55 protein-coding genes and 4 tRNA genes (2 of these 59 only partly in view) are annotated in these 55,739 nt (G+C 54.7%); 40 read left to right on the forward strand and 19 right to left on the reverse strand.

Features of this window, described 5'->3' with window-relative positions; all coding sequences use genetic code 11:
• From HALTITAN_RS06910 to HALTITAN_RS06955, 10 genes are all read left to right on the forward strand, one after another.
• Window positions 1-101, forward strand: the end of a protein-coding gene (locus tag HALTITAN_RS06910; protein WP_039858449.1) for a nitrate reductase subunit alpha. Its footprint begins 3,682 nt before the window's first position; only the last 101 of its 3,783 coding nucleotides appear in the window; its start codon lies beyond the left edge, outside the window; the stop codon is at window positions 99-101.
• Window positions 98-1,660: a nitrate reductase subunit beta gene (narH, locus tag HALTITAN_RS06915; protein ID WP_009286654.1), complete on the forward strand. Its 1,563-nt coding sequence runs from the start codon at window positions 98-100 to the stop codon at window positions 1,658-1,660. Before HALTITAN_RS06910 ends, narH begins: the two co-directional genes overlap by 4 nt.
• Complete coding sequence (gene narJ / locus HALTITAN_RS06920) at window positions 1,653-2,465, forward strand: nitrate reductase molybdenum cofactor assembly chaperone (RefSeq protein ID WP_022523530.1); 813 nt, start codon at window positions 1,653-1,655, stop codon at window positions 2,463-2,465. The genes narH and narJ overlap by 8 nt, the downstream gene beginning before the upstream one ends.
• A gap of 13 nt (window positions 2,466-2,478) precedes the next feature.
• Window positions 2,479-3,171, forward strand: coding sequence for a respiratory nitrate reductase subunit gamma (gene narI / locus HALTITAN_RS06925; protein WP_039858452.1), 693 nt, complete (start codon window positions 2,479-2,481; stop codon window positions 3,169-3,171).
• Between the two features lie 40 nt (window positions 3,172-3,211).
• Window positions 3,212-4,033, forward strand: a complete 822-nt coding sequence (locus HALTITAN_RS06930) for a peptidylprolyl isomerase (RefSeq protein ID WP_039858454.1) — start codon at window positions 3,212-3,214, stop codon at window positions 4,031-4,033.
• A 35-nt stretch (window positions 4,034-4,068) separates the two neighbouring features.
• Window positions 4,069-4,647, forward strand: a complete 579-nt coding sequence (moaB, locus tag HALTITAN_RS06935; protein WP_039858457.1) for a molybdenum cofactor biosynthesis protein B — start codon at window positions 4,069-4,071, stop codon at window positions 4,645-4,647.
• On the forward strand, window positions 4,644-5,906 hold the full coding sequence (locus tag HALTITAN_RS06940) for a molybdopterin molybdotransferase MoeA (protein ID WP_022523527.1): 1,263 nt from the start codon (window positions 4,644-4,646) through the stop codon (window positions 5,904-5,906). The genes moaB and HALTITAN_RS06940 overlap by 4 nt, the downstream gene beginning before the upstream one ends.
• 52 nt (window positions 5,907-5,958) lie before the next feature.
• On the forward strand, window positions 5,959-6,363 hold the full coding sequence (locus tag HALTITAN_RS06945; protein WP_009286657.1) for a putative zinc-binding protein: 405 nt from the start codon (window positions 5,959-5,961) through the stop codon (window positions 6,361-6,363).
• On the forward strand, window positions 6,360-7,349 hold the full coding sequence (moaA, locus tag HALTITAN_RS06950) for a GTP 3',8-cyclase MoaA (protein ID WP_009286658.1): 990 nt from the start codon (window positions 6,360-6,362) through the stop codon (window positions 7,347-7,349). The genes HALTITAN_RS06945 and moaA overlap by 4 nt, the downstream gene beginning before the upstream one ends.
• Window positions 7,350-7,498: 149 nt before the next feature.
• Window positions 7,499-8,290, forward strand: coding sequence for a DUF6694 family lipoprotein (locus HALTITAN_RS06955; protein WP_411906402.1), 792 nt, complete (start codon window positions 7,499-7,501; stop codon window positions 8,288-8,290).
• Between the two features lie 117 nt (window positions 8,291-8,407).
• Here HALTITAN_RS06955 and HALTITAN_RS06960 read toward each other — a convergent pair whose 3' ends face one another.
• The 3 genes from HALTITAN_RS06960 to ppnN all read right to left on the reverse strand — a co-directional run bounded on the left by HALTITAN_RS06960 (window position 8,408) and on the right by ppnN (window position 11,084).
• Complete coding sequence (locus tag HALTITAN_RS06960; protein ID WP_022523524.1) at window positions 8,408-8,608, reverse strand: hypothetical protein; 201 nt, start codon at window positions 8,606-8,608, stop codon at window positions 8,408-8,410.
• Between the two features lie 134 nt (window positions 8,609-8,742).
• Window positions 8,743-9,477, reverse strand: a complete 735-nt coding sequence (locus HALTITAN_RS06965; RefSeq protein WP_233974000.1) for a sulfite exporter TauE/SafE family protein — start codon at window positions 9,475-9,477, stop codon at window positions 8,743-8,745.
• Window positions 9,478-9,701: 224 nt separating this feature from the next.
• A complete protein-coding gene (ppnN, locus tag HALTITAN_RS06970; protein ID WP_022523522.1) occupies window positions 9,702-11,084 on the reverse strand; it encodes a nucleotide 5'-monophosphate nucleosidase PpnN in 1,383 nt (460 codons plus the stop codon).
• Between the two features lie 218 nt (window positions 11,085-11,302).
• Between ppnN and HALTITAN_RS06975 the strand changes: the two genes are divergently transcribed.
• Window positions 11,303-12,208: a LysR family transcriptional regulator gene (locus HALTITAN_RS06975; RefSeq protein WP_009286662.1), complete on the forward strand. Its 906-nt coding sequence runs from the start codon at window positions 11,303-11,305 to the stop codon at window positions 12,206-12,208.
• Window positions 12,209-12,272: 64 nt separating this feature from the next.
• Here HALTITAN_RS06975 and gcvP read toward each other — a convergent pair whose 3' ends face one another.
• Together gcvP and gcvH are read right to left on the reverse strand one after the other, a co-directional pair.
• Window positions 12,273-15,167, reverse strand: coding sequence for an aminomethyl-transferring glycine dehydrogenase (gene gcvP, locus HALTITAN_RS06980; protein WP_039858462.1), 2,895 nt, complete (start codon window positions 15,165-15,167; stop codon window positions 12,273-12,275).
• A 103-nt stretch (window positions 15,168-15,270) separates the two neighbouring features.
• The gene (gene gcvH, locus HALTITAN_RS06985) at window positions 15,271-15,660 is read right to left on the reverse strand and encodes a glycine cleavage system protein GcvH (RefSeq protein ID WP_022523520.1); all 390 of its coding nucleotides are present in this window, start codon (window positions 15,658-15,660) and stop codon (window positions 15,271-15,273) included.
• A 390-nt stretch (window positions 15,661-16,050) separates the two neighbouring features.
• Here gcvH and HALTITAN_RS06990 point away from each other — a divergent pair, with 390 nt between their 5' ends.
• On the forward strand, window positions 16,051-17,460 hold the full coding sequence (locus HALTITAN_RS06990; protein ID WP_022523519.1) for an alanine/glycine:cation symporter family protein: 1,410 nt from the start codon (window positions 16,051-16,053) through the stop codon (window positions 17,458-17,460).
• A gap of 123 nt (window positions 17,461-17,583) precedes the next feature.
• Window positions 17,584-18,696 (forward strand): glycine cleavage system aminomethyltransferase GcvT, encoded by a 1,113-nt coding sequence (gene gcvT, locus HALTITAN_RS06995; RefSeq protein ID WP_039858465.1) that lies wholly within the window; start codon window positions 17,584-17,586, stop codon window positions 18,694-18,696.
• A 92-nt stretch (window positions 18,697-18,788) separates the two neighbouring features.
• On the opposite strand, the gene HALTITAN_RS07000 is transcribed toward gcvT, so the two are convergent.
• The 3 genes from HALTITAN_RS07000 to HALTITAN_RS07010 all read right to left on the reverse strand — a co-directional run bounded on the left by HALTITAN_RS07000 (window position 18,789) and on the right by HALTITAN_RS07010 (window position 21,587).
• Window positions 18,789-19,586: a LysM peptidoglycan-binding domain-containing protein gene (locus tag HALTITAN_RS07000; protein WP_039858467.1), complete on the reverse strand. Its 798-nt coding sequence runs from the start codon at window positions 19,584-19,586 to the stop codon at window positions 18,789-18,791.
• A gap of 116 nt (window positions 19,587-19,702) precedes the next feature.
• The gene (locus HALTITAN_RS07005) at window positions 19,703-20,584 is read right to left on the reverse strand and encodes a 1-acylglycerol-3-phosphate O-acyltransferase, YihG family (RefSeq protein WP_039858468.1); all 882 of its coding nucleotides are present in this window, start codon (window positions 20,582-20,584) and stop codon (window positions 19,703-19,705) included.
• Between the two features lie 106 nt (window positions 20,585-20,690).
• Window positions 20,691-21,587 carry a LysR family transcriptional regulator gene (locus tag HALTITAN_RS07010; RefSeq protein WP_027959400.1) on the reverse strand — a complete coding sequence of 299 codons (897 nt, stop codon included), beginning with the start codon at window positions 21,585-21,587 and terminating at the stop codon, window positions 20,691-20,693.
• 164 nt (window positions 21,588-21,751) lie between these two features.
• On the opposite strand from HALTITAN_RS07010, the gene HALTITAN_RS07015 reads away from it, so the two are divergent.
• The gene (locus tag HALTITAN_RS07015; protein WP_009286666.1) at window positions 21,752-22,450 is read left to right on the forward strand and encodes a CoA transferase subunit A; all 699 of its coding nucleotides are present in this window, start codon (window positions 21,752-21,754) and stop codon (window positions 22,448-22,450) included.
• A gap of 63 nt (window positions 22,451-22,513) precedes the next feature.
• Window positions 22,514-23,179, forward strand: a complete 666-nt coding sequence (locus tag HALTITAN_RS07020; RefSeq protein ID WP_009286667.1) for a CoA transferase subunit B — start codon at window positions 22,514-22,516, stop codon at window positions 23,177-23,179.
• Window positions 23,180-23,272: 93 nt separating this feature from the next.
• Here HALTITAN_RS07020 and HALTITAN_RS07025 read toward each other — a convergent pair whose 3' ends face one another.
• Entirely contained in the window at window positions 23,273-24,040 is a 768-nt protein-coding gene (locus HALTITAN_RS07025) for a VOC family protein (RefSeq protein WP_027959401.1), read from the reverse strand.
• Window positions 24,041-24,144: 104 nt separating this feature from the next.
• Window positions 24,145-24,408 carry a GrxA family glutaredoxin gene (locus HALTITAN_RS07030; RefSeq protein ID WP_022523512.1) on the reverse strand — a complete coding sequence of 88 codons (264 nt, stop codon included), beginning with the start codon at window positions 24,406-24,408 and terminating at the stop codon, window positions 24,145-24,147.
• Between the two features lie 183 nt (window positions 24,409-24,591).
• Here HALTITAN_RS07030 and hybE point away from each other — a divergent pair, with 183 nt between their 5' ends.
• Entirely contained in the window at window positions 24,592-25,017 is a 426-nt protein-coding gene (gene hybE, locus HALTITAN_RS07035) for a [NiFe]-hydrogenase assembly chaperone HybE (RefSeq protein WP_009286670.1), read from the forward strand.
• Between the two features lie 73 nt (window positions 25,018-25,090).
• Window positions 25,091-25,864: a 3-hydroxybutyrate dehydrogenase gene (locus tag HALTITAN_RS07040; protein WP_009286671.1), complete on the forward strand. Its 774-nt coding sequence runs from the start codon at window positions 25,091-25,093 to the stop codon at window positions 25,862-25,864.
• A gap of 61 nt (window positions 25,865-25,925) precedes the next feature.
• Here HALTITAN_RS07040 and HALTITAN_RS07045 read toward each other — a convergent pair whose 3' ends face one another.
• From HALTITAN_RS07045 to HALTITAN_RS07055, 3 genes are read right to left on the reverse strand one after another with little or no spacing between them, the layout of a single operon-like run.
• On the reverse strand, window positions 25,926-26,465 hold the full coding sequence (locus HALTITAN_RS07045; protein WP_009286672.1) for a response regulator transcription factor: 540 nt from the start codon (window positions 26,463-26,465) through the stop codon (window positions 25,926-25,928).
• A gap of 43 nt (window positions 26,466-26,508) precedes the next feature.
• Entirely contained in the window at window positions 26,509-27,780 is a 1,272-nt protein-coding gene (locus tag HALTITAN_RS07050) for an ATP-binding protein (protein ID WP_027959404.1), read from the reverse strand.
• A gap of 7 nt (window positions 27,781-27,787) precedes the next feature.
• Window positions 27,788-28,204 carry a hypothetical protein gene (locus HALTITAN_RS07055; RefSeq protein WP_022523508.1) on the reverse strand — a complete coding sequence of 139 codons (417 nt, stop codon included), beginning with the start codon at window positions 28,202-28,204 and terminating at the stop codon, window positions 27,788-27,790.
• 224 nt (window positions 28,205-28,428) lie between these two features.
• On the opposite strand from HALTITAN_RS07055, the gene pyrC reads away from it, so the two are divergent.
• A complete protein-coding gene (gene pyrC / locus HALTITAN_RS07060) occupies window positions 28,429-29,466 on the forward strand; it encodes a dihydroorotase (protein ID WP_027959405.1) in 1,038 nt (345 codons plus the stop codon).
• A 69-nt stretch (window positions 29,467-29,535) separates the two neighbouring features.
• On the opposite strand, the gene mtnN is transcribed toward pyrC, so the two are convergent.
• Both mtnN and folD read right to left on the reverse strand, forming a co-directional pair.
• Window positions 29,536-30,243, reverse strand: coding sequence for a 5'-methylthioadenosine/S-adenosylhomocysteine nucleosidase (gene mtnN / locus HALTITAN_RS07065; RefSeq protein ID WP_009286676.1), 708 nt, complete (start codon window positions 30,241-30,243; stop codon window positions 29,536-29,538).
• Between the two features lie 38 nt (window positions 30,244-30,281).
• Window positions 30,282-31,154 carry a bifunctional methylenetetrahydrofolate dehydrogenase/methenyltetrahydrofolate cyclohydrolase FolD gene (gene folD, locus HALTITAN_RS07070; protein WP_009286677.1) on the reverse strand — a complete coding sequence of 291 codons (873 nt, stop codon included), beginning with the start codon at window positions 31,152-31,154 and terminating at the stop codon, window positions 30,282-30,284.
• A 14-nt stretch (window positions 31,155-31,168) separates the two neighbouring features.
• Here folD and HALTITAN_RS25530 point away from each other — a divergent pair, with 14 nt between their 5' ends.
• The 5 genes from HALTITAN_RS25530 to HALTITAN_RS07090 all read left to right on the forward strand — a co-directional run bounded on the left by HALTITAN_RS25530 (window position 31,169) and on the right by HALTITAN_RS07090 (window position 31,869).
• Window positions 31,169-31,327: a hypothetical protein gene (locus HALTITAN_RS25530; protein ID WP_161575203.1), complete on the forward strand. Its 159-nt coding sequence runs from the start codon at window positions 31,169-31,171 to the stop codon at window positions 31,325-31,327.
• A 36-nt stretch (window positions 31,328-31,363) separates the two neighbouring features.
• Window positions 31,364-31,440 (forward strand) — tRNA-Pro (locus HALTITAN_RS07075).
• Window positions 31,441-31,532: 92 nt separating this feature from the next.
• Window positions 31,533-31,609, forward strand: a tRNA-Arg gene (locus tag HALTITAN_RS07080).
• A 76-nt stretch (window positions 31,610-31,685) separates the two neighbouring features.
• Window positions 31,686-31,760: transfer RNA gene (locus HALTITAN_RS07085), tRNA-His, on the forward strand.
• Between the two features lie 34 nt (window positions 31,761-31,794).
• Window positions 31,795-31,869 (forward strand) — tRNA-His (locus HALTITAN_RS07090).
• A 123-nt stretch (window positions 31,870-31,992) separates the two neighbouring features.
• Here HALTITAN_RS07090 and amt read toward each other — a convergent pair.
• On the reverse strand, window positions 31,993-35,373 hold the full coding sequence (gene amt, locus HALTITAN_RS07095) for an ammonium transporter (RefSeq protein WP_039858474.1): 3,381 nt from the start codon (window positions 35,371-35,373) through the stop codon (window positions 31,993-31,995).
• 313 nt (window positions 35,374-35,686) lie between these two features.
• Between amt and HALTITAN_RS07100 the strand changes: the two genes are divergently transcribed.
• The 4 genes from HALTITAN_RS07100 (at window position 35,687) to HALTITAN_RS07115 (ending at window position 39,896) form a co-directional block, all read left to right on the forward strand.
• Window positions 35,687-36,928: an NAD(P)/FAD-dependent oxidoreductase gene (locus tag HALTITAN_RS07100; protein ID WP_009286678.1), complete on the forward strand. Its 1,242-nt coding sequence runs from the start codon at window positions 35,687-35,689 to the stop codon at window positions 36,926-36,928.
• Between the two features lie 140 nt (window positions 36,929-37,068).
• Window positions 37,069-37,278: a putative motility protein gene (locus HALTITAN_RS07105; protein WP_022523503.1), complete on the forward strand. Its 210-nt coding sequence runs from the start codon at window positions 37,069-37,071 to the stop codon at window positions 37,276-37,278.
• Between the two features lie 238 nt (window positions 37,279-37,516).
• Entirely contained in the window at window positions 37,517-39,106 is a 1,590-nt protein-coding gene (locus tag HALTITAN_RS07110; RefSeq protein ID WP_009286679.1) for a peptide chain release factor 3, read from the forward strand.
• A gap of 22 nt (window positions 39,107-39,128) precedes the next feature.
• Entirely contained in the window at window positions 39,129-39,896 is a 768-nt protein-coding gene (locus tag HALTITAN_RS07115; protein WP_027959408.1) for a TatD family hydrolase, read from the forward strand.
• Between the two features lie 7 nt (window positions 39,897-39,903).
• Here the strand turns inward: HALTITAN_RS07115 and ygfZ are convergent, their stop codons facing one another.
• The gene (gene ygfZ, locus HALTITAN_RS07120) at window positions 39,904-40,875 is read right to left on the reverse strand and encodes a CAF17-like 4Fe-4S cluster assembly/insertion protein YgfZ (protein WP_009286681.1); all 972 of its coding nucleotides are present in this window, start codon (window positions 40,873-40,875) and stop codon (window positions 39,904-39,906) included.
• Window positions 40,876-41,051: 176 nt separating this feature from the next.
• Here ygfZ and HALTITAN_RS07125 point away from each other — a divergent pair, with 176 nt between their 5' ends.
• From HALTITAN_RS07125 to HALTITAN_RS07155, 7 genes are all read left to right on the forward strand, one after another.
• Window positions 41,052-41,249, forward strand: a complete 198-nt coding sequence (locus tag HALTITAN_RS07125; RefSeq protein WP_007114205.1) for a hypothetical protein — start codon at window positions 41,052-41,054, stop codon at window positions 41,247-41,249.
• Window positions 41,249-41,656 (forward strand): OsmC family protein, encoded by a 408-nt coding sequence (locus HALTITAN_RS07130; protein WP_022523500.1) that lies wholly within the window; start codon window positions 41,249-41,251, stop codon window positions 41,654-41,656. Before HALTITAN_RS07125 ends, HALTITAN_RS07130 begins: the two co-directional genes overlap by 1 nt.
• A 24-nt stretch (window positions 41,657-41,680) precedes the next feature.
• Window positions 41,681-43,705 carry an excinuclease ABC subunit UvrB gene (gene uvrB, locus HALTITAN_RS07135; protein ID WP_009286682.1) on the forward strand — a complete coding sequence of 675 codons (2,025 nt, stop codon included), beginning with the start codon at window positions 41,681-41,683 and terminating at the stop codon, window positions 43,703-43,705.
• Between the two features lie 4 nt (window positions 43,706-43,709).
• Entirely contained in the window at window positions 43,710-44,531 is an 822-nt protein-coding gene (gene nei, locus HALTITAN_RS07140; protein ID WP_009286683.1) for an endonuclease VIII, read from the forward strand.
• 190 nt (window positions 44,532-44,721) lie between these two features.
• Window positions 44,722-46,227: a fumarate hydratase gene (locus tag HALTITAN_RS07145; protein WP_009286684.1), complete on the forward strand. Its 1,506-nt coding sequence runs from the start codon at window positions 44,722-44,724 to the stop codon at window positions 46,225-46,227.
• 92 nt (window positions 46,228-46,319) lie between these two features.
• A complete protein-coding gene (gene cls, locus HALTITAN_RS07150) occupies window positions 46,320-47,741 on the forward strand; it encodes a cardiolipin synthase (protein ID WP_039858476.1) in 1,422 nt (473 codons plus the stop codon).
• A gap of 62 nt (window positions 47,742-47,803) precedes the next feature.
• Entirely contained in the window at window positions 47,804-48,721 is a 918-nt protein-coding gene (locus HALTITAN_RS07155) for a LysR substrate-binding domain-containing protein (RefSeq protein ID WP_009286686.1), read from the forward strand.
• Window positions 48,722-48,734: 13 nt separating this feature from the next.
• On the opposite strand, the gene HALTITAN_RS07160 is transcribed toward HALTITAN_RS07155, so the two are convergent.
• Window positions 48,735-49,829: a bifunctional nicotinamide-nucleotide adenylyltransferase/Nudix hydroxylase gene (locus tag HALTITAN_RS07160; RefSeq protein ID WP_039858478.1), complete on the reverse strand. Its 1,095-nt coding sequence runs from the start codon at window positions 49,827-49,829 to the stop codon at window positions 48,735-48,737.
• Between the two features lie 143 nt (window positions 49,830-49,972).
• Here HALTITAN_RS07160 and HALTITAN_RS07165 point away from each other — a divergent pair, with 143 nt between their 5' ends.
• Window positions 49,973-50,872, forward strand: coding sequence for a YihY/virulence factor BrkB family protein (locus tag HALTITAN_RS07165; protein WP_039858480.1), 900 nt, complete (start codon window positions 49,973-49,975; stop codon window positions 50,870-50,872).
• A gap of 36 nt (window positions 50,873-50,908) precedes the next feature.
• A complete protein-coding gene (locus HALTITAN_RS07170; protein WP_022523494.1) occupies window positions 50,909-51,184 on the forward strand; it encodes an acylphosphatase in 276 nt (91 codons plus the stop codon).
• A 35-nt stretch (window positions 51,185-51,219) separates the two neighbouring features.
• On the opposite strand, the gene HALTITAN_RS07175 is transcribed toward HALTITAN_RS07170, so the two are convergent.
• The gene (locus HALTITAN_RS07175; RefSeq protein WP_039858482.1) at window positions 51,220-52,161 is read right to left on the reverse strand and encodes a D-2-hydroxyacid dehydrogenase; all 942 of its coding nucleotides are present in this window, start codon (window positions 52,159-52,161) and stop codon (window positions 51,220-51,222) included.
• A 282-nt stretch (window positions 52,162-52,443) separates the two neighbouring features.
• On the opposite strand from HALTITAN_RS07175, the gene HALTITAN_RS07180 reads away from it, so the two are divergent.
• From HALTITAN_RS07180 to ruvA, 4 genes are all read left to right on the forward strand, one after another.
• Window positions 52,444-52,743 carry an FmdB family zinc ribbon protein gene (locus HALTITAN_RS07180; RefSeq protein ID WP_027959416.1) on the forward strand — a complete coding sequence of 100 codons (300 nt, stop codon included), beginning with the start codon at window positions 52,444-52,446 and terminating at the stop codon, window positions 52,741-52,743.
• 65 nt (window positions 52,744-52,808) lie between these two features.
• Complete coding sequence (aspS, locus tag HALTITAN_RS07185; protein ID WP_039858484.1) at window positions 52,809-54,590, forward strand: aspartate--tRNA ligase; 1,782 nt, start codon at window positions 52,809-52,811, stop codon at window positions 54,588-54,590.
• Window positions 54,591-54,669: 79 nt separating this feature from the next.
• Window positions 54,670-55,233: a crossover junction endodeoxyribonuclease RuvC gene (gene ruvC / locus HALTITAN_RS07190; protein WP_027959417.1), complete on the forward strand. Its 564-nt coding sequence runs from the start codon at window positions 54,670-54,672 to the stop codon at window positions 55,231-55,233.
• A gap of 105 nt (window positions 55,234-55,338) precedes the next feature.
• Window positions 55,339-55,739, forward strand: the 5' portion of a protein-coding gene (gene ruvA, locus HALTITAN_RS07195) for a Holliday junction branch migration protein RuvA (protein ID WP_009286690.1). Its footprint extends 208 nt past the window's final position; 401 of the gene's 609 nt are visible here — the first part of the coding sequence; it begins with the start codon at window positions 55,339-55,341; the stop codon falls past the right edge of the window.

The raw sequence follows: 55,739 nt of genomic DNA on the forward strand, positions 1-55,739 counted from the left end.
TCGGCTCAAATCGCGATGAGTTCGTGTTAGTGCGCAAGATGAAACACGTTGACTGGCTGGATGGTGAAGGCAATGACAGCGTTCAGGAGGCCGTGAAATGAAAATTCGTTCCCAGGTAGGCATGGTTCTCAACCTTGATAAGTGTATTGGTTGCCACACCTGTTCAGTGACCTGCAAAAATGTCTGGACCAGTCGCGAAGGTATGGAGTACGCCTGGTTCAACAATGTCGAGACCAAGCCCGGTATCGGCTATCCCAAAGAGTGGGAGAACCAGGCCAAGTGGAAGGGCGGCTGGATGCGCCGTAACGATGGTCGGATTGAACCGCGTATTGGTGGCAAATGGCGGGTGCTGGCGAACATTTTCGCCAACCCCGACCTGCCCGAGATGGATGACTACTATGAGCCGTTCACTTTCGACTACCAACACCTGCATACCGCCAAGATCGGTGAGCACCAGCCGGTGGCGCGTCCGCGCTCGCTGATTTCCGGTCAGCGTATGAAAAAGATCGAATGGGGCCCGAACTGGGAAGAGATTCTTGGCACCGAGTTCGCCAAGCGGCGCAAAGACGCCAACTTCGACAAGGTGCAGGCAGATATTTACGGCCAGTTCGAAAACACCTTCATGATGTATCTGCCGCGCCTGTGCGAGCACTGCTTGAACCCAACCTGTGTAGCGGCTTGCCCCAGTGGTGCGATCTACAAGCGGGAAGAGGACGGTATCGTTCTAATCGACCAGGACAAGTGCCGTGGCTGGCGTATGTGTATCTCCGGCTGCCCCTACAAGAAGATCTACTACAACTGGAAAAGCGGTAAGTCCGAGAAGTGTATTTTCTGCTACCCGCGTATCGAGGCCGGTCAGCCGACCATCTGCTCCGAGACCTGTGTGGGCCGCATTCGCTATCTCGGCGTGCTGCTGTATGACGCTGATCGGATCGAGGAAGTGGCAAGCTCCCCTGACGAGCGTGATCTCTACCACCGCCAGTGCGAGATTTTCCTAGATCCCAACGATCCGGAAGTGATTGCCCAGGCCAAGCGGGATGGCATCCAGGATAACGTCATCAAAGCCGCCCAGGCCTCACCGGTTTACAAGATGGCTATCGACTGGGGATTGGCGCTGCCGCTGCACCCGGAATACCGCACGCTGCCGATGGTGTGGTACGTGCCGCCGCTGTCGCCGATTCAGTCCGCCGCTGAGGCGGGGCATGTAGAGTTCGATGGCATCCTGCCCAAGATCGAATCACTGCGTATCCCGGTGAAGTACCTGGCTAACCTGTTGACAGCCGGTGAAGAGGAGCCCGTGGTATTGGCACTCAAGCGCTTGATGGCGATGCGTGTCTACATGCGCGGCAAGCACGTGGATGGCGCCCCTAATGCCGAGGTGCTCGACGCCGTAGGTCTGAGCGTAGCCCAGGTGGAAGAAATGTACCGCTACCTGGCCATTGCCAACTACGAGGATCGTTTCGTGATCCCCACCAGCCATCGTGAGATGGCAACCGAAGCCTTCCCCGAGCGGGGTGGATGTGGCTTTACCTTTGGTGATGGTTGCCACGGTGAGAGCCAGCCCAACCTATTTAACGGCCGTAAGCAGACCAGCGTTTTGGTAAAACCGGTAGAGGTCTTCGACCCACAGCCACAACTTGAGGAGTCTCGTCATGACTGAAGCCGCTACCCAATCGCCGACCCCGGTAGAGCCGTCGTTCGAACCGCTACAGGGTATGCGTAGCCTACGCGTACTGGCCCGCCTGCTCGATTACCCGACCCAGGAACTGCAGGATGCCAGCGGCGAGCTCATCGAAATTCTCAATGCCGAACGCCGCCTGGGGGCGGCTCTCAAATCGTCGCTAATGGAGTGGTGTCAGCGTCTCCAAGAGGGCGACCTGCTTGAGCTGCAGGCCGAGTACGTCGCCATGTTCGATAAGGGGCGGGCTACGTCGCTGCTGCTATTCGAGCACGTTCACGGTGAATCCCGCGATCGTGGTCAGGCCATGGTCGATCTTATGGCCGAATATAGCGCGGCCGGTTTCGAACTGGATGCCCGGGAGCTGCCGGACCATATACCGGTATTTCTTGAATACCTTTCGATGTGCGACGACGCCGAGATCGGCCGTTGGTTGGGCGAAATACGTCATATCCTGGCGCTGCTCACCGCGCGGCTGGAGGAGCGCGGAGCGGATCACGCCCTGGTGCCGCTATCACTCTTGGCGTTAATTGGGGCCGAGGGCGATGTCGAAGAGCATCGGCCCCAGGTCAAAAAAGAAGCGCCTGATAACACCCCCGAAGCCTTGGACGCCGTATGGGAAGAAGAAGCGGTGCGTTTCTCGGCAACCTCTGACGAAGACTGCGCGCTGCAGTCTGCCGAAGGCCGCCGCTTGGCCGAGCGCAAACACACCGTTCAGAGCCAGCCGGTACGCATTATGCCTGCTCCGTCTTTAAATGCCTCTTCCGCTCCTTCCGCCGATCGTTAATAGGAGAATCACCATGTATGACGCGATTGCGCATTACTTAACCCATCTGATCTACGGTTACTACCCCTATCTCGCGGGCACGGTGTTTCTGCTTGGCAGCCTGCTCCGTTTTGATCATGGTCAGTACACCTGGAAGACCGGTTCTAGCCAGATGCTCTCTTCAAAGAATATGCGCCTGGGCAGCAACCTGTTTCATATCGGTATTATCGTGATTTTCTTCGGCCATCTGGTGGGCATGCTCACACCGCACTGGGTCTATGAACCGTTCCTGCACGCCGGTACTAAACAGCTAGTGGCTATCGTGGTGGGCGGTATTGCCGGTGCCATGTGCGTGGTGGGCGGCGCCATGTTGCTCTATCGCCGCTTGGCCAACCCACGCGTAAAGGCGTCGTCGAGCATGATGGATACCTTGATCCTGGGCTTGATCGTCTTACAGGCGTGCCTGGGTATGGTGACCATCATCTTCTCGTTGGGCCATATGGACGGCGAGATGATGCTGACACTCTCCAGCTGGGCGCAGTCGATTGTCTTCTTCAGCGGCGGTGCGGCGGACTACATGCAGGAAGTGTCATGGATCTACAAACTGCATATCTTTATCGGCTTAACCATCATCCTGCTGTTCCCGTTTTCGCGGCTGGTGCATGTGTGGAGCGCGCCGTTCGGCTATGTAACCCGGCGCTATCAGCTTGTCCGCCGTCGTGGCTAAAAACTGGCTTGTGCTCGGCCAGGCCTAGAGGAGAAATAACATGCAGATGATTGATATCGAACAGCTACCTGGGGGCGTCGCTGCGCCTCCGGTACGTGTCGGTGACACCCCTATCGATGAAGCAACGATTGCGTTGGAGATGCAGTACCACCCCGCCGAAACGTCGGGGGAGGCCCAGCTTCAGGCGGCCCGCGCCCTGGTGGTCAGGGAACTGCTGCGCCAGCGAGCCAACGTCCTGGGCCTACTGTCGAGGCAGGAAACTAACGAAGCACAGGAAGATGCGGCGATTGCTGCCTTGCTCGAACAGGAGCTTGAGGTGCCGGAACCGGGGGAAACAGATTGCCAGCGCTTTTTTGAGACCCACCGCGAGCGCTTCAGCGAACCAGTGCAGTTACGCGTTCGGCATATCCTGCTCGCGGCCGCACCCGATGACTCCCAGGGTCGCGACGACGCTTACCAGCTTGGTGAAAAGCTACTCGAACAGCTTAAGCAGATACCCGAACGGTTTGCCGAATTTGCTCAACACCACTCCGCGTGCCCTTCAAAAGAGCTGGATGGTGATTTGGGCTGGCTGGTGCCAGGGCAGACTGTTCCGGAGTTGGATCGCGCTTTGCAGCACTTACCCGAAGGTCTACACGAGCGCCCCTTGGCGTCTCGCTATGGTTGGCATGTGGTGAGTATTGACGAGCGGCGAGACGGTAGGGCGTTACCTTTCGATCAAGTGATTGACCGGGTGCGCCATAGCCTACGGGAACAGGCAACTCGACGTGCGCTGCGTCACTATTTGCTGGCGTTAGAGAGCGAAATAGGCGTCGAAGGGATTGTTCTGGATGACGATGCTGGCGGCAGCTTGATGCAATAGCTTGAAGCAATAGCAAAGCTAATAGGAGAGGCTTGATGTCCCATGTTCCTGTAGATGCTCTTTTCACTCCGCTCGGCATCGCGGTGCTAACGGTTTCCGATACCCGTGGTTTCGACGAGGATGGTAGCGGTGACCTGCTGGTTGAACATCTGAGCGAAAGCGGCCATATCCTGGTCGAGAGGCGCATCGTTTCTGATGATATCTACCAGGTTCGTGCCGTGGTCTCGGAGTGGATTGCTCGAACGGATGTCCACGCGATTCTGGTTAATGGCGGCACTGGCTTTACCGCCCGGGATACCACTCCCGAGGCGTTGATACCGCTGTTCGACAAAGCGATTGAGGGGTATGGCGAGCTGTTCCGCCACTACTCCCTGAAAACAATCGGCACAGCGACGATCCAGTCTCGCGCCGTAGCGGGGGTGGCCAACCGAACGATGATATTTGCGATGCCCGGTTCGCCCAAAGCGTGTGCCTTGGCGTGGGACAGGATTATTGCTTTGCAGCTGGACTCCCGCACTCGGCCCTGCAACTTCGCCGCCATGGTGATGCCTTCAGCGACCCCGTGTAGTGGACGTCACACAGCGACTTCTTCCAATGAGGTGGAGCGCTTATGAACTGTCACTGCGCAGAAATAGTCACGCCCGGCTTGTTAGATCTGTTTGATGCGCGCCAACGGCTTATCGACGCAGCCACGCCCATTAATGCAGTAGAAACCATCACCCTAGAACAATCGACAGGGCGAGTGCTGGCAGAAACGCTGGTCGCTCCTCTCGATATGCCGGGCGTGGACAATAGCGCTATGGATGGTTACGCGCTGTGTCTGGCTGATTACCAAGCGGCACCTCGCGGCGCAGGCTTACCCATTCTCCAACGCGTACCAGCTGGCGCAGGCGTCATGCTGCTACCGGAAGGAGGCTGCGCGCGTATTTTTACCGGCGCGCCGGTGCCCATGGGGGCAGATATTGTGGTGCCTCAAGAGCGGGTGACTCTTGATCCGCGCGGGCATATACACCTCGAGGGTAGCTTGGTGCTAGGCGCTAACATTCGTCGCCAAGGCGAGGAGACTCGCATAGGCACCCCGCTGCTCGCTGCGGGTAAGCTTCTTGATGCCGCGTCGATTGCGCTGCTGGCAAGCCATGGAATCAATGCCGTGACTGTCAAACGGCGTCTGAGGGTGGCGCTGCTTTCCACCGGCGATGAGCTGATTGCCCCAGGTACAGTGCGATCACCGGGACAGGTATACGACAGCAACCGCGCCATGCTTAACGTACTGCTAGCGCAAGCTCAGTGCGACGTGCTGGATTTGGGCATCATCGCTGATTCACCGCAGTCATTGCATCAGGCCTTTGAGCACGCACAAACCGTTGCGGATGTGGTGATGTGCACCGGGGGCGTTTCGGTAGGCGAGGAGGATCATGTACGCCCAGTGATCGAGCAGCGCGGTGGCTTACATTTTCATGGTGTCGCCATGAAGCCAGGGAAGCCCTTTGCGTTCGGTTATCTGGGCGCGGAGCCTGCCTCTTCCACACCGTTAATGGCGCTGCCGGGTAATCCTGTGGCCTCCCTGGTGGGCTGGCAGCTGCTGGCGCTGCCGTTTATCCATGCCATGCAAGGTAGAGCCGTAGCGGCTCTACAGCGTTATCCGGTAAAAGCGGGCTTTTCTCAGCGTGGCCCCCAGGGGCGCTGCGAGCTACTACGGGTGGTGATGGATTGGTCACAGGGGGCTCCCGTGGCGCAGCTAGCGGGCGGGCAGGGCTCACATATGCTCAGCGCGGCTAGCCAGGCCCATGGTTATTTAATGATTAACCCCGCCACGGAGGTAACTGAAGGGGCCACCTATCACTATTACCCCATCAATCAGTTCGCCGCTTGAACAGCTTTTCCTATCGTGGCCACTGACCTCGTTTTTTTTCATAGGAGAGGGTATGTCTTCACAACACAAACCCCGCACACTGATTTATGCCTGCTCCGGCTGCTCTGATGTGGCGCAACTTGCCAATAGCGTTGCCCTGCGTCTTGACCATGCAGGAGAGGCAGAAATGTCCTGCATTGCTGGTGTGGGCGGTGGTGTGCCCGGTCTGGTGCGCATTGCCCGCTCAGGGCGCCCTATTGTAGCCATTGACGGGTGCCAGATGCACTGCGCCAGCCACTGTCTCGCCAAAGCGGATGTGATACCCACAGAGCACGTAAAGCTATATGAAAACGGCCTGCGCAAGCGGCGGGGCCAGTTTTATGATGAGCAAACAATCATCGACGTCACCGCAGAAGTAAAAGAACTCATTGCACGGCTGCCCGTTAATGCCAATACCCAAGAGGAACCCATGGAATGAGTGCGCTAGTCGATGGGTATGGCCGTACGGTGCGTTACCTGCGTATATCGGTAACTGATCGTTGTGATTTTCGCTGTGTGTACTGCATGGCTGAGGAAATGACCTTTCTGCCACGCGCCCAACTGCTTACCCTTGAGGAGATAGCCGCGCTTTCACAGGCATTTGTCGAGCTGGGTGTGGAGAAAATCCGTCTAACTGGCGGTGAGCCGCTGGTACGCCAGGGCGTACTCACGCTAGTGCAAAAACTCGGTGCATTGGAAGGTCTGCGCGAGCTGGCGATGACCACCAACGGCTCAGGGTTGGTCAAGCATGCCAATGCTTTGCGGCAAGGCGGGCTACATCGGCTCAATATTAGCCTCGACTCGCTCAAGCCCGAACGCTTTAAAGCATTAACCCGGACGGGGGATCTTGATCAGGTGATCGCGGGTATCCGTGCAGCGCGCCGCGCTGGCTTTCAGTCGATTAAGCTCAACGCCGTATTGCTCAAGGGGCGCAATGACGACGAAATTATCGACTTGGTTAACTTTGCCCGGGATGAACAAGTCGATATAAGCTTTATTGAGGAGATGCCGCTGGGCGCTATCAGCGAGCATAACCGTGGTGAAACCTTTCTTTCCACCGATGCGGTACGCGAGACCATAGAAAACCACTATCAACTCTTACCCACCACCGAGACCACCCTAGGGCCATCCCGTTATTACCGCATGGTAGACAGCCAGTCGAGGATTGGCTTTATTTCTCCCCATAGCCACAATTTCTGCGCTGCCTGTAATCGTGTTCGGGTGACGGCTGAAGGGCGACTACTCCTTTGCTTGGGCAATGAGCACTCGGTAGATTTACGCGCCGTAATGCGACGTTATCCGGGTGATACCCAGCGGCTTAAATCGAGCATTGTGGCGGCAATGAAGAAAAAACCTGAGCGCCATCACTTTACGACGGATGGTGAAGTTCAAATAGTGAGGTTTATGAATGCAACAGGCGGGTAATACGATTCGGTCAGCGTTCAAAGCTAGCAGGGGCTAGTGGTGAATAGCGCTTTCCGTTAAGCTCCTCGACAATTTTTTATTTTTGGTTGCGTTGAGGTGATTGTATGTGGAGCCTGCTAAGGCTGTCTGCAATATCACTATCAGTACTCATGATAGCTGGTTGCTCAGATCCCAAAATTGATACTAGCTCCATGCCTGCGTCGGTTGTCTCGGTTGAGAAAGTGCGTAACTCCTTGCCCACCTACAAGCGCGATGAGTTTGATCAAGGCTTGATCATTATCGCCACGTCGACGTCGTTTAGTGGTATCGATATTCTCAACCCCCACCGCATGAATGCCGCCGAGATTGCCGAAACTGCCAATGTGCAAATGCATGGGTTAACGGGGGATCAGGTGATTCAGCGTGCCGATCAAATTCTGCGCGAGCGTCGGGCACGCGAACGCGAACAGGCTATTCGCACCTTAAAGCGGCTGGAAGAGAAGCGTGCAAAAGCCACCAGTGATCAGCAGCAGTTAGCGCGGTTTACCATTGACAGTGCTCGCTATTACATTGGCTCAAGCCCTTATGGCGCTCCGGAACCTGTGATTGATCTTACAGTGACCAATGACACGGATCAGGCCATTTCTGAGCTTCTGTTGAGGGGCGTGGTGACGAGCCCTGATCACTCAGCAGCTTGGGTAGACGAAACGTTTTACTACGTTGTTCCTGGTGGCATTGAGCCTGGTGAAACACTGGAGTGGAGCCTTGCGCCTAACCGCTTTGGCCCATGGGGGAATGCTCAAATACCCAGCGATGCAGAGCTGACGGTCACCTTGCAAGGGTTGAAAGGGCTTGATGAGCAGCCATTATGGGACTCCCCTGAGCTAACGGAACACGAACTGGCCAGGCTTGAGCAACTGCAGAAGGAGTATGGTGGCATTGCTTTCTCCCGTTTGGAGTGAGTCTCGTGTGGACTAAGCTCTTTGTGGGGTAAACGGTGCAAAAACCACAGCGCCCTAGCGGTTATCCGATAGGGCGCAAACATTTCTACCAATTATCTTTTCGCCAAACGGGGTTACTTACTCTTTGGCTTCATGGTCGGCGAGGGCGGCAACAATTGCCTCTTCCCACTGCCCTTCGGTTAACCCCCAATGCTCCATTTCTGACTGATCGGCGCTGCCTGCCGACGCCTCTCGTAGTTTATCGACGCTGCTGCTTTCATAGCAGTGCTTGGCGAAATCTTTGGTTTTGACATCTTTTAGCTGATTAATCATCGACATGTTGAGTTCCTTTCAAGGTCAATAGTGAGGTAATGCTCACTCAGTGTAGCTATTCTGGCCGCTTTTACCTGACTTGGTTCTCAACACTGCTTAGCTGAAGTGAGAAAAAAAGCGTAGAAAAGGTTTTCCGTGGGCTAGCCAGCCATCAGCGTATCGATAAAAATTTTACCGGCGATACTTGCCAGCAACAGCATAACCAAATTATCAAACCAGCGGTGGGGCAGCCGATTGCCCAGGCGGGCGCCTAGGGGCATGGCGGCGAGTATCACCACAAGGGCAAGAATACTAAACAAAAAGCGTTCCAGAGTTAAAATGCCCGCGTTTAAAAGCGCCGGTATTTGAACACTGGTAATAGCGACGAAGAAGACCGAGATGGAGCCAATAAATACGCTTCGTTTCAACTGCATCGCATTGAGAAACGTAACCGAGGCTGGCGCCGACATGCCTGCAGCGCCTTGAAGCACGCCAGCGAGTAGGCCAATAGGGATCACTAGTCGCGCAGCGATATTAAAAGGCAGGGCGATACGACGTTTCATCACTTTGATGATCAGGTAAAGCACGATCACACCCGCGACACCCAGTGACAGTATTTCGGGAGATAAAACGACTAATCCCCAAGTGCCCAGAACGATGCCTAGCCCGCCAGCAATGGAGAAAGCTGCCAAGAAGCGCAAGGGTAGTAGGTGGCGTCGATATTGCCATACCTGTAAAGCATTACTAAATAGGTTAGGCGCGACTAATAGAGCGATAGCGAGTTGAACGTCGTACAGCATGGTGAGAATGGGTACGACAATAACCGGGACACCTGAACCGATGGCGCCTTTGACGATACCTGCAACGAGTAGCGCTATAAACGCAATTAACAGCATAAGGTTACCGGCCCTTTTTAGCGCACAGCCGCCACGCAACCGGCAGCTGTGCGTATTGATTTTCTTCAGGATTAGGTTTTGTCTGAAAAGTCGGCGAGCGAAGGCCAGACAAGGCAAAAATCGGCGAAAAGACGGAGTTTACGTTGTGTAAATGAGTACTTTGAGCCGATTTTTAACGCCGTATGGTCGAGCGCAGCCAGTTTTCAGGCAGAGCCTAAACGCTGTTATTTCAGCACATAGCAGGGCACATAGTGCTGGCCGTCGAGTTTCATGCGCCCTTGGGCTACAAAAGAGGTGAGTAGCTCGTCAAGGCGTTGCATTAGTTCGGGCTCTGCGGTCAGTACAAAGGGGCCATGAGCTTCAATGGCTCGAATGCCAGCCTCTTTGACGTTGCCTGCGACGATCCCCGAGAAAGCGCGGCGCAGATTAGCAGCGAGCTCATGGGTAGGCTGCTGGCGGTGGAGCGCTAAGCCACGCATGGCGTCGTGTGTCGGTTCAAAGGTTGCCTGGAAGTCGCGCGCAATGGTCAATCGCCAGTTGTAGTAGAAAGCATCCTGATGGGTGCGCCGGAATTCAGCGATCTCATCGATGCCGTGGCGCATGGTGCGTGCAACCGAGACCGGATCGCCGGTAATGATGGTGTAGTAACGGCGGATATCCTCACCGAGGGTATAGACCAGAAATTCATCAATTTTCTGAAAGTAGGCCGCAGAATCAGCAGGGCCAGTGAAAATTAACGGAAAAGGAATATCCTGGTTGCTGGGGTGCAGCAGAATGCCCAGCAGATAGAGAATCTCTTCTGCGGTGCCCACCCCGCCAGGAAACACAATAATGCCATGGCCCAGGCGCACAAAGGCTTCCAAGCGTTTTTCAATGTCTGGCATGACAACCAGTTCATTGACGATGGGGTTAGGCGCTTCGGCAGCGATAATGCCGGGCTCTGAAACACCCAAATAGCGGCCTTCTTTACGCCGCTGCTTGGCATGGGCAACGTTCGCGCCTTTCATGGGGCCTTTCATTGCGCCAGGGCCACAGCCGGTACAAATATCTAAATCGCGCAGACCCAAGTGATAGCCCACATCTTTGGTATATTCGTACTCTTCCCGGGAGATAGAGTGACCGCCCCAGCACACCACCAGGCTAGGGTCGCGGCCGGGTTTGAGCGTGCCCGCTTTGCGCAGAATATGGAAGACCGCATTGGTGGTGCCTTCTCCCGTACTCAGGTCAAAACGATTGTGGTGCTGAATCTCATTGTAGACGTAAACGATGTCGCGAATGATCGAGGATAGATGCTCGCGGATACCGCGAATCATGCGGCCATCTACAAAGGCTTCGGCGGGGGCGTTAGTGAGCTTTAAGCGAATGCCGCGGTCTTGCTGCAGCACTTCAATATCGAAATCTTTATAGGCTTCTAAAATCGCCAGGCTATCGTCGCTGGGATTACCGCAATTGAGTACTGCCAACGCACAGCGCCGAAGAAGGTCGTGTAGACCGCTTTGAGAAGTTTTATGCAGTCGATTAACTTCATGCTGAGAGAGTACTTCGAGGCTCCCCTCGGGGGAAATGATGCTGGAAAGAGTGGCGCGAGGTTGAACGTTTTCGGTCATTAGCGGGGCTGTCCCTAATCGTTTGATGTCTCTTGGCATATTACCACGCCCAAGCGGTGGGTACAGCGCAGCGGCTGGCTCGCCGGGGTGTGCTATTATGAGGTCTATTTTATAGGGCGGCGGCAATAGCGTTTTTTGTTAGTTACTAAACTGTTGCCTAAAGCGGGTTCTCAAAGAGAGCTGCTAAAGACCGTTATCAAAGACCATGGCGCTTCACTATGTTCAATGCCCACTATTTTCGTACCTTTATTACGCTTGTTGAAACAGGCAGTTTTACCCGTACGGCGCAACGTTTAGAAATGACCCAGCCGGGCGTAAGCCAGCATGTACGCAAGTTAGAAGACTATTTAAATAAAGAGCTGCTAGAGCGCAAGGGGCGTAGCTTTACATTAACCGAATCGGGGCGGCGTGCTTACGATTACGCTTTAAAGTTATTTGCTGAGCATGAACAGTTCCGTCACGGGCTAGACGATGACTCTTTGGATAGCGGTGACTGCCGCATTGCCTCGCCGGGTAGCGTTGGCCTGATGTTCTATCCGTATATATTGGGGCAGCAGCAAATGCACCCCAATTTAACGGTCAACTATAGCTTTGCGTTCAACCACGAAATCGTCAATGACCTGCTTGAAGGGCGTTATGACATCGGGATAGTCACCGAGGCAATGCGACACCCTGAGCTTAGCTGCAGCATTTGGCATGAAGAGCCGCTCTGCTTGGTGGTGCCTGCAGATTTTGCGGGCAGCACGCTATCAGATTTAATGGGCATCGGCTTTCTCAATTATTACGACGGCATTAACCATGCCAATGCACTGCTGCGAGCCAATTACCCCGACGAGTTTCGCTCAATGACCCATTTCCGCCATCAAGGCTTTACCAATGAAGTCAGCATGGTGCTGGATGCAGTGGCCAGGGGATTGGGCTTTAGCGTGGTATCGCGATTGGTATTGGAAACTTCGCCTTGGCAGCGCCAGGTAAAAGCGTTGAACCTGCCCAATGCGGTCAATGAAGTGCTCTATTTGCTGCGCCGCCGCGACTCGGTGCTGCCTAAGCGCTACGCGAAGCTGTTAGACGGTTTTCACGCTCAGCGTCTGCAAGAAAAAACGCCCTTGATGCCGTCTAATTGATTAGGCACCAAGGGCGTTTTCGTTACTTAGAGCGCTATCGCTTCACATCTTGCCAGCTTTGCCGCTAGTTGCGATATTCGTCGATGCTAGGGCAGGAGCAGATTAACTGACGGTCACCGAAAACGTTATCGACGCGGTTAACGGCGGGCCAGTATTTAGCGGCTTGAACAGCCGCGGTCGGGAAGGCGGCCAACTGGCGGTCATAAGGCCGCTGCCAGTCGCTATCCATTAGATCCGCCTGGGTATGTGGCGCATTGACCAGCGGATTATTATCCAACGGCCATTCGCCGCTCTCCACTCGGGCGATCTCGTCACGAATGGCAATCATCGCATCGCAGAAACGGTCGATTTCATACAGCGACTCAGACTCAGTCGGCTCGATCATCAGCGTGCCCGGCACTGGGAACGACATGGTTGGTGCGTGAAAACCGTAATCCATCAAACGCTTGGCAATATCCTCCTCGCTAATCCCAGAGGCCGCTTTGAGCGGACGAATATCGATTATGCATTCGTGGGCAACGGTACCGTTCTGACCGCGGTATAGAATCGGGAATGCCGCTTCCAATCGTTTGGCAATGTAATTGGCGTTTAGGATGGCAAGCTCGGTAGCTTCCCGCAGCCCGCGGGCACCCATCATCTTAATGTAGGCCCAGGAAATGGGCAGAATGGAAGCACTGCCGAAGGCAGCCGCGGAGACTGCACCGCTATCAGTGTTGACGCCGTTGATAGGTGTTACCACATGGTTTGAAACGTAGGGCACCAAGTGGGCTTTCACGCCGATAGGGCCCATGCCCGGGCCGCCGCCACCGTGGGGAATACAGAACGTTTTGTGCAGGTTAAGGTGAGACACATCGCCGCCAAAATCGCCAGGACGGGTTAACCCTACCTGGGCGTTCATATTGGCGCCATCGATATACACCTGACCACCGTTGTCGTGAACGATCTTGCACGCTTCGCGTACGCTGGTTTCAAACACCCCGTGTGTGGATGGGTAGGTCAGCATAATGGCGGAGAGCTTATCGCTATGCTGTTCAGTTTTAGCGCGTAAATCCGCTATGTCGATATTGCCGTTTTGATCGCACTCGACCACCACCACCTTCATTTGCACCATGGCTGCCGAGGCAGGGTTGGTACCGTGGGCAGAGCTTGGAATCAAGCAGACATCGCGATGACCTTCGCCTTGGGCCGCTTGGTAACGACGAATTGCCACAAGGCCAGCATATTCACCCTGAGCGCCGGAGTTAGGCTGCATCGAGAGGTGATCGTAACCGGTGACTTCGACCAGGAAGGCCGAGAGCTCGTCGATCATTTGATGATAGCCAGCCACCTGGTCGCGAGGTGCAAAGGGGTGAAGGTGCGCAAACGAGGGCCAGGAGACGGGGATCATTTCGCTGGTGGCGTTGAGCTTCATGGTGCAGGAGCCGAGCGGGATCATTGCATGGGCAAGCGACAGATCCTTATTCTCCAGACGCTTTAAGTAGCGCAGCATTTCGGTTTCGCTGCGGTAGCGGTTAAAGGTGGGATGGCTCAAGAAGTCGCTTTCGCGCTGGCATGCCGTGGGAATGCCGGAAGCGCCGCTAGCTACCACTTGCTCGTCCAATACTGCAACGGCAAGGCCGTGCTCATCGCCCAGCAGCACATCAAACAATGTGGCTACATCGTGGGCGGTGGTGGTTTCATCCAGGCTAATACCGACATCGCCATTGCCGAAGTAGTGCAGATTAATATCATGGGTCATGGCTCGGCCATGGATTTTACCTGCATCAACACCTGTCAGACGTAGCGTATCAAACCAGCTGTCATGAGCGAGCGATACGCCTGCCTGCTTAAGGCCTTCGGCAAGCAGGGTGGCTAGGCGATGAACGCGGCCGGCAATTTTGCGCAACCCTTCTGCACCGTGATAGGTGGCATAAAAGCCTGCGATGTTGGCCAGAAGCGCCTGGGCGGTACAGATATTGGACGTCGCTTTCTCGCGGCGGATATGCTGCTCGCGGGTCTGCATTGCCATGCGCAGGGCGGTGTTACCACGGCTATCTTTTGATACGCCGATGATACGCCCAGGAATCGAGCGCTTGAGCTTGTCGGATGTAGCAAAGAACGCCGCGTGAGGGCCACCAAAGCCCATGGGTACGCCAAAGCGTTGGGAGTTGCCCACCACAATATCCGCGCCGAGCTGGCCGGGTTCTTTAAGCAGCACCAGACTCAAAAGATCGCTGGCCACGCAGGTCATTATATTGCGCTCAGCCGCGGCGCTTAATAGCGGTGCCAGATCGCGCACTTCACCACTGGCAGAGGGGTACTGAACCAGGGCTCCAAACACATCGTGGCTGGCCAACTCTTCTGCAGGGCCGGTGATCAGCTCAAAGCCAAAGAACTCGGCACGGGTTTTAACGACATCCAGCGTTTGCGGGAAAACATCGTCGGCGACGAAAAAAGCGTTGGATTTGCTTTTCTTATTACCACGCTTACAAAGCGCCATGGCTTCGGCGGCAGCGGTGGCTTCGTCGAGCAGCGACGCATTAGCCAGCTCCATGCCGGTTAAATCCATGACCACCTGCTGGAAGTTAAGCAAGCCTTCCAGGCGTCCTTGAGAAATCTCCGGCTGGTAGGGGGTGTAGGCCGTGTACCAGCCTGGGTTTTCCAATACGTTGCGCTGAATCACCGCGGGCATATGGGTGCCGTAATAGCCCTGGCCAATATAGCTCTTAGCCACGCGGTTCTGGCGCGCGAGCTGCGCTAGGTACTCTAGCGCCTCTGATTCGCTGCGCGGTTCATCAAGCGCTAGCTCATGGCCAAGACGGATATCGCTCGGCACGGTCTGTTCAATCAGATCTTCCATGTGCTGCATGTTGAGCGCTTTTAACATGGTGGCCACGTCATCTTGACTTGGACCATTATGACGTTTGATAAAAGCATCGTGATCGGCCAGCTCGGCCAGACGGCGTGTTTCAAGAGACATGAAGAAGATTCCGGACGTTAAGAGAGAACCGTGCAGGGCGTTAAGCGAAGAGCCTGCCATAAAGGATAAAGGCAGGCCCTAATATATGATTCAGCTACCGCCTTTAGTCGTCGGCGCTTAGCGTTGCTTGATAGGCATCTGCGTCGAGCAGGCCATCAAGTGAGTCGCTGTCTAAACGCACTTTCATAATCCAGCCGCCTTCGTAAGGCGCTTCATTGACTGTTTCAGGGGCGTCTTCAAGAGCGTCATTGACCTCAATGACTTCGCCAACAACCGGTGAGTAGAGATCAGAAGCAGCTTTTACCGATTCGATAACGCCAAACTCTTGCCCTTTGTTCAGCGCTGTTCCCACTTCAGGCAGTTCAACAAACACGACATCGCCGAGCGCCTGCTGGGCGTGATCAGTTATACCCACGGTCACGGTGCCGTCCTTATTATCCAGCACCCACTCGTGGCTTTCTGCGTAACGAAGATTGGTAGGAAGATTGCTCATGGTGTTTTCCTATATGAAACAGTTTTCTGGGCCCGAGCATACTAGCGGTTGCCGTTCGCCTTGGCGACTAGTGACTGGGGTAGATCGAGCGAATAAGCAAGCATGTTAACGTGTTTCCAATCGGAAACAAATTTCTTCGTTGCTTCAAAGCTTGCTTGGTAGCGTTATCGGTTCAGCTACTTTTCGCCGGGTTTGTGCAGAAGATCGGGTTATGAAAAAAGCGGTATCCTCTATGCACAAGCGACATCACCCTAGATGCTAGCTAAGTTTATGGTGTAAAACATTCAAATCGTGCGCTAACCAACAATAGCGTCGTTAGGACTAGCCCGTAATCGCAACAAGCCAATAATACACACCAATATTGCATACCAACAAAGCGAGGAGATGAACATGGAAGCATTAACTAGCCTCTTAGGGGCGATCAACGGCGTGGTCTGGGGGCCCGTCATGTTGATTCTGCTACTCGGTGTGGGGATCTACCTGCAGCTTGGCTTGAAACTGATGCCGATTAGAAAGCTCGGCATGGGCTTCAAGCTAATGTGGGCGGGGCGTGATGCGAAACCTGGGGTGGGTAAAGCGGCAGCTGCCAAAGAGGGAGACGAAGGGGAAATATCTCCTTTTAATGCCTTGATGACCGCACTCTCTGCGACCATCGGTACCGGTAATATTGCCGGTGTCGCCACAGCCATTGCGTTAGGTGGCCCTGGCGCTGTGTTTTGGATGTGGATTACCGCACTGGTGGGTATGGCCACTAAATTTGCTGAAGCGGTGCTGGCCGTGCGCTATCGTGAAACCGATAGCACTGGCTACCACGTGGGCGGGCCGATGTTTTACATCAAGAATGGCCTGGGTAAAAAGTGGCTATGGTTGGGCGGCCTGTTCTCATTTTTTGGCGCTGTCGCAGCCTTCGGGATCGGCAATACCGTTCAGTCCAACTCCGTTGCTGACGCCATGGACGCCACCTTCGGCGTGCCGCACTGGCTCACGGGGGTGGTCATTATGGTGCTGGCTGGCGCGGTGATTCTGGGCGGTATCAAGCGTATTGCTAAAGTGGCGGGCAAGTTGGTGCCGATTATGGGCATTGCCTACGTAGTGGCTGGCTTGTTGGTATTGATCGTCAATGCCGGGCAGATCGGTGAAGCTTTTGGTTTGATCTTCTACTATGCCTTCAACCCCATGGCGGCCGCAGGTGGTTTCGCGGGCGCCGCCGTCATGGCGGCGATTCGTTTTGGTGTGGCACGCGGGATCTTCTCCAACGAAGCGGGTTTGGGTAGTGCGCCGATCGCGCACGCGGCGGCCAAAACCAAAAATCCAGTGCGCCAAGGCTTAATCGCGATGTTGGGCACTTTTATCGATACCATTCTTGTGTGCACGATTACCGCGTTGGTGATTTTGACCTCAACGGTTTGGCAAGAAGGTGAAGCGGGGGCGTCGCTGACCGCGCTTTCGTTTGACGCTGCACTGCCTGGCTTTGGGAATCAGATCGTCGCCATTGCGTTGGCGATTTTTGCCTTTACCACCATCCTAGGCTGGTCATTTTACGGTGAGAAGTGCTGCCAGTTCCTGTTTGGCACTCGCTCCATTATGATCTATCGGGTGCTGTTCGTACTGGCTATCCCGCTGGGCGCCATCGCTCAACTGGGCTTTATCTGGCTCATGGCGGATACCTTCAACGCCATGATGGCGATCCCGAACCTGATTGCCTTGGCACTGCTTTCGCCGGTAGTCTTTAAGCTAACCAAGGACTATTTCGACGGCAAAGACGTATTGCCGGGTGAAGCACTGGATCACGACCAATAATACCCGCAGCGCGTTCATCGGCGCTGTAGGTGAACGTGAATAACAGGAGAGTCGGGAAGGCACTTAATCAGTGGCTTCCCGTTCTCTTTTTTGAGCGAACACTTTTAAGTGAGGAAAGCCCCTATGTCTGAATTAAAGCAAACGCCACTGCATGCGCTGCACCTCAAGCTAGGCGCCAAGATGGTACCTTTTGCTGGCTACGATATGCCGGTGCAGTATCCGCTGGGGGTCAAAAAAGAACATGAACACACCCGTCAAAAGTGCGGGCTGTTCGATGTCTCCCATATGGGGCAAATCAGCGTTTCCGGTGACGGCGTGGCCGAAGCCCTGGAAACCTTGATTCCTGCCGATTTGATGAGCCTTGAGAAAGGTGCCCAACGTTACGGGCTGTTCACCAACACAGAAGGCGGCATTATTGACGACCTGATGGTGGTCAATGCGGGTGATCACTTCTATCTGGTAGTGAATGCCGCCTGTAAAGATCAGGACTTGACTCACCTGCGCCTCAATTTGGCGTCAACCCATACAATTGAACCTTTGGATCGTGGCTTACTGGCGCTCCAAGGGCCTCAGGCGCGGGATGTCATGCAGCGGCTTTGCCCTGAAGCCTGTGAGCTTGTGTTTATGCAGCATGGCCGCTTCACCATTGCTGGGCAGGAGGTTTGGGTGAGCCGCAGCGGCTATACCGGTGAAGATGGTTTTGAAATTTCCGTCGCCGCCGATGCTTGCGAAGCCTTCGCTGAGCAACTGCTAGCTGAGCCTGAAGTCGAAGCGATTGGCCTGGGAGCGCGGGACTCGCTGCGTTTGGAAGCGGGTTTATGCCTGTATGGCCACGATATGGATGAGCAAACCACCCCGATAGAAGCAGGTCTAATTTGGGCGATTGGCAAGCCCCGTCGTCGTGGCGGTGATCGGCCGGGAGGTTTTCCAGGCGCCGATGTGATTCTTCATCAGGTCGATGCCAAAGATCACACCCGCAAGCGTGTTGGGCTGTTAGCTGAAGGTCGCGCGCCGGTGCGTGAGGGTGCGCCGCTTGTGGATGAGGCAGGCAATGAGATTGGAATCGTTACCTCCGGCAGCTTTGGTCCCAGCGTCGGTAAGCCTGTGGCGATGGGTTATGTCACTCGCGAGCAGGAAGCACCGCAAAGCACTGTACTCGCGGTGGTACGCGGTAAACAGTTACCTATGGTGGTAACTCCCACGCCGTTTGTAAAGCCGGGCTACTATCGCGGCTAGAAGCGTGTCCATCTACCCGCGGCCCCTGCTTAAGCTAGGGGCCGTTGCTTTATAAAGGACAGTATTACGAGGGATGGTTTCAAGCGAGTGTTTTAGCGCAGAACCTGCTTGGGATCGATGGGTTTGCCGCCTTGGCGCAGATCAAAGAGTAGATCATAGCGTTGGGTGGCACTGCTTTGACCTACCTCACAAAGTGGGTCTCCCGCGCTAACCTGTTTGCCTACCTCGACCAAAATGCGCTCGCAAAGGGCGTATACGGTTTGGAGGTTATTGGCATGGTGCACAATCACCACTTCACCCAACTGACGCATACCGTCGGCAAAGCGTACTTCGCCAGGGGCGACGGCTTTAGCCTGAGCGCCAGCTTGAGTAGCCAGCAGCATGGGCTGCAGGGTGCCTCGGCTGTCTGGCCCGAAGCGGCGAACCACTCGATAATCCTCCAGCGGCCAGGGCCAGCGCCTGGCTGATGAGGGTAGCGCCTGACTGGGAGCGCTGCTGGTAGGTGCAGCGGCAGGCTTGTTAGCGCTTGAAGAGCTGCTACTGTTTGCTGAGCTTCTAGATGAACTTCGCGCCGCTGAACTGCTAAGGGGGAGGCTGACTATTTGGCCAATTCTCAAATTAGTGGGAGAGGCACTAGGGTTGGCACTCTGAATGCGGCCACTGGTAGTGCCAAAATGTCGGGCGATGCTCGAGAACGTATCACCAGGACGGATTTGATAGCGGTAGGGGCCACCTGAAGGTGCCCGCTCCTGCTGGGTAGGAATTAATAGACGTTGCCCAATTTCCAGGCGCCGCGTATCGGCACCTGGGTTAAAGCGCTCCAAGCGTTCCAGTGGCACGTTAGCCCGGGCCGCCAGCTTACCCAGCGTGTCGCCACGCTGTACTTGCACCCAGTTGCCACTGATCTGGCTGGCGCTAGGAGCGGCTGCTCGCTGGGATGACGATGGAGGAGCGCTGGAACAGCCGGTCAGTAGTCCCGCTAACAGCCAAACAGTGAGCCAGCCGGCTAGGCGTGATCGGTTCGGCTGTCCAGCATGCCATCTTTTTCCAACCAGAGTGCATTGATCCATGTGTGGAAGCGTTCCTTATGCTGCTTTTCTTCGTGGTTTTCTGATGCGTACATCCACTCAGGAAGGCTGAGTTGCCGTGCCTGTAATGTTATGGGCGCTTCCCTGCCGCATAAAAAGCCCCAAAACGTCGGCGAGGGGTTAGCGTAGCTGATCGTCACATCCAGGATACCATCCAATTGGTTGCCTAGCAGACTAAGTACTTGGGCAATGCCGCCCGCTTTAGGGCGTAATAAGTGGCGGTAGGGGCTCTGCTGGGCATCGCGTTTGGCAACCGAAAAGCGGGTGCCCTCGACAAAATTAAAAATCGCAATGGGCGAGAGCCTTGCCTGCTGGCACATCCGTTCGGTAGCTGCTCGATCAATGGTGGCCAGCTTAGGATTTTTAGCGACTTGTTCGCGGCTAAAGCGGCGCATAAAAGGAAATTCTAGCGCCCAAAAAGCCAACCCTACGATGGGGATCCAGATCAATTGACGTTTTAAGAAAAAACGTGGCATGGGGATACGCCGATGCAACGCCATCAACAGCATAAAGATATCCGTCCAACTGCGGTGGTTGGATATCACCAACCACCACTGCTGTGGACTCAAATTATCAGGTACGCTGGCGTGTAGCACGGGTTTGAGCCAGTGCCGCATCCACCAAAGATTAACGCCTATCCAGTTAAGCGCAACGCCATTCAGCCCCTGCAACACTAACTGTTTAAGCCGCTGCCCTGGGGCAATGACTTTAAGTAGCGTCAGCAGAATGAGAGGTACGCCCCAGAACAGCGTGTTGAGCGTTAGCAGCAGAGCGCTAATCAGCCCCTTTAAAATAGGCATACCACGTTTCCTTACCGTCAGACCAATAACGTAATACTGAATGCTAAATGATCCTAGCCACGCTGCCCAGCAGAAACCTACAGCAATTCATTAGCTTGATGATGTTTTAGACGAGCGGCAGTGAAGGGGCTTGGACGGTGTTCAAGAGAACGGTGCGCAGTGCATGGGCGGCTACGGAGAGCTCTTGGTGAGTCAAAATGCCGACCCGGCAGGAGATAGCGGGCGCTGTCAGCGGTATGCAGCGAGCGCCCAGTTCATGCATTTGACGAATGCACATGGAAGGCACAGCGCTGACGCCCAGGCCGTCGGCAACCATCCGCCCCACGGTGGAGAGCTGGTGGCTTTCAAAGGCCACAGTGAGCTCCATATCCTGTTTGCTCAGCTCCTGTTCCAATAAACGACGTACCATGGAGGGGCGCTGAAGAGTAATGAAATCGTGGCTTAGCAGCGTCGACCAGGCGAGCTGGGTGCTCTGGGTTAACGGAGAGCCAGTCGGCACGACCGCCACAAAATGGTCTTCAAACAGCGGCGTAAAGAGCAGGCTGCCGGTACCCTCCGGAGAAAAAGCGATCCCCATCTCTACCTGTCGGGAGCGCACCATGGCGGTAACCTCCTCGTTGATGACATCGTGCACGGTTATGTTGATTTTGGGGTACTGTTGGCGAAATTTAACCAGCGCCGCAGGGAGTAAGTTACCGGCAAAGGCGGGCATCGCCGCCACGCTAAGGCGCCCCAGCTGGAGGGTGAAGCGCTGGCGCAAACGCTCCTCGGTATTGTCCCACTGGGCCAGCAGATGTTTGGCTAGCGGTAGTAGCGACTCGCCTTCTGGGGTTAATCTGACGCTGCGGGTGCTACGAATCAGCAGTTTGCCACCCAGGGACTCTTCCAGGCCTTTAATCGCCAGGCTTAGCGCTGGTTGGGATAAATGCAGGCGCTCGCAGGCTTGAGTAAAGCTGAGGGTTTGGGCGACCGCCAGAAAGGCGCGCAGCTGTTTGACGGTCATAAAGTACCTTTTATAAGTTTAAAAAATAAATTGATAAGAAAAACAAACTTAACAAATATATCATCTCGCACAACACTGGCACTATCGTAAGCTTCAGTTCGCGAATTTTTGACAGCACTCATCTACGATAATACTGATCATCAACAACAATGTGAGGCACAACAATGGCAGGATTCGATAAGCGTGTAGCTTCCTACGAAGAGGCTATGGAAGGCATCGAAAGCGGTATGACCGTCATCGCCGGTGGCTTCGGGCTCTGCGGTATTCCCGAAAACCTGATTGCCGAGATCAAGCGACGTGGCGTCACTGACCTTACCGTGGTATCCAATAATTGCGGTGTCGATGGTTTTGGCTTGGGAATACTGCTTGAAGACCGCCAAATCAGTAAGATTCTGGCCTCTTACGTAGGTGAGAATGCCCTGTTTGAGAAGCAAATGCTCAACGATGAGATTGAAGTGGTGTTAACGCCTCAAGGCACATTGGCGGAAAAAATGCGCGCAGGCGGCGCTGGTATTCCCGCCTTTTACACCGCTACCGGTTACGGCACGCCGATTGGTGAGGGGAAAGAGGTTCGCGAGTTTAATGGCCGACACTGTATTTTAGAAGAAGCCATTGTAGGTGATTTTGCCATAGTGAAAGGCTGGAAGGCGGATCGCTATGGCAATGTAATGTATCGCCATACGGCGCAGAATTTTAACCCCATGGCCGCCACGGCGGGGAAAATTACCGTGGTGGAAGTTGAAGAGATCGTTGAACCGGGTGAGCTTGAGCCTAGCCAGATCCATACCCCAGGAATTTATGTGGATCGGATTATTCAAGGCACGTTTGAAAAGCGGATAGAGAAACGCACGGTGCGCAGTTAATACGCCGCGCCTTCAAACGCAACACTTGCTTCTCATTTAACGATTCAACAAGAGGAAGTCACCATGGCTTTAACACGAGAACAGATGGCTCAGCGTGTCGCCCGCGAACTTCAAGATGGTTTTTACGTCAACCTGGGCATTGGTATTCCCACCCTGGTTGCCAACTATATTCCGGATGGCATCGATGTCATGCTGCAATCCGAGAACGGTCTGCTGGGGATGGGCCGCTACCCCAGCGAAGACGAACTTGATCCAGATATGATTAATGCGGGTAAAGAGACGGTGACGGCTCGCCCAGGCGCAGCGATTTTTTCTTCCGCAGAATCATTTGCGATGATTCGTGGTGGCCACGTGGATCTCACCGTGCTGGGGGCTTTCGAGGTGGATCAGCAGGGCAATATCGCGTCCTGGATGATTCCAGGGAAGTTGATCAAAGGCATGGGCGGTGCCATGGATCTCGTTGCCGGTGCCGACAATATCATTTGCACTATGACCCATGCCTCTAAGCACGGCGAATCCAAGCTATTGGAAAAATGCGAACTGCCGCTGACCGGCGCAGGCTGCATTAACCGCGTGTTGACAGATTTAGCTTATCTTGAAATCAAAGACGGTGCCTTTATTCTCAAGGAGCGCGCTCCGGGCGTAAGCGTTGAGGAAATCGTCGAGAAGACGGCGGGCAAGCTGATTGTACCTGACCATGTTCCCGAAATGACGTTTGATGCCGAGTAAGTACGCTCCCATTAGCCCGAATGATAAACAGCCGAAGGTTAGAGGGTTAAATAAACTGCACAGTGAGACGCTAGCGCCATTACTGCTAGCGTCTCAGGCCATTTCACAGCGCGTATGGTGGGGTAGCAGTAAATCGGCAATACGTTCGTGATTATCTTCAACGTGCTTTTGGGCTAACGCCAAGCCGCCTAGGCAGAGGCGATGTTCATCGCCATTGGCGAAGACTGTTTTCTGTGGTGTGGTGGGGTAGAAGCGGTGATCAAGCAGTGATGATACCGTGAAAACACCGTTTTGCTGGCCCTCAAGGCTTGGCATGCCCACTTCACTTAGGCGTTGATCCAGCGTTTTCAAGGGCTCCCCCAACTGCCCACAATCAAAGCCAGCGTGATGCAATCGAGGGCCCATCACCGCTATCCAGGCAGCCAAGGGGTGAGCTTGCTGTAGCTGTTGATAAAGCGCCCAGCTAGGCATCGGCCAGGGGCGACCGCGGCAGAGCAAATTATGCCCCTTGCAATCCTGAGGGTGAGATTGTTGCACCAGCCCTTCAATGGCTTCCCGGGGCGCCTTGGACAATGTGCCTATTTGCAGTTCTGCCAGCACCAGCCAACTACTGCCGTCGCTTGGCGCGAGTAGTTGCACTAATAGGCCTTTATCGGCCATGGCGTAATGGCCCATGACGCGATAGCCCATATGAGCTAAATTGCCGGTAAGCGCGGCAGCGGCAAAGGGCCCGTAATTGAGCGTTACCAGCGTTAAATATTCAGCCGCCGTTGATAGTGGCCAAAGTCTAAGGGCGCCGATGTCGGGATGGGTATGTACATAGTCAAGCCACAGCTGCTGAACGAACTCCTGACGCTGCATGGTGAACTCCTTGCCTAAAGTGGCACACCTAGCGTGAGCCATTAAATAACTGCTCAGTATAGGCAAGCGGGGTAAGCAAGGGTTCAACGGCTATTAACGAGCGGTTAAACGGCAAGTAGCTGTTGATCGCGGACAAACTGATCAAATTCAGTAAAGCCGCCTACATGGGTTTGATCGACAAATACCTGCGGGACAGTGTGAATGGGTTTACCCGCTGTTTTGGCGATATCTTCTTTAGTGACGCCTTCAGAGGGCATATCCACATAGCGATAGCCTTCAATTTTTCCGACTTTTTCCAAATGCTCGGCCAGCTGTTTTGCGCGTACGCAGAAAGGACATGACATCCGACCAAAAATAACCACGAACATAGGTGGTGCTCCTTTACGATAAACTGAGTAAGTTATCAGGTAGACAGTAACTGAAGGGTAAATAGCCGTTTGGCTAAGCGATAAATTCGCGCCCATTGTGGCTGAGCAGAGCTCGTTTCGCCAATAGTAGCTCGCTACACGAACCATTAATGTCCGTTATCACCTGGGAAAACCAACAAGCCTATGCAAACGCTCACCGCTGACGAATACACCTTTCTTACTGATCTGTCGAAAGCGTACCGAGATAGGCACTTGCCATCCATTAAACGAAAAAGTGACTGGAACCCGCGTTTAGGGGTTGATGCGCTATGCTTCCAGCATCATGGCGCTAAGCACATGGTGGGGGCGTTGATTACGCCCTGCGAGCTGTGGCTGGTTGCAGTGCCTGACCACTCCCTGCTGACCGAGACTCTGGCGGATACGCTTACGCTTTCTCTGCCTTCAGGCACATACCCACTATCTTTTGAGCGCTTGCCAGGCGGCTACGGACTCTATAAGCGCGCCATTTTGCGAGATTTAAGCGAGCTGGAGAGCATGCAGGAGGCCGCGAGGCTGGCGCAGCAAATGATGACGCGTTTAATGCAACCCGATGAAGAGCTCAACGCCTAAGTGCAGCCAGCTATACTGTCAGGATTTCTACAAACAGTATCTTCCATCCACGCAGTGAAAAAGGAAATTACCCATGACTTCCCAAGCCGTTACAACACCGCGAGTTGCGCTGGTAACCGGTACTAGCAGCGGGATCGGTGCCGCTGTGGTTAAGCACTTTTGCGAATTAGGTCATCAAGTGCTTGCCGTCGATTTTAATCCGGCGGGTAAGGCGGTCGCTGAAAAATCCGGCGCGGCGTTCTTTGAGGCGGATCTAACCGATCCCGACGCCTGCCGTGCGGCGGTGGCGGATGCGGTCAAGCGCTTTGGCGGTGTTGATATATTGGTCAATAACGCTGGGATTCAGCACGTTGCCCCGATTGAGACCTTCCCCGAGGAAAAGTGGCGTCAGATTATGGACTTGATGCTAACGGCGCCTTTCTTACTAACACAGGCGGCTTGGCCGCGTATGCGTGAAAAGGGTTGGGGACGCATCGTTAACGTGGCCTCGATACACGCTCAGGTGGCTTCACCAGGGAAGGCGGCGTACATCAGTGCCAAACACGGCATGATTGGTTTGACCAAAACGGCGGCGCTAGAGGGCGGTGAACAAGGCATCACCGCGAATGCGGTATGTCCTGCCTATGTGAAAACCCCGTTAGTGGACAACCAAATCGCCGACCAGGCTAAATTGCACGGTATGGATGAGCAGGAGGTCATCGAGAAAGTCATGCTCAAACAGGCGGCCATCAAGCGCTTGATCGAACCTGAAGAGGTGGCGCAATTAGTCGCTTATCTGGCATCCGACGCAGCCGGTGCTGTGACTGGCTCAAGCTTTAATATCGATTTAGGCTGGACGGCGCATTAATTAATCAGTTTGGCCCCGCCAGTGACCTTGATGTGGTTGGCGGGGTGCTTTGTTGCAGGCTTTAACGACGTACGGGGCGTTTTTGTAGTTTGCGCTGCAGGGTGCGGCGGTGCATGCCCAGCGCTCGTGCGGTGGCGGATATATTGCCGTCGTGCTCCTGCAGCACTTTCTGAATATGCTCCCAGGTGATGCGGTTAATCGATGGCGGATTGTCTGCAAGCTCAATATCCGGGTCACCGCTTTGGCGCTCGAATGCGGTTAATACATCGTCGGCATCCACCGGCTTACACAGGTAGTTAACCGCGCCGAGCTTAATCGCCTCCACTGCGGTGGCAATGCTGGAGTAGCCGGTCAGCACCACAATGCGACACTGGGGCACGGTGGCAAGCAGCTCCGGAAGCAGTTTTAAACCTGAGCTGTTTTCCAGTTTTAAATCAAGGGTCGCCATGGTGGGTGAATGCTGCGCGGCCATGGTCAGGGCCTGCTCGGCATCGTGGGCAACTATAACGTCGTAACCGCGGCGCGTAAGGGCACGGTTCAGCACATGACAAAACATTTCATCGTCATCTATGATTAGCAGGCGTTGCTCTCGCGTTTGCATGTTGTCCTCAATCCATAACTGGCGGTGCTTGGGGCGGGCGCGATTAAGTTGGCGCTGCGCAGCGGGGCAGCGTGACTTCCGTTAGCGTACCCCCTTCCGGGTGATTATACAGGCTTACACCACCACCAAAGCGATTGATGGTGGCATGGGTTAAAAACAAGCCGATGCCCATGCCTTTGCTTTTAGTCGAAATAAACGTCTCACCCAACTGGTCGGCGATCGACATGGCGACACCTGGGCCATGGTCACGAATATCGATCACCACGCTCTCACTCTGCCAGTCTAAGCGTATGGCAATGTGCTCAGGATTGGCGTCAGCGGCGTTATTGAGCAAATTGGTCAATGCTTGGTCGAGCGTGGCATCGACGGCCAGCCAAGGTCTTCCGCGTTTCTCTGCCACATCGAACTGATGGCTCACATCAGGACGGAGCACCAACCAGCGCTGAACAACCCCCGCTAACCACACTTCTGCATCGAGCACTTCGGGTTCTGCCATACGCCGCCGGTCAGCGTTGGAGACCAAATTTTGTAGACGTGATTTGCATACGTCGACCTGCTGGCGCAATAAGTTAATGTCCTGATCAAGCGTCGAATCGGCGGGGGCATCGGCCTGCATCTCTTTGAGGAGGACTGCCATGGTAGAGAGTGGTGTGCCCAGTTCGTGGGCAGTGCCCGCGGCCTGGGTTGCGACCGCCAACACCTGCTCATTGCGCAGGGCCGCTTCCCGAGTGCGGGAGAGCGCCTGATCACGGCTACGCAGCGCGTGAGCCATTTTGTAGATAAAAAAGGTTACCAGCCCCGCAGAGAGGCCAAAGTTAAGCCACATGCCTAGTATATGCAGGCTCAAGGGGCTATCACTGTTGATATGGCCCAGTTGCGGGATGGGGTGGTAGGAGAACATTAAAAAGGTATAGCCCGCCATGGAGCATGCGGCGATGATCCAGGCATGGCGCCAGGGCAGGGTGGCGGCGGCGATGGTAACCGGCACCAGGTAGTAGGTAATAAAAGGGTTGGTGGAACCGCCCGAGAAATAGAACAGTAGTGTTAAGCCGGTGATATCGGCAAGTAAATGCAGCAAATACTCAAGGTGCGTCACCGCGCGGGGACGGCCCAGGCGCCACCAAGTGGCAATATTGAGTACGCCCATTGAAATGACCACGCTCACCACGGCGGTCACCGGTAAATCGAAGGCGAGCAGTTCAACGCCCACCACAATCGCCAGTAAAAAACCCGTCCAGGTGATGCCGCGCACAATAGTCAGTCGCACCAAGTTACGGTTGGGTGTAGAAAGCGGGAGGGGTAGGGCAGTCGGCATGATGGGCTTACTTGGTTTTGGCTTTAAAGCCATGAATGACAGATTTAATCAACAGGGTCATCACGTAGGTTGTCCAGCCAGCCGACGCCAATATATTGAACAGCAGCATTTTAGGCGGCAACCAGGCGCTACCCAATAACGCTTCAAGCATGATGTGGAGGAACATCGCCAGCAGCAACGGCAGAGCCAGGGTATGGATCCACATATCGGTGCGTCGCTTGCGAATATGGTAGCGGCGCAACAGGTAACGCAGTGGCCGATGAGCCCAGCAGAAAACCACTAGAGCACCAATCACCAATAAGCTAGCAAGAGTGGGTTCTGTGCTGCCGATATGAACGGAGAGCGAAATCGACCAAGCGAGGCTTAGCCACATCAATCCTTCCAGGCTGGCAATAATATCCGCATAGCGGCGCACGTTCTGCATAAACAACCGAATCCTTAGCGTCAAAAACTAACTTTTATAAACGACTGCAAAAACTAACCGTTAGATCTGGATCTTGAAAGAGCTGTGTCTCTAAAACAGCGCCGCCATAATACGATACTTGGGCTGGGGTGTGGGCACTTGAGGAGCGGATTTATCCCATCGCGCAATTGCGTATACTGTACATGGCGTATTTTACCCGACTTAACACCACTACAGGACATGCCGTGGACACTGTAACACTGACCCGCCCCGATGACTGGCACCTTCACTTGCGCGACGATGAGGCGCTCAACGCGGTGGTAGGCCATACCGCAGCGCAGATGGGGCGGGCGATCATTATGCCCAATCTCACCCCGCCGGTTACCACTACGGCTCAGGCGCTTGAGTATCGTCAGCGTATTCTTGCTGCCTTGCCAGCGGGCAGTACCTTCGAGCCCTTAATGGTGCTCTATCTCACCGATACAACTCCACCGGAAGAGATCGAGCGCGCGGCACAAAGTGGCATTGTCAAAGCGGTGAAGCTTTACCCGGCGGGTGCCACGACTAACTCCGATTCAGGGGTGACCGATTTGGCCCACTGTGACGCCACTATCGAAATGATGGCTAAGGTTGGCATGCCACTTTTGGTGCACGGTGAAGTCACCCATGCTGAGATCGATATTTTTGATCGCGAAGCGGTGTTTATTGAAACAGTGCTAAAACCGCTGCTGGAACGCCATCCGGCGCTGAGAGTAGTGTGTGAGCATATCACCACCCAGCAAGCCGCAGAGTTTGTTGCCCAGGCACCGGATAATGTGGCCGCCACCATTACTGCGCATCACCTGCTGTTTAACCGCAATAAGATGCTGGTGGGTGGGATTCGTCCTCACTACTACTGCCTGCCCATTCTAAAGCGTGAGCAGCATCGCCAGGCGCTGCTTAAAGCAGCCACCAGCGGTAGCCATAAGTTCTTTTTGGGCACCGATAGCGCGCCCCACTCCCAGGGGGCTAAAGAGTCAAGCTGCGGCTGTGCCGGTGCCTATACTGCCCCCGCGGCCATTGAGCTTTACGCCACCGCCTTCGATGAAATGGGTGCCCTGGATAAGTTGGAAGCCTTCGCCAGCCTGAATGGGCCGCGTTTTTATGGGTTATCGGCTAACGCAGACACCATTACGCTAGAGCGACGGGGTTGGACACTGCCGGAGAGTTATCCTTACGCTCAGGGAGAGAACATTATTCCATTGCTGGCGGGGGAGACGCTTAACTGGGCGGTTAGGTCTTAACAAGCCAGGTCTTAACAAGAACCGTCGACGCTTTAACGGTCGACGGCTCCAAGCGCTTAGTAAGCCCTGTTAGACGTTGCCAAGTTGCTTAAGCATTTGGTCAACCATGCGCGATGAGTGGTCGGCGGCCACTTCCAGAAATTCATCGAAGGAGAGGTGGTTGTCGCCACTGCCAGGAATGTCAGAGAGCGCGCGGATCACCACGAAGGGGCACTGGTAGAGGTGGCACGTTTGAGCAATGGCTGCGCCCTCCATCTCTACCGCAAGCATGCTAGGGAACTGGGCACGGGTAGCGTCTACCCTTGCAGGGTCAGCCATAAAGGCGTCACCGGTGGCGATCAAGCCTTCGCGTACCTGGACTTCACCTAACGAGGCGATGGCATTACGCGCCACCTCTCGCAGCGATTTGTCGGCCAAGTAGGCGGCGGGCATCCCTGGCACTTGGCCTATCTCGTAGCCAAATACCACGGCGTCGACGTCGTGATGGCGTACTTCGTCTGAAATGATTACATCGCCAATGGCTAAATCGGCGGCAAAGCCACCGGCGGAACCGGTATTGATAATGGCATCGGGCTGATGGCGCTCTAATAAAATAGCCGTGCCTACTGCGGCATTGACCTTACCAATCCCTGACTGCAGCACAATGACCTCAAGGCCGTAACGCGTGCCGGTATGGAAGACAAAACCCGCGTGCTCGTAGCGTTGGGGATTGTCCAACTGACTCACCAAGGTGCTCACTTCCTGCGCCATTGCGCCAATAATACCAATACGCTTCACTGCGCCATGCTCCTACATTAAAAGTGGTGTTGTTTAACTCAGGCGTGCTCTAGGGGAGCTAAATCGTGCTTCTCGGCGGCTTCAAGGGTATTTTCCAGCAGAGTAGCTACGGTCATCGGCCCCACGCCGCCAGGTACGGGGGTGATAAAGCTGGCGCGTTCGGCGGCGGTGGCAAAATCAAGATCGCCTTTTAACGTGCCATCCTCCTGACGATTGATGCCTACGTCGATCACGATAGCGCCCGGCTTAATCCATTCGCCTTTCACGATACCCGGCTTGCCGACGGCCACGACCAGGATGTCGGCGCGGCTTACGTGATCTTCAAGGTTGCGGGTAAAACGGTGACATACGGTGGTGGTACAGCCTGCCAGCATCAGCTCCAGCGCCATAGGGCGGCCTACAATGTTAGAGGCGCCCACAACGGTGGCATCTAAGCCGCGTAGCGCAATATCGCTCTGTGCCAGTAGGGTCATGATTCCTTTCGGCGTGCAGGGGCGTAGGGCGGGCATACGCTGCGCTAAGCGGCCAATGTTGTAGGGGTGAAACCCATCGACGTCTTTGCCAGGCAGAATACGCTCTAAAATGGGCTCGGCATCGAGATGCTTGGGCAGTGGCAGTTGAACCAAGATGCCATCAACGGTCGGGTCGCTGTTGAGCTGATCAACCAGGGCTTCCAGTTCATGCTGTGAGGTTGTAGCGGGTAGGGCATGCTGAAAGGAGAGAATGCCAGCTTGTTCGCAGGCGCGGTGCTTATTGCTGACATACACATGAGAGGCGGGATCGTCCCCGACCACAACCACGGCTAGTCCCGGTGCCCGTCCGCCGGTTTGACGGCGTGCAGCGATCTTTTCGGCAACCTGTTGGCGGACAGTAGCAGCGATGGCTTTGCCATCGATTAGTTGGGCGGTCATGTAATGGAGTCCCTGTGAATGTTAAAAATAGCCTAGGCTTTAAAGCGCTCAAGCCACAGCGCTTTAAAGGCGGTAATTTTCGCACGCTGGAGCATCCAGGCAAAGCGCCTTCACGAACAATCACTTTAATGGTTGACTTTAAAATTAAAAATAGTAATATATGCCTCGCTTGAGACGGGCAGCACGGTAGCGTCTAAGGTGATAAAAATCGGGATGTAGCGCAGTCTGGTAGCGCGCCTGCTTTGGGAGCAGGATGTCGGGGGTTCGAATCCCTCCATCCCGACCAATCACTTAGCATGAAAGGTAGTAGTTTGCTTTTCCAAGCTGCAGTTGTGGTCTAGTGCTCATCGGTATTCGTATTATATGAATACTATATGTGCGCCCATAGCTCAACCGGATAGAGCAACGGCCTTCTAAGCCGTAGGTTGCGGGTTCGATTCCTGCTGGGCGTGCCACCTAATTCAGTGGTAACAACCTGTCAGAATCATATCTTCAAGCGCATGCTATTTGTTCTACGTAAGATTGTCTTTGGTGGGTGTAGCTCAGGGGTAGAGCCCCGGATTGTGACTCCGGTGGTCGTGGGTTCAAATCCCATCATCCACCCCAGTGACAATATTTGCGTTTCCAGTTTTAGGTTGTGGTGGGTGTAGCTCAGTGGTAGAGCCCCGGATTGTGACTCCGGTGGTCGTGGGTTCAAGTCCCATCATCCACCCCATTACCCCAGCATATATCGCTTCTGCTATTTTTAATTTCCTTTTAGTTTACCCCTTCTTTTAGAGAGTATGCCCTTAACTGGGGTTTTTGTGTTTCTGGCTTTTAGACTCCCCCTTTATTGTAGCTAGCGCGGCATCACCTTAATGCGGTTACCCGCCATATGGGTGAGCGGCTCAGGCCTGCCCAGCAAATACCCCTGCGCGTAGTTGATTCCCATGTGGTGCAAAATATCCAGCGTTGCCTGGGTTTCCACAAATTCAGCAATGGTTTCAATTCCTAACGCCTTGCCGACGGCATGAATCGCCTCAACCATAGCGCGATCAATCGGATCCTGATGCACATTGCGGATAAAATTACCGTCAATTTTCAAATAATCGACGGGCAACTGCTTCAAATAACTAAAAGAGGAGAGGCCGGTACCAAAGTCATCCAGTGCAAAGCGACAGCCGTACTCTTTAAGGGTGACAATTATTTCACTCACGCTTGAGAGTTGGGCAATGGCGGTGCTTTCGGTAATTTCAAAGCAGAGCGTGCCGTGGGGCAGGCCTGCCATGGCGACCTGAGTAATAAGGTCGTGACAAAAATCCGCATCGGAAAGCGACGCACCTGAAAGATTGATCCCCCATAAGCTGTGAGGTGGCAGCGTCGCATGGCGGTTTTGATCCCCTAGCCAGGCTAGGGTGTTACGAATCACCCAGCGGTCAATGCGCTCCATAAAGTGATAACGCTCGGCAGCGGGTAGAAAGCTACCTGGCGCGATGATCTCTCCATGCTCTTCAAGTCGCAGCAGAATTTCCCGGTAGCCAGGGCCAGTGGCGCAAATGGCTGCAATGGGTTGGGCGAAAAGACGGAAGGTGTCGTTATCCAAGCCATTTTGCAAGCGTTGTACCCACTGCAGTTCGCCGTGTTTCTCCAGTAATGCATGATCGTCAGGCTGATAGCAGTGGATGCGATTGCGGCCTGCCTCTTTCGCGGCGTAGCACGCAGCGTCAGAGGCGTGGAGAGCCTGGCTCAACTGCATGGGCTGAGCGGCGTTGAGTTCAACCAAACCAATGCTTACGCCGATACCAAAGGTATGGCCCTGCCAAGAAAAACGATACTGCTCAATATCGCAGCGTAACGCTTCCGCAATCGTCAATGCTCGCTCTATACCGCAATCGGGTAGCAACAAAGCGAATTCATCGCCACCCAGGCGGGCGGCGATATCGCTGCTGCGCACATGGTCTTTAAATTTTAACGCCAATTGGCGCAGCAGCTCATCTCCAGCGAGATGGCCGCAGGTGTCATTGACGATTTTGAACTGATCGAGATCCAGGTAACACAGCACATGGTGGCCATCGTCGCGATTAAGTAGCGCAGTCAGTGCTGATTCGAAGGCGCGGCGGTTGAGCAGGTCGGTCAGGTTGTCATGGCTGACCTGATAGCTCAGCTGTTCGGTCAACTGGCGAGTGAGGCTAACATCCTGAAAAACGACCACTGCACCTAAGGTAATGCCGCTGCGCGAACGTATTGGTGAAGCGCTGTGTTGGATGGGGGTATGCGAGTGATCACGACTGACCAGTAGGCAGTGCTCGGTGGAGTGCACCGGAGTTAGTTGAGTGAGCACTTGCCGGGCCGGGTTGTTTAGCGGTTGGCCACTGGCTTCATCGAGTAGTTGATACACCACGTAAATGGGTTTATCCATGGCCTCTTCGAGTGTCCATCCGGTCAAGCGCTTAGCTTCCGCATTGATAAACGTTACGTTGCCACTAGCGTCGCAGGTAATAACGCCATCACCGATCGATGCCAGGGTAGTACGGGCAAGGTCGCGTTCGCGGTTTAACTGCTCCTGCAGCTGTTTGCGCTCGGTAATATCGCGCACCATCCCTGAGCGCTCTGACGCGGAACCGCTGGCTCCTTCGCTGACTTGTATTTCCAGGTGGCGCACCTGCATATCTGCGCAGCGGCGTTTAATTTCATGGCGTGCTCCGGGGCTGAGGGAGCGGGTTGGCAATAGCTGCGAGACAGGTTGGCCAATAATCTGTTTGGCGTCGACCTCGAAGAGTTGCTCCGCTCCAGGGTTAAGGCTGGTCAGGGTGCCGTCTGCCTGCCAGGTAATCACGCCATCGCGGAGATTGCGAAGCATCACGCGGGTATGTCCAACGGCGCTTTCAAGGGCAGCGGTTACGCGATTATAGCTCGCCGCTATTTCGCCCACTTCGGTAAACGGGTCGGCGTCAATTCGCTGGCGCATATCACCCTGCTGTTCATGCTGGCGCATATGCTCAAGCAGTTGGTTCAACTCATTTTTGGCGCCATGCTCGGCGAGATTGAGGCCCATCTTTTCTGCTTCAGGTGAGACGCGTATGGGCAGGAAGCGCCGGGTAATGCGGAACAGTAGCCAGGCGCTGCCAAAGCTCCAAACGCCGCACACCACAACACCGATCAACTGAACGCCAAACTGAGCGGATCGCGACAAGCCACTATCCATCAGTGTTAAGTCAGCGACCCAGGGCAGTGCTAGCGTACCCCATACGCCCGCGACGAGGTGCGAGGGTATGGCGCTGACTGCATCATCAATATGTTTGCTTATCAGCCATTCGCTGGTCAGTACCATCAGTACGCCACTAACTGCACCCAGCCCAAATGCCGCCGATAAGGAGATCACATGAGCGCTGGCGGTGACGGCGACCAAGCCCGCAATGGCGCCATTAATCGCATACATAACGTCGGCGTAGCGCCGAGTGCGTAGCCCCATCAGCATGCCCGAAAGGATGCCGCCGACGGCGCCCAAAACAGTATTGGCTATTATGCTGGGTATTTGCTCGGTAACGGCCAGGGTGCTACCGCCGTTAAAGCCAAACCAGCCTAAGATCATAAACAGTGCGCCTAACATGGCGAGGGGTAAGTTGCCTGAAGGGAAGGCAGTAGGTGGTTTACCGTGGCTGAAGCGTCCGCTGCGTGGCCCAATACACAGTACCGCTGCCAGGGCGACCCAACCGCCTACGCTATGTACGACCGTGGAGCCCGCAAAGTCGACAAACCCTAGCGCCCCTAACCAGCCTTCCGCGCCATCCAAAAGCCCGCCCCATGCCCAATGACCAAAAACCGGATAGATAACCAAGGCTATCCAGAGGGCCGTCCAGGTAGAGGCTAAAAAGGGCATACGTTCTGCCACTGCGCCCGACACAATGGTAGCGGCGGTGGCGCAGAACATTGCTTGGAAAATAAAAACGGTAATCACCCAGTGGCTGGAGGCTTCTAATTGCCAACCAAACAGCGTTGTGCCGATTAAGCCGTGGTGAGAGTCGCCAAACATGAGACCAAAACCGACTAACCAAAAAATACTGACGGCAATGGCAAAGTCCGCTACGTTTTTCATAGCGACGTTGATAGCATTCTTGGTGCGCGTAGTGCCCGCTTCCAGGCAGAGAAAGCCAGCTTGCATCACAAATACCAGAGCAGCGGCCCAGAGCACCCAGAGCATATCGAGCAACGAGCTGTCCAAATTTAGCGTGGCAGGCATGGTGTTTTCCTTAGTATCTTTTGGTGCAAGTGCGCTTCTTTTTGGTGCTTTGTTTGTTTTAAGCGGAAGGAGGGGGAACCGTTGCACCGGTGCTAACCGACTGCCATTCAGGTTTCCTAATAGAAACTAAGCAATTGTTATGCCGCTAATAGTGAAGTCATCCTTTTTAACGCTTATGACAGCATTAATTACTGATTTTTAGAAATAAAATAGCGTTTTCTACTGTGTTAATGCGCATTGATTGGTGATATTTTTCAATTAGTTATAGGTCTTCAATTGTGGTTCATAAACGCTGAAAAGGGAGTGCATCAAAATGGCGCGTCAAACGGTAGTTTTGGGAGCAGGCATGGTCGGTGTCAGCATTGCCTGGCATCTGCGCCAGCGTGGGCATGAGGTGACCCTGGTAGATCGCCTTCAGCCTGGCCGCGAAACCTCGTTTGGCAATGCGGGTATCATTCAGCGGGAAGCGGTAAGGCCTTACCCTTTTCCCCGCGACGTTAAAACGCTCCTCAGCGTTTTACCTAACCGTCGGGTAGATATTCGTTACCGCCCCGCGGGTATGGTCAACGCCGCCTCCCCGCTATTGCGCTACTGGATGAACTCAGCGCCGAAGACTTACCAGAAAATCGTGCCGGAATACGCCTCACTGATTCAGCTTTCGCTAAAAACCCACGGCCCGATGATTGAAGCCGCAGGCGCTGAGCACTTGGTGCGCAGGCAGGGATGGCTTGAGCTATATCGCACGCCTGAAAAACTTGCTGCGCGGATAACCGAGGCCGAAGAAGCACGGCGCCTTTATGGCGTGCAGTTTGAGCAACTGGATAAGGCGGCTCTTGCGCAGAAAGAGCCCTCTTTGAGTGACACCATTATCGGCGCAATTCACTGGCTTGATCCCTGGACGGTTGCTGATCCAGGTGGGTTGGTCGCGGCTTACGCCCAAGCGTTTAGTAATGATGGCGGGCGTATTTTGCAGTCGGATATCAAGTCGGTTCAGCAAATGGGTGATCGCTGGCAGGTCAATACCGCTGCTGAAGCGTTAGAAGTAGATGACGTCGTCGTGGCGCTAGGGCCCTGGGCGGGAAGCTGGCTAAAAGAATTGGGCTACCACTTTCCTACCTTTGTAAAACGTGGCTACCACATGCACTACGCGCCTCAAGCGCCAGCCAAGCTAAATTTCTGGGTTATGGATGCCGAGGTGGGCTACCTGCTGGCGCCGATGAACGCAGGGGTTCGCTTGACTACCGGCGCTGAGCTGGATCGCTTGGATGCGCCTGCTGATGTCAATCAACTGGGCGCCGCCGAGAAAGTGGCACGCAGCGTGTTCCCCTTGGGCGAGCGACGCGATGACGCCCCTTGGAAAGGCGCGCGCCCCTGTTTGCCCGATATGAAGCCAGTGATTGGGCCTGCGCCAAGGCATCCAGGGTTGTGGCTTGCCTTTGGCCATGGCCATCAGGGGTTCACTCTGGGGCCCGCCACCGGTCATCTAATGGCGGATATGATGGAGGGGCAGCCCACGGCCATCGATATGGCACCATTTCGTGCTGATAGGTTCTAACTAGCGCTTTATTTATTAATGATCAGGCGAGTTAGGCCGATAGTAATAGACGCTAGCACTAGTAATAGAGACGGTATCTTTGCGCGTGATCTAATGCTTTGCTAGTTTATAAGTACATTTGCACACCATGAGGTGGATATATGGATGTAGGCATCAGCAGTTCAGTCAGTGCATCGCTGTATATGAATCAGGCGCAAACCGCCGAACAGGCTCAAATGCAGGTTTTCAAAGAAGCTTTGGATACGCAAGCTGATCAAGTAACTGAAATAATGGCCTCTGCCGATACTGGCGCGCAGCCAGATCTAGCTAAAGAGGGCACCCTAGGTACGCAGGTAAATACCTTCGCCTAGCCCCCGGCTTTGGTGGTGGTTAACATCGGCCTTGTGCCACTTTGTAAGATTAAAACGCTGACTTGTTCAGCGTTTTTTTTGGCCTTTTTCAAGAGCGTCACATTTGACGCCACCCGCGACAACAGCCGCCTCCAAGCGTTACAATTGTCGCAATGGACATGGCTCAACGCGCGGTGGCCAGTTAGCGAAAGCTGCTGAGTGAGTGCTGCGAATGAGACCCTATATTTGAAGAGGCACAATGAAAGAGACTCAATTAGCCCGTGAAGCCGAGCTTCGCAGGACATTCGCTATTATTTCGCACCCCGACGCCGGTAAAACCACCATTACCGAAAAAATGCTGCTATTTGGGAATGCCATCCAGTTAGCCGGCTCGGTGAAGAGCAAGCGTAACGATCGCCATGCAACGTCAGACTGGATGAAGATGGAGCAGGAGCGGGGGATCTCGGTAACGACCTCGGTGATGCAGTTCCCCTACGGCGGCCGCATCGTCAATCTGCTGGATACACCGGGTCACGAAGACTTCTCTGAAGATACCTACCGTACGCTCACGGCGGTTGATTCTGCCTTGATGGTGATCGACGGCGCCAAAGGTGTTGAGGATCGCACCATTAAATTGATGGAAGTGTGTCGTCTGCGCACCACGCCGATTCTCACCTTTATCAACAAAATGGATCGCGATATCCGCGACCCCATTGAGGTGATGGATGAAGTCGAGACCGTCTTAAACATTCAATGTGCGCCGATGACCTGGCCGATCGGTATGGGTCGCCACTTCAAAGGTGTTTACCACCTCTATAACGACGTGATTCATCTGTATACCCAGGGGCAGGGTAGCCGCATTCCCGAGGATAAGCGCATTGAGGGTTTGGATAATCCCGAAGTGGATGCTGTGCTTGGGGAAGATCAGGCCGAAGAGCTGCGTATGGAAGTAGAACTTGTGCGTGGCGCCTCCCATGAATTTGATCTGGAGGCTTATCGCCGGGGTGAGCTTTCGCCGGTCTATTTCGGTACCGCCATGGGTAACTTTGGGGTGCGCGAGATGATGGATGGCTTTGTCGAGTACGCACCGCCGCCCAAGGCCCACGAAACCGATACTCGGGTAGTTACATCTGATGATGAGCGTTTCACCGGCTTCGTGTTTAAAATCCAGGCCAATATGGATCCCAATCACCGCGACCGCATCGCTTTTTTGCGCGTCTGCTCGGGTAAGTACGAAAAGAACATGAAGATGCGCCATGTGCGTATCGGCAAGGACGTTAAAATTGCCGACGCCTTGACCTTTATGGCCTCCGACCGCTCCCAGGTAGAAGAGGCTTGGCCCGGCGATATTATTGGCCTGCATAATCACGGCACGATTCAGATCGGCGATACCTTTACCGTGGGCGAAGATATGCGCTTTACCGGCATACCCCACTTTGCCCCCGAGCTATTTAAGCGCGTACGGCTTAAAGATCCACTTAAGATGAAGGCGCTACAAAAAGGCTTGCAGCAGCTTTCCGAAGAGGGGGCTACCCAGGTCTTTATGCCGATGGACAACAACGATCTGATTCTCGGCGCCGTAGGTACCCTGCAGTTCGATGTGGTCGCCCACCGTCTCAAGGAGGAGTACAAGGTCGACTGCCTCTATGAAGGTGTCAATGTCCAGACAGCTCGCTGGGTCTACTGTGAAGATGCCAAAAAGCTGGAAGAGTTCAAGCGCAAGGCCAGCGCCAACCTGGCGATCGATGGCGGTGGTTATCTCACCTACATTGCGCCTACCCGGGTGAACCTGCAGATGACTCAGGAGCGTTGGCCGGATATTCGCTTCCAGCCTACCCGCGAGCACTAATCCCTATATGTCAGGCGTTCCCATGCTGATAGATGCTCATTGCCATCTCGATTTTACCCAGTTCGATGATGATCGGGCTGAGGTGTTCGAGTCCGCTAAGGCAGTGGGTGTCGTGCACTTTGTGGTACCGGGGACGACCCGTTCGCGCTGGCAGCAGGTGCTGGCGCTCGGCGAGCGGCCGGATACGTCGGTATGCTTGGGCTTGCACCCTTACTTTGTCGATGAGCATCAAGCGTCGGATATCAACGCGCTTGATCATTTGCTCGCTGAGCACCCTGAGATAGTAGCAGTGGGCGAGTGCGGTATTGATGGTCGCTTTACCGACACGCTTGAAGCGCAGTGGCACTACTTTGATGTCCAGCTGAAGCTAGCGAAACAGCATTCTCTGCCGGTAGTGGTGCACTGTGTCCACGCCAACGATAAGGTCGCCAAGCGCCTACGCCAGCTTGCGCTTCCAGAGGCAGGGCTGATTCACGCCTTCTCAGGCTCCATTGAGCAAGCAACCAAGTTTCTCGATCTGGGCTTCAAGCTGGGGTTGGGCGGCGCAGTCACCTATGAACGCGCCAGGCGGTTACGGCGAACCGTTGAGGGACTGCCTGACGATGCCTTTGTGCTGGAAACCGACAGCCCCGATATGCCGCTTAGCGGCTACCAGGGCATGCGTAATGAGCCATGTCGAGTGGCTGAGGTATGCAGCGTTGTTGCCGCACTGCGCGGGCAAACAGAGGAGCAGGTCGCAGCTCAGAGCAGTAATACCGCCGCGACGCTGTTTGGCTTGCCTTCAACCTAGAGTAAGCCTAGCCGTTAAGGCTAACTGCCAGCTGTTCAGGGTCAACGCGTTCAATCGTATAGGGTAACGTGAGAAGTGTCGCTGGCACCCCATCTAAATAAAGTTGCATAGTTTCTTCGGCGACTTTGGTGCTCATGACTGCCAGTAATTCGACGCCGCCTTGATGATTAAACGCACTGACCACCACTTCACCTACCGCTTTATCGTCACTATTAACCACGCTAGCACCTGCTGCGGGCAGTGAGTCGGCTTCTAAGCTAATACGCATCAAGCGCTTTTTCACCTGACCTCGGAAGTGTGCTCGGGCGACGACTTCCTGGCCGGTGTAACAGCCTTTTTTAAAGCTAATGCCGCCCAGCGCTTCCCAGTTCAGCATTTGGGGCAGGAAGTGATCCTGTTGGGTATCGGTTAGCCACGCCAAACCGCTACGAATATCCTCAAGCTGCCAAGCGTTACGGCCCGCTTGGTCATCCTGAGCCGACGCTAAATCGACCTTGCTGTCGTTTGCGAAACACAATAGCCAGCGCGGTGTCTCACCAGGGTAGCGGATTGCGCAGGCCTGATCGTTGCTAGTATGGGTGCCTACTTGATCAGCTAGCGTCAGGCCCAGCTGATTCGCAAGCGATTGGGCCTCATCGCTGGCACCAATGAATACTAGGTCGCGTTGGCTGGTTAGTTCAGCACGGTAAAAAGCGGCGAATTTTTTAAGATGACTCTCTAGGCTATCCAATAGGGTATTACTGAGCAGTAGCCGATAATGCTCTTCGCCCAAGCGCATTAGCTGGGCGTTGGCCAGCATGCGGCCCTTAGGCGTGCAGAAACAGGTGAGCGGCGCAAAGTGCCCGTCGGCCAAGCTGACTTGGGCGCTGGTCTGGCCCTGTAGGAACTTTTCTGCATCCGCCCCCTTCACATCCAGCGCGGCTAAGTGGTTAAGGCGGACGCTGCCAAGGGCGGGGGTGCTAGCGGTAACGGTCGCCATAAAAACTCCTGCAAAAGTGGGAAAGCGTTCGATAGTGATGCATTCAGTACGTAAAAGTAAAAGTGCCTTGAATGCTATTAGGTGTGGGCAGTCGTCACTGATTGCAAGGCACCATTAGCGTGCTAGACTCTTTCTCTTGTATCAGTTTTGCACAGGGCAACAGGTAGGGAAACGCTATGGCACAGCAGTCGTTGACATTCCAGGGTGTTAAATCGGTCGATCAGGTGAACAAAATCACCACTGCACTCATGATGCTTGATGGCGTTGATAGTGCCGAAGTGGGGCGCCATGGTGCCGATGTGGACGGCCGGGCAAAACGCGAGACGCTGATTAATGCCATTGAAAAACTCAAGCTAGGCGTAAAGGTATCCTAATGCACCCTCCCATTACCGTGATCAGTGAACGCAACCATGTCTTTAGGCAGCGAGTTGAAGTCAATGGTTTGGAAGATCTATATGCCGATGTGCCACCGATAGTAGGTGGCGAGGGCAGTGCCCCTGATCCCCACGACTATTTCGATATTGCTCTGGGTACCTGCAAGGCGGTTACCGTGCAGATGTACGCCAAGCGTAAAGAGTGGCCGCTTGAGGGCATTACCGTCACCGTGCAGCGGGACGATAGTCAGGAAAAAAAGGGCATCTACAAGCTAGACGTGGCATTAACACTGCACGGTATTGAAGACCCCGAACAGCGCGCCCGGCTGGAAGATATTAGCCACCGCTGCCCGATTCAACGCCTGATGACCCAGTCTACGGTCGAGATCGCCACCCGGTTAGTTTAAATTATATCTTTTATAGGAGCACCGATGAGCAAAGCCTTTCGATTGCAGTCAAAATTTCAGCCCGCTGGCGACCAGCCTGCTGCTATTAAAGGGCTGATTAGTGGCCTGGAATCTGGGCTTGCTCACCAAACGCTGCTTGGCGTGACCGGGTCGGGCAAAACCTTTACCATGGCCAATGTTGTGGAACAACAGCAGCGCCCGACCATCGTGATGGCGCCGAATAAGACCCTGGCTGCCCAGTTGTATGGCGAATTCAAGGCGTTTTTCCCGGATAACGCCGTAGAGTATTTCGTCTCCTACTACGACTACTACCAGCCGGAAGCCTATGTGCCTTCCTCGGATACCTTTATCGAGAAAGATGCCTCGATAAACGACCATATCGAGCAGATGCGGCTTTCGGCCACCAAGGCACTGCTAGAAAGGCGCGATGCGCTGATTGTGGTATCAGTGTCAGCGATTTACGGCTTGGGTGACCCCGACCAATACTTAAAGATGCGTCTGCACTTCACTCGCGGCGAGTTGATTGACCAGCGCGCTTTCCTGCGGCGCTTGGCCGAGCTTCAGTACACTCGTAATGATATGGATTTCCGCCGCGGTACTTACCGGGTGCGCGGCGATGTGATCGATATCTTTCCTGCCGACTCTGACGAGGAGGCGGTGCGGGTAGAGCTGTTTGACAGCGAAATCGACACTATCCGACTGTTTGATCCGCTCACCGGCGCTGTCCGCGGGGAGGTGCCAAGGATGACTATCTATCCAAAATCGCACTACGTCACCCCCCGGGAAACGATTCTGGGCGCCATTGATGCCATTAAAGAGGAGCTCAAAGAGCGACTGGAGTGGATGCGTAAGCATGAACGGCTGGTAGAAGCACAGCGTCTTGAGCAGCGCACACTTTACGATATTGAGATGATGCTGGAGCTGGGTTACTGCAACGGTATCGAAAACTACTCCCGCTACCTCTCTGGGCGTGCCCCCGGCGAGCCACCGCCTACTTTCTTTGATTACCTGCCCGATGACGCACTGCTATTTATCGACGAGTCCCACGTCAGCGTGCCCCAGGTAGGTGGTATGTACAAAGGGGACCGTTCGCGTAAAGAGACCCTAGTCGAGTATGGTTTCCGGTTGCCTTCGGCGTTGGATAACCGGCCCATGAAGTTTGAAGAGTGGGAGGCCATTTCACCACAAACCATCTTTGTTTCCGCAACCCCAGGCCGCTATGAGGGGGAGCACGCAAGCCAGACCGTTGAGCAGGTGGTGCGTCCCACCGGGCTGCTGGATCCCGAAATCGAAGTGCGTCCGGCCAGTACCCAGGTCGACGATCTGCTTTCGGAAATCGGCTTGCGCACTGCGGTAGGCGAGCGAGTACTGGTGACCACGCTAACCAAGCGTATGGCGGAAGACCTGACCGAGTATTTTGATGAGCACGGCATTCGGGTGCGCTACTTACATTCGGATATCGACACCGTCGAGCGGGTTGAGATTATTCGCGATTTACGCCTGGGCAAATTTGATGTGTTGGTGGGTATCAACCTGCTGCGCGAAGGCCTGGATATTCCCGAAGTGTCGCTGGTGGCGATTCTCGACGCCGATAAAGAGGGCTTTCTGCGTGCCGAACGCTCGCTGATACAGACCATTGGCCGCGCTGCCCGTAACGCCCACGGCAAGGCGATTCTTTACGGTGATCGGATTACTGACTCGATGCGCAAGGCGATTGATGAAACCGAGCGTCGTCGCGCCAAGCAGACCGAACACAACCTAGAACACGGTATTACGCCAACAACGGTTACCCGCTCAGTGGCCGATATCCTTGAAGCCGCCCAGGCGCCGGGCAAGAAGAACAGCCGTCGGCGTGGTAATGAGCGCAAGGTGGCGGAAAGCGCCGCCGAGTATGATGTCACCACGATGAGCAAGCATGATCTGTTGGGCGCCATCAGCAAGCTCGAAGACGCCATGTTTGAGGCAGCACAAAATCTGGAGTTCGAAGAGGCGGCTCGGCTTCGCGACCAGCTCCATCAAATGAAAGACAAACAGCTGGCGCTGGGCTAGCGGTATGCCAGAAGGCCCAGAAATTCGCCGCGCGGCGGATCGTATTGAGCAGCAGATAGGTGGACGGGTGATCGACGATGCCTGGTTCGCCTTTCCAGAACTTGCCGAGCAGGCAGCCTCATTTATTGGTGTTCGAGTTGCCCGAGTAGATACCTGGGGTAAAGCAATGCTGGTCCGGTTTGCCGATCAGCGCGTGCTTTATTCCCACAACCAACTTTATGGTGTTTGGAAGCTGCATAGCGAGGATAAGCCGCCTAATACCAAGCGAGCGCTGCGGGTTCGATTGAGCGCAGAAGGGCACTGCGCCAGCCTCTATAGCGCCTCCGATATTTCCCTCTGGCACGCAGAAACTCTCACCGAGCATCCTTTCTTAGCCCGCCTAGGCCCTGATTTGTTGAGTCAAGACGTGGCTCCCTCCGATGTGCAGCAGCGGCTGAATTTAAAGCAGTTTCATAAACGCAGCCTGGGGGCACTGCTGCTCGATCAGGGGTTGGTCGCCGGGCTGGGCAACTATTTGCGCTCTGAAATCCTTTTTTTCTCCCAGCTTCCGCCAAGCGCTCGACCGGTGGATTTAACCCCAGAACAGCAGCAAACTCTGGCTGACTGCATCATTGATGTTACCCGGCAAGCCTACCAAGCCGCAGGTGTTACTAATCGTGAGGCCTGGATTGCTCAGGCTAAAGCAGCGGGTGAGCCGCGCAGGCAGTGGCGTTTTGCGGTTTTCGAGCGAGCAGGGCTAGAGTGCCACCGCTGTGGAACGGTGATCGAGCGCAAAAGGGTCGGGGCGCGCAGGCTTTATTTATGCCCATATTGTCAGTCGGCGTGAGTAGGGTTATACCGTTATCTTGCTTAAGAGATACCATCGACTAAAGCCCTAACCATAGTAGTCATATAGGTGCCAGGGATTGCTGCTGCGTAAGTGCCAATACGGTATACTGGTAGCACGCTAAGACGGCACCTCCGCGGGCGCGGAGGGGAAGCCGCTGACTAGACGATAACCTAGGAGCTATTAGTCCATGACCGTGATTCGCCAGGACGACGTTATTCAAAGCGTTGCCGATGCTCTGCAGTACATCTCTTACTACCATCCTAAAGATTTCATCGACGCCATGGCCGCCGCCTATGAGCGCGAAGAGAACCCTGCCGCCAAAGACGCCATCGCACAGATTTTGATTAACTCACGCATGTGCGCCACCGGGCACCGTCCAATCTGTCAGGACACTGGCATCGTCACCGTATTCGTTCACGTGGGCATGAACGTTACCTGGGAAGCGGACATGAGCCTGGACGACATGATTAACGAAGGTGTTCGTCGCGCTTATTTGCTCCCCGATAATATCCTGCGCGCCTCGGTGCTGGCGGATCCCGACGGCAAGCGTGCCAATACCAAAGACAACACCCCGGCGATTATTCACCACTCGATTGTGCCCGGCGATACGGTCGATATTCACGTAGCGGCGAAGGGCGGTGGTAGCGAAGCAAAATCCAAGTTCGCCATGCTGAATCCCTCCGACAGTGTGGTTGATTGGGTGATGGAGCAGCTTCCGAAGATGGGCGCTGGCTGGTGTCCACCCGGGATGCTGGGGATTGGCATCGGCGGCACCGCCGAAAAGGCCATGCTGATTGCCAAAGAAGCGCTACTCGATCCTATCAATATTCAGGATCTACAGGCCCGTGGCCCCAGCAACCGTGCCGAAGAGCTGCGTTTAGAACTGTTTGACAAGGTCAACAAGAGCGGTATCGGTGCCCAGGGGTTAGGCGGCTTAACCACCGTGCTGGATATTAAAGTCAAAGACTATCCAACCCATGCGGCCAACAAGCCCGTCGCGATTATTCCCAACTGCGCGGCGACCCGTCATGCCCATTTCACGCTTGACGGCTCTGGCCCCGCGGTACTTGAGCCGCCGAAGCTTGAGGATTGGCCGGAAATCACTCGCGAGGCGGGTGAAAACGTCAAACGTGTCAATCTTGATACGGTGACGCCTGAGGAGGTTAAAACCTGGCAGCCTGGTGATACGCTGCTGTTGAACGGTAAGCTGCTCACGGGGCGCGATGCTGCTCATAAGCGCATGGTCGATATGCTGGCCAAAGGCGATCCGCTGCCCGTGGATATGAAAGGTCGCTTTATCTACTACGTGGGCCCGGTTGATCCCATTGGTGACGAAGTCGTTGGCCCCGCTGGCCCAACGACCGCCACGCGGATGGATAAATTTACCCGCACTATGCTGGAAGAGACTGGCCTATTAGGTATGGTCGGCAAAGCAGAGCGTGGCCAAGCCGCTATTGATGCTATCCGTGACAATGAAGCGGTGTACTTAATGGCGGTCGGTGGGTCGGCATATCTGGTCGCTCAAGCGATTAAAAAATCGCGGGTAGTGGGCTTCGAAGACTTAGGTATGGAAGCAATCTATGAATTTGAGGTTGAAGATATGCCGGTGACCGTCGCCGTTGATAGCCTGGGCACATCGGTACATCAAACCGGGCCTGCAAAGTGGAAAGAGATTATTGCCCAATCGGCGTAATGGAGTGGTAAGGTTGATTAGGCTTTAGACGCATAAGGGCCTCGCTGACGGCGAGGCCTTGTTCTATGTGAGGGCTTTATAAGGACGTGACTATGACCTCCTGGTTGCTAGGGACCAGCATCTTACTGATACACCTGCTTGGCATCGTTTCAGCCATTATGGCGCTGATGTCCAGTCGCACCTCCCAGGGTGCCGTGGCATGGATCATCTCGCTGCTGACCTTCCCTTATGTCGCGCTTCCAGCGTACTGGTTTTTCGGGCGGCCAAGGTTTTATGGCTATGTATCTGCCCGCGGTCAGCGGGACACCGTTCTACGCCGGGTTCTAGTGCGTTACCGGGCTAATGTTCAACCCTACGTTGCGCCCTCTACCAATGCCGATATTCAGGCGGTCGAACAGCTTGCCATGATGCCGCTAACCCATGGCAATCAAGCCACACTGCTGATTGATGGGCCAGCAACGTTTGAAAGCCTGTTTGATGGTATTGACCGTGCGGAACAGTATGCGTTGGTGCAGTTCTTCATTGTTCGTAACGACGCCCTCGGCCAACGTTTGAAGCACCATTTACAGCGCGCTGCCCGGCGCGGCGTGAGGGTCTATTTTCTTTACGATGAAGTGGGTAGCCGCAAGTTAGCCGATAGCTACCTCAATGATTTAATCAGCGATGGGGTGGCCGTGAGTGCCTTTCGCTCATCGCGAGGCTTTAAGCACCGTTTTCAGCTTAACTTTCGCAACCATCGCAAAATAACGGTAATAGACGGCAAGGAGGGCTGGATAGGGGGCTTTAATATTGGGGTCGAATATCTCGGCGAGAACCCACGGCACGGGCCTTGGCGTGATACCCATCTCAAGCTTGCAGGACCCAGCGTACTGGGCTTGCAGGAGGCATTTTGGGAGGATTGGCACTGGGCGACGGATGAAGTGATTAGCCTGAACTGGATGGCCGACACGTCATCCTCTGCCACCGACCATCATGTGGTGATCGTGCCTTCTGGGCCCGCCGACCGTCAGGACACCGCCAGCCTGCTCGTCCAGCAGGTCATTCATAGTGCCAAGCAGCGCCTGTGGGTGACCAGCCCCTATTTCGTCCCTGACCAGGGAGTTCAGGATGCGCTCCGGCTTGCAGCGATGCGCGGCGTCGACGTTCGGGTAATGATTCCAGAGCGCCCCGATCACTTGCTGGTTTTTCTCTCTGCATTCTCATTTCTACCCGATATGTTAAGGGCAGGTGTTAAAATATACCGTTATCTCCCTGGTTTTTTACATCAAAAAGTCATGCTGGTAGACAACGAAGCAGCCACGGTAGGGACAGTCAATTTGGATAATCGCTCGTTTAGGTTAAATTTTGAGATTACCGCGTTTATTCCAAGTCGTGATTTTGCTACCTGCGTCGAGGCGATGCTGGAAAAAGACTTTGCTCACTGTCGGCGTGTCACCATCGATGAAATTAACCAGCGCCCGGTATGGATGAAAGTCGTTTCGCGGGCGGCCTATTTAATGGCCCCGGTTCAATAGATACGTCAGCCTAAAAGGAAAATCGAGATGCTCAAACGCAGGGTGAGACAAGGAGTCATGGGGTGAATCTTGAAACAAAATGGCTGGAAGATTTTGTAGCGCTAGCCAATACGCGCAGCTTCTCTGCGTCAGCACGCCAGCGACACGTGACCCAGCCGGCCTTTAGTCGCCGTATTCGCGCGTTGGAGCAGGCCGTTGATGTCACCTTGGTAGATCGTTCAACTACCCCCGTCGGGTTAACGCCCGAAGGGCAGCTGTTTTTGGTTACTGCGCGCAATCTGGTCGAACAGTTAAACGAATCGCTTAGCCATTTGCGCGGTCTCTCTATCGCCAATGAGGCGCTGGATATTGTCGCGGCGCACTCCCTGGCGTTGAGTTTTTATCCGCCTTGGATCTCTCGCCTGCAGCAGGGTTTGGGCGAGTTGCCGACCCGCTTGGTGGCCATGAATGTGGGCGAGGCAATACATGTGCTGCGAGAGGGCAACTGTGATCTGATGCTCGCCTACTATGACCCTTTTGCGACGATGCAACTGGACGCTGAAGTATTCCCCTCTTTCTCAATTGGTAAGGTCAATATGCTGCCCGTTTCGTTACCCGACGAGCATGGGAAAGCAAAGTTTTCACTCCAGCACGACACCTCCATTCCCTATCTTTCGTACACCCAGGGGGCCTTTTTAGGGCGCAGTGTGCGCATGCTGCTGAAAAATGACCCGCTGCGTATGAAGCTGCGTACGGTATATGAAACGGCCATGGCTGAAGGCCTGAAGGGAATGGTATTACAAGGCGTTGGCGTCGCATGGATCCCCGACTTTTGTATTCGTGAAGAGCTGAAAAGTGGCCGTTTGGTGAGGGCAGGCGACCCTAGCTGGGATATCCCCCTGGAAATCCGCTTATATCGCTGCTCGATGGTGCATAAGCCCGGCGTAGAGCGTTTATGGCGGCAGATGATGAAGCTGCCGCGGGATTTCCTACAAGCCTAGGGCCTGTTGACGTTTAGCTACTGCCAAAATCTGCGGGTAGCCCTAAAAAGTTCTGAATGATGAAGAAGTGATCTTCAAACAGGCTGTCGGGCTCGAGATCTGCAAGTGCTACCCAGCGCGCATGATCACCGCCTTTAACGGGCTTTAGGCGTGGCAGCTGCTGATCGGGGCGTAGCGCAAAATAGAAAGCTTCCGCCAAGGTGCGCCCGCGCCAGCTGCGGTGGGGTTCATCAAACAGGCGTTGCCCACGCAGCGAGCCTTTGAGTACAGGCTCAGGAACCTTTAAGCGAATGCGTTCGCGAAGTTCACGCAAGCAAGCATCCAGCAGCCGTTCATGGGGGTTAATAAACCCTCCCGGCAGGGCATAAAGGCCTTTGCCCGGTGCCGCCGTGCGTCGTACCAGCAGCACATGGCCTGACTGCACGACCACTGCGTTGACCGTGACAAAAATAGGCGGGTAGGGCGCGTGAGCCCAGGCCTGACGGTACTGATCCAACAACTGCTGCTCTTCGATCAGGCGCTGATAGGCGCCCTCATTGCAAAAGTGTTTGACGCTCTCCACCACCCCTGGCGGTAAATCGTGGTAAGCGCCGGTACTCAGGTAGTCATTCGTTGAGCTCGGCGAGCGAAACAGTCGCTCACGTATTTGGCTGGCTGAAATCCCCTCCACCGACTGCACGCTGACAGACTCCCACTGAGGAAACAGTGAAAGGTAGTAGCTTGACTGGCCGCGGCTGGCTCCGATCAAGCCAATACGTGGTAGGCGAGCATTGGCAGGTGCAGCTAAATCGCGCACTTTGCGTTGCACATCGCGCACCCAAACATCGTCGTTATAGAGGGCGTCGAGTAGCGGGGTGATCTCCAAGCGTTGATTATCGGCGTCGTCAAATCCCGCGCGAAGCATGGCTTGTCGTTCGTCGAATCGCCAGGGGTTACGCAGTGAGCGGGCCTGCCAAGAAGAGCCTACCAACACAATGACCTGTCGTGCGCGTTTGAGCGCTTCACGAATGACCGCGAGATGCCCCAGATGTGGCGGCTGAAAACGACCAATAAACACCAAACAGTCGAAGTCGCAGGCAGTCGCGGGGCGCGAAGTATCAGTAGCCATTCAAGCTTCCTTTTGCGTTTGGTGAACTCAGAGATGCAACCTACCAGAAAACTGCGCTAAACGCTGTGGTTAGGTATGCTAGAAAAATAGGATGTTGATAACGCTTATAAAAAGCCCCGATACCCAGAGCACAGGGAGTGAATATGATTAAACGCGCCGCTACCTTTTGGTGGAAAGTAGTCCAAGACGCCACGTCACTATGGTTGGAGCGTAATGCCTTTAGCTACGCAGGTTCGCTAGCGTTCTATACGCTTTTCTCATTGGCGCCCACGATTATTATTGCAGTCACGGTCATCGGTGTTGTTTTAGGTGAAGAGGCTGCCCACGGACAAATAGTCGCTCAGTTACAAGGCACGCTAGGAATGGATGCAGCAGTGGCTATCGAACAGGCTGTTGCTCAGTCGAGGATTGAAGAGTCCGGTCTACTGCCAACGCTACTAGGTGTTGGGGCATTGGTGATCGGTGCAACAACCGTTTTCGCCCAGATGCAATTTTCGCTCAATACCATTTGGGGCGTAACGGCAAAGCCCACTTCTAATAGCGCTTTACGTTTTATTAAAAGCCGGTTGCTATCGTTAACGGTGGTGCTCTCCATCGGATTTATACTGATGGTATCGCTGGTATTAGGCGTCGTTTTGCGCGGTATGCTCCAGGCCGCCGATAATCTGGTGCCTTATGCCAGCTTACTGACAACGTCAGTTGAGTCGCTGGTCTCGCTGGCTGTGGTCACCTTACTATTTGCCACCATTTTTAAAGTACTTCCCGACGTTGTGTTGCGCTGGCAAGATGTGTTGATTGGCGCAGTCGTCACTGCCGTACTGTTTACTATTGGGCGCAGTGTAATCGCGATTTACCTGGCGTATACGGCTACAGCATCTACCTATGGCGCCGCCGGGTCGGTAGTCATGATTTTGCTATGGGTCTACTACAGTTCACTAATATTGCTGTTTGGGGCGGCGTTCACCCGCTCATTGCTACTACGCCGTGGCCGCCCGCTGATTCCGCGTAACAGTGCAGTGATTGTCAAACGTGAGTATGTTTAACACTCCGTTCAGAAGCGCCAAGGTAAGGAGGTAAGTATGAGTGATTGCTGTGTACGTGCCCTTGTGACCGGTAAGGTGCAGGGGGTCTGGTATCGCCGGGCTACCCAAGAGAAAGCCCTTCAGCACGGTATCACCGGCTATGCCAAAAACTTGCCCGATGGCCGGGTTGAAGTGTTGATGTGTGGTCACTCCGACGCAGTCAAGCTGCTAAGCGAATGGCTATGGCAGGGCTCAGAAGGTGCACAAGTTACCCACGTGGAGCTCGAGGTGCTGGATAACTGCCGCGCCCCGAGCCACTTTGCCACCCAGTAAAGCCTATTGGGAGCCTCTGATGAGACGGCAGGTTTCTATTGGGCGCCTTTCCATTCAAGGATATTGTTAGCTGTCAGGCTAACAATATTCTGGCGCGCTTCCGGTGTGATCCAGGCGTTGTGAGGCGTGACGATTAAGTTTAGCGGCTCGCTGAGCGCATCCAGCAGTGGGTGCCCATCTCTGGGTGGTTCAGCGGGCAGCACATCAACGCCTAATCCACCCAGCTTGCCGCTGCGCAACGCCTCTAACGCTGCCACTTCATCGATAACCCCGCCGCGGGCGCAGTTGACCAGTAGTAGTGAGTTCTTGGCGCGCGCTAAGCGCTCCCGGTTGATCAAGTGCTTGGTGGCCTCGCTCAACGGGCAGTGCAGGCTGATAACATCGGCATCGGGAAGCAGGTCGTCCAGGGCAGGCCGCTTATCATTAGCTTCGTTGCCGGGGCGGGCGGCAAAGGTGACCTGCATGCCAAAGGCCTCCGCCAAGCGTGCTACTTCGGTACCTAGCTCGCCTTGCCCGACCATGACGAGCTGTTTGCCTGCCAGTTGGAGCGTTGGGTAATCCTGCAAGCAGAAGAAAGCGCTACGCTGCCACTCGCCTGCGGCAACATCGCGCTGATATTGGGGAAGACGATTGGCTAACGCGAGCATGAGCATCAAAGTGTGTTGGGAAACGCTAGCGGTGCCGTAAGCCGCCACGTTTTTAACGTCAATGTCGTGTTCTTTTGCACTTTCAAGATCGATATTATTGAGGCCTGTCGCCAATACGCATATCAGCCGCAGTTTTGGCAGTTGCTGCAGCGTTTCGGCGTCCAGCACGACCTTGTTTACGATCGCTATATCGGCGTTAGCAAGGCGTTCCCGCGCTTGTTGCGTGGTACTCTGCTCAAACACCTCAAGGTTTGAAACCGCCTCCTTAATGGCGGCCAAATTGATCTCGGGGCCGAGACTTTGCGTATCCAGTATCACCGCATGGGGCATTTTCTTCTCTCCATTAACCGCAGGGGTCTGTATAACCTTGCTCGTCAGGGGGCACAAAAGGGTATAATGGCGGCGCTTTATCAACCGCAGCCTTGGAATTTAACCCGACAGGCCACATATTGCAGCCTGGCAGCGTTTGTGTTCGCCATTGTTCTTTCTTTTCAGAACGAGTCTTTTAGATAGAACTGGATTTGTCAGAGCTGTTTCCGTAGAGCTGAGTCGTTAGAATCAGTTCTGTCAGAACTAAGCTTGTCAGGGTTGAGCTTATTAGGAGTCATTAAGATGCCCATCTATGAATATGAGTGCAAGGCCTGCGGCCATCGTATGGAAAAATTGCAGAAGATTAGCGCCGATCCTCTCAAGGATTGCCCTGCATGCCAAAGTGATGGCTTGGAACGGCTTGTATCGGCAGCGGGATTCCGTTTGGCCGGCGGCGGTTGGTACGAAACTGATTTCAAAACGGGTAGCAAAAAGAACCTGGCCGCTGATGGCAAAACTGCCTCTGCAGATGCCGGTAAATCAAGCGATTCCAGCGCTACCGCTAAGAGCGTTACTCCCAAAGACAAGGGCGCCGCGGCATAGCCGCGGCAGTCAGGGTCGGGACGCCCGCGACACACTCATTGCCACGTAACAGAACAGGATTTGACATGCGCAGCCATTATTGCGGCCAGCTAAACGAAACTTTGGTGGATCAAACGGTTACGGTATGCGGATGGGTTCATCGCCGCCGTGACCACGGTGGGGTAATTTTCCTCGATATGCGCGATCGCGACGGCATCGCACAGTTCGTGGTCGACCCTGATACCGCCGAGGCATTCGCTAATGCCGACCGTGCCCGCAGTGAATTTGTCCTGCGTATCACTGGCCGCGTTCGGCTGCGCCCAGAAGGCACCCAAAACGCCAACATGCCGACGGGTATGATTGAAGTGTTGGCAAAAGACGTTGAAGTGCTCAATACCGCCGTTACTCCGCCATTCCAGCTGGATGAGCATGGCAAGGTCGGCGAAGAAGTGCGCTTAAAGCATCGCTATATCGATCTGCGTCGCCCGGATATGATCGAGAAGCTGCGTCTGCGCTCGCGTATTTCTCATAACGTGCGCGCGTACCTCGAAAACCAAGGCTTCCTGGATATCGAAACGCCGGTACTCACCCGCGCTACGCCAGAGGGTGCTCGTGATTACCTGGTGCCTAGCCGTACCCACGCGGGTAGTTTCTTTGCACTGCCTCAGTCGCCGCAACTGTTTAAGCAGCTGTTGATGGTGGCGGGTTTTGACCGCTACTACCAAATTGCCAAGTGCTTCCGCGATGAAGACCTGCGCGCCGACCGTCAGCCTGAGTTCACCCAGATTGATATCGAGGCGTCGTTTGTGGAAGAGAACGACATCATGGGCATTACCGAAGCCATGATTCGTCAGCTTTTCCAGGACGTGCTAAAAGCCGAACTCCCTGAGTTCCCGCGCATGACCTGGCAGGAAGCGATGGACCGCTTCGGTTCCGATAAGCCGGATCTGCGTATCCCGCTGGAACTGACCGATGTCGACGACCTGATGCAGCAAGTCGATTTCAAAGTCTTCTCTGGCCCCGCCAGCGCGGATGATGGCCGCGTAGCGGCGCTGAAAGTACCCGGTGGCGCCAAGCTATCGCGCAAAGAGATCGACGAATATACCAAGTTTGTCGGCATCTACGGCGCCAAAGGTTTGGCGTGGATCAAGGTCAACGAGCGCGCCAAAGGGCTTGAAGGTCTGCAGTCTCCGATCGTCAAGTTTATGGAAAACATCGTTGAAGAGCTGCTCGACCGCGTGGGCGCAGAAGATGGTGACATCATCTTCTTCGGTGCCGATAAAGCGCGAATCGTTAACGAAGCCATTGGCGCGCTGCGCGTCAAGCTCGGTGCTGACCTGGAACTCTATACTCAAGAGTGGGCGCCACTGTGGGTAGTCGACTTCCCAATGTTTGAAGCCGACGACAACGGCCGCCTTAGCCCACTGCACCACCCCTTTACCGCGCCTTCCTGCACACCGGAAGAGCTCAAGGCCGATCCTGCCAACGCGCTTTCACGCGCTTACGATATGGTGCTCAACGGTACCGAATTGGGCGGCGGCTCTATTCGTATCCACGATCAGACCATGCAGAGCACGGTGTTTGAGATTCTAGGCATTGGTGAAGAAGAAGCCCAAGAGAAATTTGGCTTCCTGCTGGATGCACTGCAGTACGGTGCGCCGCCTCATGGTGGCTTAGCCTTTGGCTTGGATCGCTTGGTCATGCTGATGGTTGGTGCCAAGACTATTCGTGAAGTCATCGCCTTCCCGAAAACCCAAAGCGCTGCCTGTTTGATGACCAATGCACCGGGCGAAGTCAGCCCCGAGCAGTTGAAAGATTTGAACATCCGCCTACGTCAGAAAGTCAAAGCGGAACCCGCCGCCGAATAAATCGGTTTGGATGGCTGCTCAACACCGACGCCACGGCGTCGGTGTTTTTGTATGTTCTAGTCACACGAGTATCGACGCCATGGAAGAGCAAAAGCCCGTCGTACCCATTCGCATTTTGGGCATAGACCCTGGCTCCCGGGTAACCGGTTACGGGGTGATCGACATTATTGGCGTTAAACCCTGCTACGTAGCGAGTGGCTGTATCCGCACGGCAGAAGGGGCCTTGGAGCAGCGCTTGGCGCAAATTTACGCCGGTCTTAGCGAAGTCGTCGGCCTGCATCGACCCTCCCAGGTGGCCATTGAGCGGGTATTTATGGCCAAAAATCCCGATTCAGCGCTGAAGCTTGGCCAGGCTCGGGGGGCGGCAATGGTGTGTATGGCCAATCATGGCTTGAGCCTTGCCGAGTACGCCGCGCGGCAGATCAAGCAGGCGGTGACCGGCCAGGGCGGCGCGGACAAAGAGCAGGTGCAGCATATGGTGACCGCCATTCTGCAGCTCTCCGCTACTCCCCAGGCCGATGCCGCCGACGCGTTAGCCATTGCGTTAACCCATGCTTATAACGGCTCTGTGTTTAGCAGCCATGGCTTGCCCGCTGCGCCATCTCGGGGCCGCCGTCGCTCAACTGGACGCTGGCGGCTTTAATTCCCGCTGTACCGCTGGCTGAACTACTGGTCACCTGTACAGAGTCGCTTTATAGTAATCACCTGTTTTTCACTCTATTTTTTTCATTCCGGTGCGAGCGTATTTATGATTGGACGTCTGAGTGGTCAGCTAGTGGCAAAGCAACCTCCCTGGATTGTGATCGACGTTCATGGCGTAGGTTACGAACTAGAAACCTCAATGAATACGCTGGTCGCACTTCCTGCGATTAACGAGAGCGTCTCATTATTCACCCATTTAACCATTCGTGATGATGCCCACTTACTCTATGGCTTCGGTCGTGAGCATGAACGTGCTCTGTTCCGCGCCTTGATCAAGGTCAATGGCGTAGGGCCCAAGCTTGCACTCGCCATCCTGTCGGGTATGGACGAAGACGCCTTTATGCGCTGCGTCCGTGATGACGACAGCAAAGCGCTGACAACCCTGCCAGGAGTGGGTAAGAAAACCGCAGAGCGGCTGATTATTGAAATGCGCGACCGTTTTCCCGA

This window comes from Vreelandella titanicae BH1 (assembly GCF_000336575.1).
In the GTDB taxonomy this organism is placed as follows: Bacteria; Pseudomonadota; Gammaproteobacteria; order Pseudomonadales; family Halomonadaceae; genus Vreelandella; species Vreelandella titanicae.

What these genes read in the sequence shown, in the direction of transcription:
- HALTITAN_RS07180 (WP_027959416.1), top strand. Translation starts at nt 52,444, where the DNA reads ATGCCCATCTATGAATATGAGTGCAAGGCCTGCGGCCATCGTATGGAA.
- HALTITAN_RS07050 (WP_027959404.1), bottom strand. Translation starts at nt 27,780, where the DNA reads ATGCCGACTGCCCTACCCCTCCCGCTTTCTACACCCAACCGTAACTTG.
- gcvT (WP_039858465.1), top strand. Translation starts at nt 17,584, where the DNA reads ATGTCTGAATTAAAGCAAACGCCACTGCATGCGCTGCACCTCAAGCTA.
- ygfZ (WP_009286681.1), bottom strand. Translation starts at nt 40,875, where the DNA reads ATGGCGACCGTTACCGCTAGCACCCCCGCCCTTGGCAGCGTCCGCCTT.
- HALTITAN_RS06960 (WP_022523524.1), bottom strand. Translation starts at nt 8,608, where the DNA reads ATGTCGATGATTAATCAGCTAAAAGATGTCAAAACCAAAGATTTCGCC.
- HALTITAN_RS07015 (WP_009286666.1), top strand. Translation starts at nt 21,752, where the DNA reads ATGGCAGGATTCGATAAGCGTGTAGCTTCCTACGAAGAGGCTATGGAA.
- HALTITAN_RS06965 (WP_233974000.1), bottom strand. Translation starts at nt 9,477, where the DNA reads ATGCTGTTAATTGCGTTTATAGCGCTACTCGTTGCAGGTATCGTCAAA.
- HALTITAN_RS07175 (WP_039858482.1), bottom strand. Translation starts at nt 52,161, where the DNA reads ATGCCCCATGCGGTGATACTGGATACGCAAAGTCTCGGCCCCGAGATC.
- ruvC (WP_027959417.1), top strand. Translation starts at nt 54,670, where the DNA reads ATGGAAGAGCAAAAGCCCGTCGTACCCATTCGCATTTTGGGCATAGAC.
- HALTITAN_RS07045 (WP_009286672.1), bottom strand. Translation starts at nt 26,465, where the DNA reads ATGCAAACGCGAGAGCAACGCCTGCTAATCATAGATGACGATGAAATG.
- HALTITAN_RS06955 (WP_411906402.1), top strand. Translation starts at nt 7,499, where the DNA reads ATGATAGCTGGTTGCTCAGATCCCAAAATTGATACTAGCTCCATGCCT.
- HALTITAN_RS07110 (WP_009286679.1), top strand. Translation starts at nt 37,517, where the DNA reads ATGAAAGAGACTCAATTAGCCCGTGAAGCCGAGCTTCGCAGGACATTC.
- uvrB (WP_009286682.1), top strand. Translation starts at nt 41,681, where the DNA reads ATGAGCAAAGCCTTTCGATTGCAGTCAAAATTTCAGCCCGCTGGCGAC.
- HALTITAN_RS07160 (WP_039858478.1), bottom strand. Translation starts at nt 49,829, where the DNA reads ATGGCTACTGATACTTCGCGCCCCGCGACTGCCTGCGACTTCGACTGT.
- nei (WP_009286683.1), top strand. Translation starts at nt 43,710, where the DNA reads ATGCCAGAAGGCCCAGAAATTCGCCGCGCGGCGGATCGTATTGAGCAG.
- HALTITAN_RS06945 (WP_009286657.1), top strand. Translation starts at nt 5,959, where the DNA reads ATGTCTTCACAACACAAACCCCGCACACTGATTTATGCCTGCTCCGGC.
- gcvP (WP_039858462.1), bottom strand. Translation starts at nt 15,167, where the DNA reads ATGTCTCTTGAAACACGCCGTCTGGCCGAGCTGGCCGATCACGATGCT.
- HALTITAN_RS07100 (WP_009286678.1), top strand. Translation starts at nt 35,687, where the DNA reads ATGGCGCGTCAAACGGTAGTTTTGGGAGCAGGCATGGTCGGTGTCAGC.
- folD (WP_009286677.1), bottom strand. Translation starts at nt 31,154, where the DNA reads ATGACCGCCCAACTAATCGATGGCAAAGCCATCGCTGCTACTGTCCGC.
- HALTITAN_RS07020 (WP_009286667.1), top strand. Translation starts at nt 22,514, where the DNA reads ATGGCTTTAACACGAGAACAGATGGCTCAGCGTGTCGCCCGCGAACTT.
- HALTITAN_RS07170 (WP_022523494.1), top strand. Translation starts at nt 50,909, where the DNA reads ATGAGTGATTGCTGTGTACGTGCCCTTGTGACCGGTAAGGTGCAGGGG.
- HALTITAN_RS07025 (WP_027959401.1), bottom strand. Translation starts at nt 24,040, where the DNA reads ATGCAGCGTCAGGAGTTCGTTCAGCAGCTGTGGCTTGACTATGTACAT.
- HALTITAN_RS07055 (WP_022523508.1), bottom strand. Translation starts at nt 28,204, where the DNA reads ATGCAGAACGTGCGCCGCTATGCGGATATTATTGCCAGCCTGGAAGGA.
- HALTITAN_RS06940 (WP_022523527.1), top strand. Translation starts at nt 4,644, where the DNA reads ATGAACTGTCACTGCGCAGAAATAGTCACGCCCGGCTTGTTAGATCTG.
- narH (WP_009286654.1), top strand. Translation starts at nt 98, where the DNA reads ATGAAAATTCGTTCCCAGGTAGGCATGGTTCTCAACCTTGATAAGTGT.
- HALTITAN_RS07165 (WP_039858480.1), top strand. Translation starts at nt 49,973, where the DNA reads ATGATTAAACGCGCCGCTACCTTTTGGTGGAAAGTAGTCCAAGACGCC.
- HALTITAN_RS07130 (WP_022523500.1), top strand. Translation starts at nt 41,249, where the DNA reads ATGCACCCTCCCATTACCGTGATCAGTGAACGCAACCATGTCTTTAGG.
- aspS (WP_039858484.1), top strand. Translation starts at nt 52,809, where the DNA reads ATGCGCAGCCATTATTGCGGCCAGCTAAACGAAACTTTGGTGGATCAA.
- gcvH (WP_022523520.1), bottom strand. Translation starts at nt 15,660, where the DNA reads ATGAGCAATCTTCCTACCAATCTTCGTTACGCAGAAAGCCACGAGTGG.
- narJ (WP_022523530.1), top strand. Translation starts at nt 1,653, where the DNA reads ATGACTGAAGCCGCTACCCAATCGCCGACCCCGGTAGAGCCGTCGTTC.
- cls (WP_039858476.1), top strand. Translation starts at nt 46,320, where the DNA reads ATGACCTCCTGGTTGCTAGGGACCAGCATCTTACTGATACACCTGCTT.
- HALTITAN_RS07125 (WP_007114205.1), top strand. Translation starts at nt 41,052, where the DNA reads ATGGCACAGCAGTCGTTGACATTCCAGGGTGTTAAATCGGTCGATCAG.
- HALTITAN_RS06990 (WP_022523519.1), top strand. Translation starts at nt 16,051, where the DNA reads ATGGAAGCATTAACTAGCCTCTTAGGGGCGATCAACGGCGTGGTCTGG.
- HALTITAN_RS07030 (WP_022523512.1), bottom strand. Translation starts at nt 24,408, where the DNA reads ATGTTCGTGGTTATTTTTGGTCGGATGTCATGTCCTTTCTGCGTACGC.
- HALTITAN_RS07010 (WP_027959400.1), bottom strand. Translation starts at nt 21,587, where the DNA reads ATGACCGTCAAACAGCTGCGCGCCTTTCTGGCGGTCGCCCAAACCCTC.
- HALTITAN_RS07105 (WP_022523503.1), top strand. Translation starts at nt 37,069, where the DNA reads ATGGATGTAGGCATCAGCAGTTCAGTCAGTGCATCGCTGTATATGAAT.
- hybE (WP_009286670.1), top strand. Translation starts at nt 24,592, where the DNA reads ATGCAAACGCTCACCGCTGACGAATACACCTTTCTTACTGATCTGTCG.
- moaB (WP_039858457.1), top strand. Translation starts at nt 4,069, where the DNA reads ATGTCCCATGTTCCTGTAGATGCTCTTTTCACTCCGCTCGGCATCGCG.
- amt (WP_039858474.1), bottom strand. Translation starts at nt 35,373, where the DNA reads ATGCCTGCCACGCTAAATTTGGACAGCTCGTTGCTCGATATGCTCTGG.
- ppnN (WP_022523522.1), bottom strand. Translation starts at nt 11,084, where the DNA reads ATGACCGAAAACGTTCAACCTCGCGCCACTCTTTCCAGCATCATTTCC.
- HALTITAN_RS06975 (WP_009286662.1), top strand. Translation starts at nt 11,303, where the DNA reads ATGTTCAATGCCCACTATTTTCGTACCTTTATTACGCTTGTTGAAACA.
- HALTITAN_RS07005 (WP_039858468.1), bottom strand. Translation starts at nt 20,584, where the DNA reads ATGCCTATTTTAAAGGGGCTGATTAGCGCTCTGCTGCTAACGCTCAAC.
- HALTITAN_RS06930 (WP_039858454.1), top strand. Translation starts at nt 3,212, where the DNA reads ATGCAGATGATTGATATCGAACAGCTACCTGGGGGCGTCGCTGCGCCT.
- HALTITAN_RS07115 (WP_027959408.1), top strand. Translation starts at nt 39,129, where the DNA reads ATGCTGATAGATGCTCATTGCCATCTCGATTTTACCCAGTTCGATGAT.
- moaA (WP_009286658.1), top strand. Translation starts at nt 6,360, where the DNA reads ATGAGTGCGCTAGTCGATGGGTATGGCCGTACGGTGCGTTACCTGCGT.
- HALTITAN_RS07145 (WP_009286684.1), top strand. Translation starts at nt 44,722, where the DNA reads ATGACCGTGATTCGCCAGGACGACGTTATTCAAAGCGTTGCCGATGCT.
- HALTITAN_RS07040 (WP_009286671.1), top strand. Translation starts at nt 25,091, where the DNA reads ATGACTTCCCAAGCCGTTACAACACCGCGAGTTGCGCTGGTAACCGGT.
- narI (WP_039858452.1), top strand. Translation starts at nt 2,479, where the DNA reads ATGTATGACGCGATTGCGCATTACTTAACCCATCTGATCTACGGTTAC.